At 61.1% G+C, this 57,671-nt stretch carries 54 protein-coding genes and 1 pseudogene; 37 read left to right on the top strand and 18 right to left on the bottom strand.

The window, feature by feature from the left end; genetic code table 11:
- Window positions 1–23 precede the first annotated feature (23 nt).
- Together QM588_RS24840 and QM588_RS24835 are read right to left on the bottom strand one after the other, a co-directional pair.
- Entirely contained in the window at window positions 24–1,412 is a 1,389-nt protein-coding gene (locus tag QM588_RS24840) for a flavin-containing monooxygenase (protein WP_283317287.1), read from the bottom strand.
- A gap of 40 nt (window positions 1,413–1,452) precedes the next feature.
- Window positions 1,453–2,259, bottom strand: a complete 807-nt coding sequence (locus QM588_RS24835) for an SDR family NAD(P)-dependent oxidoreductase (protein ID WP_283317286.1) — start codon at window positions 2,257–2,259, stop codon at window positions 1,453–1,455.
- Window positions 2,260–2,420: 161 nt separating this feature from the next.
- On the opposite strand from QM588_RS24835, the gene QM588_RS24830 reads away from it, so the two are divergent.
- Window positions 2,421–3,023, top strand: coding sequence for a TetR/AcrR family transcriptional regulator (locus tag QM588_RS24830; RefSeq protein ID WP_283317284.1), 603 nt, complete (start codon window positions 2,421–2,423; stop codon window positions 3,021–3,023).
- 280 nt (window positions 3,024–3,303) lie between these two features.
- Here QM588_RS24830 and QM588_RS24825 read toward each other — a convergent pair whose 3' ends face one another.
- On the bottom strand, window positions 3,304–3,972 hold the full coding sequence (locus QM588_RS24825; RefSeq protein WP_283317283.1) for an SDR family oxidoreductase: 669 nt from the start codon (window positions 3,970–3,972) through the stop codon (window positions 3,304–3,306).
- Between the two features lie 238 nt (window positions 3,973–4,210).
- Here QM588_RS24825 and QM588_RS24820 point away from each other — a divergent pair, with 238 nt between their 5' ends.
- The 4 genes from QM588_RS24820 (at window position 4,211) to istB (ending at window position 8,310) form a co-directional block, all read left to right on the top strand.
- A complete protein-coding gene (locus QM588_RS24820) occupies window positions 4,211–4,864 on the top strand; it encodes a TetR/AcrR family transcriptional regulator (protein ID WP_283317281.1) in 654 nt (217 codons plus the stop codon).
- Between the two features lie 189 nt (window positions 4,865–5,053).
- Entirely contained in the window at window positions 5,054–5,893 is an 840-nt protein-coding gene (locus QM588_RS24815; protein ID WP_283317280.1) for a phosphotransferase family protein, read from the top strand.
- Between the two features lie 99 nt (window positions 5,894–5,992).
- Entirely contained in the window at window positions 5,993–7,510 is a 1,518-nt protein-coding gene (istA, locus tag QM588_RS24810; protein WP_283317278.1) for an IS21 family transposase, read from the top strand.
- Window positions 7,507–8,310 (top strand): IS21-like element helper ATPase IstB, encoded by an 804-nt coding sequence (gene istB, locus QM588_RS24805; protein ID WP_283317277.1) that lies wholly within the window; start codon window positions 7,507–7,509, stop codon window positions 8,308–8,310. The genes istA and istB overlap by 4 nt, the downstream gene beginning before the upstream one ends.
- A 738-nt stretch (window positions 8,311–9,048) precedes the next feature.
- Here the strand turns inward: istB and QM588_RS24800 are convergent.
- A pseudogene (locus QM588_RS24800) lies at window positions 9,049–9,479 on the bottom strand (alpha-hydroxy-acid oxidizing protein); the annotation flags it as partial.
- 6 nt (window positions 9,480–9,485) lie between these two features.
- On the opposite strand from QM588_RS24800, the gene QM588_RS24795 reads away from it, so the two are divergent.
- Window positions 9,486–9,689, top strand: a complete 204-nt coding sequence (locus tag QM588_RS24795) for a universal stress protein (protein WP_442972973.1) — start codon at window positions 9,486–9,488, stop codon at window positions 9,687–9,689.
- 43 nt (window positions 9,690–9,732) lie between these two features.
- On the opposite strand, the gene QM588_RS24790 is transcribed toward QM588_RS24795, so the two are convergent.
- On the bottom strand, window positions 9,733–10,521 hold the full coding sequence (locus tag QM588_RS24790; RefSeq protein WP_283317275.1) for a siderophore-interacting protein: 789 nt from the start codon (window positions 10,519–10,521) through the stop codon (window positions 9,733–9,735).
- Window positions 10,522–11,348: 827 nt separating this feature from the next.
- Between QM588_RS24790 and QM588_RS24785 the strand changes: the two genes are divergently transcribed.
- The 4 genes from QM588_RS24785 (at window position 11,349) to QM588_RS24770 (ending at window position 15,309) form a co-directional block, all read left to right on the top strand.
- Window positions 11,349–12,743, top strand: coding sequence for an MFS transporter (locus QM588_RS24785; RefSeq protein WP_283317273.1), 1,395 nt, complete (start codon window positions 11,349–11,351; stop codon window positions 12,741–12,743).
- A 24-nt stretch (window positions 12,744–12,767) separates the two neighbouring features.
- Window positions 12,768–13,550 carry an HpcH/HpaI aldolase family protein gene (locus QM588_RS24780; protein ID WP_283317271.1) on the top strand — a complete coding sequence of 261 codons (783 nt, stop codon included), beginning with the start codon at window positions 12,768–12,770 and terminating at the stop codon, window positions 13,548–13,550.
- A 17-nt stretch (window positions 13,551–13,567) separates the two neighbouring features.
- The gene (locus QM588_RS24775) at window positions 13,568–14,533 is read left to right on the top strand and encodes a C-terminal binding protein (RefSeq protein WP_283317270.1); all 966 of its coding nucleotides are present in this window, start codon (window positions 13,568–13,570) and stop codon (window positions 14,531–14,533) included.
- Between the two features lie 107 nt (window positions 14,534–14,640).
- Window positions 14,641–15,309: a GntR family transcriptional regulator gene (locus QM588_RS24770; RefSeq protein ID WP_283317269.1), complete on the top strand. Its 669-nt coding sequence runs from the start codon at window positions 14,641–14,643 to the stop codon at window positions 15,307–15,309.
- Window positions 15,310–15,475: 166 nt separating this feature from the next.
- Here QM588_RS24770 and QM588_RS24765 read toward each other — a convergent pair whose 3' ends face one another.
- The 3 genes from QM588_RS24765 to QM588_RS24755 form a co-directional block, all read right to left on the bottom strand.
- Window positions 15,476–15,970: an NADPH-dependent FMN reductase gene (locus QM588_RS24765; protein WP_283317268.1), complete on the bottom strand. Its 495-nt coding sequence runs from the start codon at window positions 15,968–15,970 to the stop codon at window positions 15,476–15,478.
- Window positions 15,971–16,140: 170 nt separating this feature from the next.
- Complete coding sequence (locus QM588_RS24760) at window positions 16,141–16,638, bottom strand: flavin reductase family protein (protein ID WP_283317294.1); 498 nt, start codon at window positions 16,636–16,638, stop codon at window positions 16,141–16,143.
- A 374-nt stretch (window positions 16,639–17,012) separates the two neighbouring features.
- Complete coding sequence (locus QM588_RS24755; RefSeq protein WP_283317266.1) at window positions 17,013–18,113, bottom strand: LLM class flavin-dependent oxidoreductase; 1,101 nt, start codon at window positions 18,111–18,113, stop codon at window positions 17,013–17,015.
- Between the two features lie 693 nt (window positions 18,114–18,806).
- On the opposite strand from QM588_RS24755, the gene QM588_RS24750 reads away from it, so the two are divergent.
- The 3 genes from QM588_RS24750 (at window position 18,807) to QM588_RS24740 (ending at window position 23,326) form a co-directional block, all read left to right on the top strand.
- Window positions 18,807–20,219 (top strand): amidohydrolase family protein, encoded by a 1,413-nt coding sequence (locus tag QM588_RS24750; protein ID WP_283317264.1) that lies wholly within the window; start codon window positions 18,807–18,809, stop codon window positions 20,217–20,219.
- Window positions 20,220–21,024: 805 nt separating this feature from the next.
- On the top strand, window positions 21,025–21,891 hold the full coding sequence (locus QM588_RS24745) for a PaaX family transcriptional regulator (protein WP_283317262.1): 867 nt from the start codon (window positions 21,025–21,027) through the stop codon (window positions 21,889–21,891).
- 934 nt (window positions 21,892–22,825) lie between these two features.
- On the top strand, window positions 22,826–23,326 hold the full coding sequence (locus QM588_RS24740; RefSeq protein WP_283317261.1) for a 3,4-dihydroxy-2-butanone-4-phosphate synthase: 501 nt from the start codon (window positions 22,826–22,828) through the stop codon (window positions 23,324–23,326).
- A gap of 72 nt (window positions 23,327–23,398) precedes the next feature.
- Here QM588_RS24740 and QM588_RS24735 read toward each other — a convergent pair whose 3' ends face one another.
- Together QM588_RS24735 and QM588_RS24730 are read right to left on the bottom strand one after the other, a co-directional pair.
- Window positions 23,399–24,160 carry a siderophore-interacting protein gene (locus QM588_RS24735; RefSeq protein ID WP_283317259.1) on the bottom strand — a complete coding sequence of 254 codons (762 nt, stop codon included), beginning with the start codon at window positions 24,158–24,160 and terminating at the stop codon, window positions 23,399–23,401.
- A gap of 219 nt (window positions 24,161–24,379) precedes the next feature.
- Window positions 24,380–24,841 carry a hypothetical protein gene (locus QM588_RS24730; RefSeq protein ID WP_283317257.1) on the bottom strand — a complete coding sequence of 154 codons (462 nt, stop codon included), beginning with the start codon at window positions 24,839–24,841 and terminating at the stop codon, window positions 24,380–24,382.
- 223 nt (window positions 24,842–25,064) lie between these two features.
- On the opposite strand from QM588_RS24730, the gene QM588_RS24725 reads away from it, so the two are divergent.
- From QM588_RS24725 to QM588_RS24695, 7 genes are all read left to right on the top strand, one after another.
- Window positions 25,065–25,187 carry a hypothetical protein gene (locus tag QM588_RS24725; RefSeq protein WP_283317256.1) on the top strand — a complete coding sequence of 41 codons (123 nt, stop codon included), beginning with the start codon at window positions 25,065–25,067 and terminating at the stop codon, window positions 25,185–25,187.
- 332 nt (window positions 25,188–25,519) lie between these two features.
- On the top strand, window positions 25,520–26,776 hold the full coding sequence (locus QM588_RS24720) for a cytochrome P450 (RefSeq protein ID WP_283317255.1): 1,257 nt from the start codon (window positions 25,520–25,522) through the stop codon (window positions 26,774–26,776).
- Window positions 26,776–26,973, top strand: coding sequence for a ferredoxin (locus QM588_RS24715; RefSeq protein WP_283317254.1), 198 nt, complete (start codon window positions 26,776–26,778; stop codon window positions 26,971–26,973). The genes QM588_RS24720 and QM588_RS24715 overlap by 1 nt, the downstream gene beginning before the upstream one ends.
- A complete protein-coding gene (locus tag QM588_RS24710; protein ID WP_283317253.1) occupies window positions 26,970–28,163 on the top strand; it encodes an NAD(P)/FAD-dependent oxidoreductase in 1,194 nt (397 codons plus the stop codon). Before QM588_RS24715 ends, QM588_RS24710 begins: the two co-directional genes overlap by 4 nt.
- A gap of 160 nt (window positions 28,164–28,323) precedes the next feature.
- Complete coding sequence (locus tag QM588_RS24705; protein WP_283317251.1) at window positions 28,324–29,955, top strand: phytoene desaturase family protein; 1,632 nt, start codon at window positions 28,324–28,326, stop codon at window positions 29,953–29,955.
- A gap of 147 nt (window positions 29,956–30,102) precedes the next feature.
- Window positions 30,103–30,891 carry a cyclase family protein gene (locus QM588_RS24700; protein ID WP_135046058.1) on the top strand — a complete coding sequence of 263 codons (789 nt, stop codon included), beginning with the start codon at window positions 30,103–30,105 and terminating at the stop codon, window positions 30,889–30,891.
- A complete protein-coding gene (locus QM588_RS24695; RefSeq protein WP_283317249.1) occupies window positions 30,888–32,552 on the top strand; it encodes a thiamine pyrophosphate-binding protein in 1,665 nt (554 codons plus the stop codon). The genes QM588_RS24700 and QM588_RS24695 overlap by 4 nt, the downstream gene beginning before the upstream one ends.
- Before the next feature lie 104 nt (window positions 32,553–32,656).
- Here the strand turns inward: QM588_RS24695 and QM588_RS24690 are convergent, their stop codons facing one another.
- The 6 genes from QM588_RS24690 to QM588_RS24665 are packed head-to-tail and all read right to left on the bottom strand — an operon-like array spanning window position 32,657 to window position 39,431.
- Window positions 32,657–33,130, bottom strand: coding sequence for an acyl-CoA thioesterase (locus tag QM588_RS24690; RefSeq protein ID WP_283317248.1), 474 nt, complete (start codon window positions 33,128–33,130; stop codon window positions 32,657–32,659).
- Window positions 33,127–35,508, bottom strand: a complete 2,382-nt coding sequence (locus QM588_RS24685) for a bifunctional salicylyl-CoA 5-hydroxylase/oxidoreductase (RefSeq protein WP_283317247.1) — start codon at window positions 35,506–35,508, stop codon at window positions 33,127–33,129. Before QM588_RS24685 ends, QM588_RS24690 begins: the two co-directional genes overlap by 4 nt.
- Window positions 35,505–37,163 (bottom strand): AMP-binding protein, encoded by a 1,659-nt coding sequence (locus QM588_RS24680; protein WP_283317245.1) that lies wholly within the window; start codon window positions 37,161–37,163, stop codon window positions 35,505–35,507. The genes QM588_RS24685 and QM588_RS24680 overlap by 4 nt, the downstream gene beginning before the upstream one ends.
- Window positions 37,160–38,098, bottom strand: coding sequence for an acyl-CoA thioesterase (locus QM588_RS24675; RefSeq protein ID WP_283317244.1), 939 nt, complete (start codon window positions 38,096–38,098; stop codon window positions 37,160–37,162). Before QM588_RS24675 ends, QM588_RS24680 begins: the two co-directional genes overlap by 4 nt.
- On the bottom strand, window positions 38,095–38,535 hold the full coding sequence (locus tag QM588_RS24670; RefSeq protein WP_283317293.1) for a cupin domain-containing protein: 441 nt from the start codon (window positions 38,533–38,535) through the stop codon (window positions 38,095–38,097). The genes QM588_RS24675 and QM588_RS24670 overlap by 4 nt, the downstream gene beginning before the upstream one ends.
- Before the next feature lie 50 nt (window positions 38,536–38,585).
- On the bottom strand, window positions 38,586–39,431 hold the full coding sequence (locus QM588_RS24665) for a fumarylacetoacetate hydrolase family protein (RefSeq protein ID WP_283317243.1): 846 nt from the start codon (window positions 39,429–39,431) through the stop codon (window positions 38,586–38,588).
- A gap of 105 nt (window positions 39,432–39,536) precedes the next feature.
- Between QM588_RS24665 and QM588_RS24660 the strand changes: the two genes are divergently transcribed.
- From QM588_RS24660 to QM588_RS24625, 8 genes are all read left to right on the top strand, one after another.
- The gene (locus QM588_RS24660) at window positions 39,537–39,950 is read left to right on the top strand and encodes a RidA family protein (protein ID WP_283317242.1); all 414 of its coding nucleotides are present in this window, start codon (window positions 39,537–39,539) and stop codon (window positions 39,948–39,950) included.
- Between the two features lie 186 nt (window positions 39,951–40,136).
- Window positions 40,137–40,721 (top strand): YceI family protein, encoded by a 585-nt coding sequence (locus QM588_RS24655; protein WP_135046040.1) that lies wholly within the window; start codon window positions 40,137–40,139, stop codon window positions 40,719–40,721.
- Between the two features lie 5 nt (window positions 40,722–40,726).
- Window positions 40,727–41,410 carry a hypothetical protein gene (locus QM588_RS24650; RefSeq protein ID WP_135046038.1) on the top strand — a complete coding sequence of 228 codons (684 nt, stop codon included), beginning with the start codon at window positions 40,727–40,729 and terminating at the stop codon, window positions 41,408–41,410.
- Between the two features lie 522 nt (window positions 41,411–41,932).
- Window positions 41,933–43,408, top strand: coding sequence for a 2-hydroxymuconic semialdehyde dehydrogenase (locus QM588_RS24645; RefSeq protein WP_283317241.1), 1,476 nt, complete (start codon window positions 41,933–41,935; stop codon window positions 43,406–43,408).
- A gap of 42 nt (window positions 43,409–43,450) precedes the next feature.
- Entirely contained in the window at window positions 43,451–44,224 is a 774-nt protein-coding gene (locus QM588_RS24640) for a 2-keto-4-pentenoate hydratase (protein WP_283317239.1), read from the top strand.
- Window positions 44,221–44,673: a RidA family protein gene (locus QM588_RS24635; RefSeq protein ID WP_283317238.1), complete on the top strand. Its 453-nt coding sequence runs from the start codon at window positions 44,221–44,223 to the stop codon at window positions 44,671–44,673. Before QM588_RS24640 ends, QM588_RS24635 begins: the two co-directional genes overlap by 4 nt.
- Window positions 44,670–45,191 carry a 3-hydroxyanthranilate 3,4-dioxygenase gene (locus QM588_RS24630; protein WP_283317236.1) on the top strand — a complete coding sequence of 174 codons (522 nt, stop codon included), beginning with the start codon at window positions 44,670–44,672 and terminating at the stop codon, window positions 45,189–45,191. Before QM588_RS24635 ends, QM588_RS24630 begins: the two co-directional genes overlap by 4 nt.
- A gap of 2 nt (window positions 45,192–45,193) precedes the next feature.
- Window positions 45,194–46,189 (top strand): amidohydrolase family protein, encoded by a 996-nt coding sequence (locus QM588_RS24625; RefSeq protein ID WP_283317234.1) that lies wholly within the window; start codon window positions 45,194–45,196, stop codon window positions 46,187–46,189.
- A gap of 129 nt (window positions 46,190–46,318) precedes the next feature.
- Here the strand turns inward: QM588_RS24625 and QM588_RS24620 are convergent, their stop codons facing one another.
- Together QM588_RS24620 and QM588_RS24615 are read right to left on the bottom strand one after the other, a co-directional pair.
- Window positions 46,319–47,257 carry a LysR substrate-binding domain-containing protein gene (locus tag QM588_RS24620; protein ID WP_135046027.1) on the bottom strand — a complete coding sequence of 313 codons (939 nt, stop codon included), beginning with the start codon at window positions 47,255–47,257 and terminating at the stop codon, window positions 46,319–46,321.
- Between the two features lie 144 nt (window positions 47,258–47,401).
- Window positions 47,402–48,148, bottom strand: a complete 747-nt coding sequence (locus QM588_RS24615; protein ID WP_283317232.1) for an IclR family transcriptional regulator — start codon at window positions 48,146–48,148, stop codon at window positions 47,402–47,404.
- A gap of 47 nt (window positions 48,149–48,195) precedes the next feature.
- Here QM588_RS24615 and QM588_RS24610 point away from each other — a divergent pair, with 47 nt between their 5' ends.
- From QM588_RS24610 to QM588_RS25850, 9 genes are all read left to right on the top strand, one after another.
- Entirely contained in the window at window positions 48,196–48,987 is a 792-nt protein-coding gene (locus QM588_RS24610; protein WP_283317230.1) for a 2-keto-4-pentenoate hydratase, read from the top strand.
- A gap of 40 nt (window positions 48,988–49,027) precedes the next feature.
- Window positions 49,028–49,975 carry an acetaldehyde dehydrogenase (acetylating) gene (locus QM588_RS24605; RefSeq protein ID WP_283317229.1) on the top strand — a complete coding sequence of 316 codons (948 nt, stop codon included), beginning with the start codon at window positions 49,028–49,030 and terminating at the stop codon, window positions 49,973–49,975.
- The gene (dmpG, locus tag QM588_RS24600; protein WP_283317228.1) at window positions 49,972–51,021 is read left to right on the top strand and encodes a 4-hydroxy-2-oxovalerate aldolase; all 1,050 of its coding nucleotides are present in this window, start codon (window positions 49,972–49,974) and stop codon (window positions 51,019–51,021) included. Before QM588_RS24605 ends, dmpG begins: the two co-directional genes overlap by 4 nt.
- Before the next feature lie 893 nt (window positions 51,022–51,914).
- Entirely contained in the window at window positions 51,915–52,649 is a 735-nt protein-coding gene (locus QM588_RS24595; RefSeq protein WP_283317227.1) for a hypothetical protein, read from the top strand.
- Between the two features lie 331 nt (window positions 52,650–52,980).
- Complete coding sequence (locus QM588_RS24590; RefSeq protein ID WP_283317225.1) at window positions 52,981–54,432, top strand: MFS transporter; 1,452 nt, start codon at window positions 52,981–52,983, stop codon at window positions 54,430–54,432.
- A gap of 396 nt (window positions 54,433–54,828) precedes the next feature.
- Window positions 54,829–55,140: a non-heme iron oxygenase ferredoxin subunit gene (locus QM588_RS24585; RefSeq protein ID WP_245154345.1), complete on the top strand. Its 312-nt coding sequence runs from the start codon at window positions 54,829–54,831 to the stop codon at window positions 55,138–55,140.
- A 140-nt stretch (window positions 55,141–55,280) separates the two neighbouring features.
- Window positions 55,281–56,930: a 4Fe-4S binding protein gene (locus tag QM588_RS24580; RefSeq protein WP_283317223.1), complete on the top strand. Its 1,650-nt coding sequence runs from the start codon at window positions 55,281–55,283 to the stop codon at window positions 56,928–56,930.
- A 223-nt stretch (window positions 56,931–57,153) separates the two neighbouring features.
- Complete coding sequence (locus QM588_RS24575; RefSeq protein ID WP_283317221.1) at window positions 57,154–57,438, top strand: hypothetical protein; 285 nt, start codon at window positions 57,154–57,156, stop codon at window positions 57,436–57,438.
- Window positions 57,401–57,671: cytochrome P450 (locus tag QM588_RS25850; RefSeq protein WP_442972974.1), on the top strand; the 271-nt coding region annotated here is incomplete at its 3' end. The genes QM588_RS24575 and QM588_RS25850, both read left to right, overlap by 38 nt.

Raw genomic sequence — 57,671 nt, 5'->3', positions numbered from 1 at the left:
GGCACCGACACACAACTACCTCATCATGGTCGATTCCGAGTCGCCGTAGAGTTGACGGCCTCGCGCATCGAACTCGCGAAGCCCGGCTCCAAGTCACTCCACTTCATCTGCTTCCGAACTCGGGCGAGGTGTTTCTTGTACACCTTCGCGTCGACGTAACCGGCGTGGCGCGGCGAGTCGACGAGGTGGAGGCTGCCGGCGAGATTCGGGCGGTCGTTCGCGATCATCTCTTCGAATTTTCTGGCCGATTCCGGTCGGGTCACCTGGTCCCTCAAGTACTGAGCAATGACGTTCGAAATGTTGTCGAACAGTGTGTATGCGCTCGAGTTGGTTTCGATGAAGCCGATGGTGAACAAGTTACGGTGGTGTCGATTGAAGGCGGTCAAATATTGCGCGGGGCGATCACCGTCCCATTCGAAGATCTCCTTGTCGAGATACGGAATTCGCATTTCGTATCCGGTTGCGTAGAGCACCAGGTCGATCTCGAGGCGCGATCCGTCGGTGAACACGACGTGATCGCCGTCGAACCGTTCGATATCGTTCTTGACCGCGATGTCCGCGTGCTGAAGATGATGCAGCAGTTGACTGTTGAGCAACGGGTGCGTCTGAAACAGCTTGTGGTCCGGTTTCGGCAGGCCCCAGCGGGTGACGTCGCCGACCAGTAGGCGAAGAAGTGCTGACAAGACCGGACGTTCGAGCCACATGGGCATCGTGATGCCCTCGTCGAAGGAATCGGCCGGTCTCCCGAAGACGTGCTTCGGTACGATGTGGTACCCACGGCGAACGCTGATGTAGGCGCTGTCTGCGAACTGAGCAGCGTCGCAGGCGATATCCGCCCCCGAGTTCCCCAGGCCCACAATGAGAACTCGTTTGCCGGCGAAGTCGCGCCCGCTGCGGTGGCTGACTGCATGCCGGATTTCTCCTGTGAAGTTGCCGCGATGACGAGGTACGCGAGGGTGCCAATTGGTACCCGACGCACAGATCACTCCGCGATACCGGCGGGGAGTCTGCCCAGCGGGAGTGACGATCCAGGTGTCGTCGTCTGCACGCACGTCGGTGATCGGGGTCCCGAACTCGATGATCTCCTCGAGCCCGAAAGTGCGTGCGAAATCCTTCGTGTAGTCGAAGATTTGAGCGCGTGACGGGTAATCACCGAAGTGATCGGGCATGGGAAAATCGAAGAATCCGGACACGTCTCGTGAGGAGATGAAGTGCGCCGACTCGTACATCGGGGTTCCAGGGTTGTCGATATCCCAGATTCCGCCTACGTTGTTGTGCCGTTCGAAATGATCGTATTCGACACCGTAGTGGCGCAGAAGTCGTCCAGCACTGAGCCCGGCAGGGCCGGCTCCGATGATAGCGACGGCCGAGCTTCGATCCATCGCTTCCGATTGTGTCGCGTTGCTGTGCATGCCATTTCCTTCAGGGAGGGGACTTCGGGGAGGGGACTGATCACGATGTCGAGGAGGCGAGGTACCGGAGACGCCCGCGTTCACCGATGCGTTCTGCCAGTGGAAGCAGAACAGGTACGAGGCGAGGGAACAGCTGTAACAATTTGACGCTGAGTGCGTCGGTACGCGGTAGAAAAACTTCGAGTCGACCGGTACGGATCGCCTTGTCGACGCCGTCGGCGACGTGCTCGGCCGTGGAGACCGTTCCCACGAAATTCAGCAGGCTGCCGTCGTGATTCGCCTCGTGGCGCAGCATTGCCGTATCGACCGCGCTCGGGTAGACACCCCCGACTGTTACCCCGGACCCCCGAAGTTCGAGGTGCAGGGCCGCGAGAAACGCTCGTAGGCCAGCTTTGGCTGCCGAATACGCAGCCGATCCCGGTATTGGCAACACCGCCCCCTGGGACACTGTTGCGACTATGTGACCGCGACCTTGTCGAGTCATAACCTGCGCCGCCGCCTGCGCCAGGTGAACAGTTGAGGACAGCATGATGCGCAGCTGGCTGTCTATGTCATCAGGATCGGCGTTCACCACGTTGCCCGGAACAATCGTTCCCGCGTTGAGAAATGCGATCTCAAGATTGCTCGACCACTCTGCCGAGACCCGTTCGCGAAGAGATCGGACGGCGGCTGCGTTGTCGAGATCGCATGTGATCGGAACGGCTCCCGTAATGGCGTGCGCAGCGCGAGCGGCCAGGTCATCGTCACGGTCGGCGGCCAGAACCGTGTAGTCCCGGCCGGCCAGACGGCGTGCCACCACCTGGCCGATGCCCCCGGCGGCACCGGTGACGAGTGCGTACTTCTTCATGGTGATCCTCTCGCCAATAAGTTGGTCAACCGACCAAGTCAGTTGACACACTAGCCCAGTAATCCTGATGTGCGCCAGTGCAGAATTGCGGTCTCGGATATGGATCGAGTTGCGCGACCGAGAGGCCGTACGCTGATCGCATCTGCGAGGAAGGGGGCTACGTGGCTCGACTGACGGCCGAGAACCGCCGCGCGCTGCTGGTCGAGGCGGCTCTGACCGTGATGGCCAGGGATGGGGTCGCTGCAGCTACCACACGATCGATATGCGCCGAAGCAGCGATGCCGCAGAGTGCATTCCATTATGCATTTCGATCCAAAGCAGAGTTACTGCAACGGATCACAGAAATTTCGGTCGGTACGGTCACGACCGACCTCGATCAGCTCGCACTCGACGAAAGAGATCTGCGCACCACGCTCGTGGCGGCGATGGACCGCATCCACGAGTCGATCGTGGTCGACGCCCCCCGGCAGGCGGTGGTCTACGAGTTGACGCTACTGGACATGAGAGCGCCGGAGGATCCCGGATCTCTCGGTCGCTGGCAATACAGCCTCTACACTCAACGGGCGGCATCGCTGCTGGCCTCGGTTGCCGAACATGCGGATGTTCGATGGACAGTCGACCTTCACGCCCTGGCTCGACTGGTGGCCACTGCGATCGACGGGACCGCCCTTGCGTGGCTCGCCGACCGAGATTCCGATGTCTCGAGGGCGTCGCTGCATGTACTGGCGGACGCCGTGGTCGCCCTGGCTGAACCGAGGTCGTAATGGTCGGCCATGCTTGAGGGGCGGCGCTTGGCGCCAATGGTCGTGACGAGCAATCGCGCGGCGTCGACGGTAATCTCGATCGGTGGCAACGTGGTCCCGATAGCGGCGAGATCGATTGCCACGGTTGACGCCAGCGGGAGCCGAGGGCCCTTCAGGCGTCGCGTACTTCACACACCAGAGGGCTGGTCACTCACGAGCCGGCACACATGAGCCTCCCCGCGGCGCGCGAACCGGTGCCACTGAACCGATGGTCGGTCGGGTGGCGACAATCGTCGTCTGGTCAACGGGCACGGACCACGACGTCACGAATATCGGCGTCGGACGGCGCATTCACCGCGTTGGCCACCATATTCGCGACGGTCTCAGGGCTCAAATAAAGCGAGGGGTCGTATTTGTCCCCCGCATACGCGATCAAACCCTCTTGCATCACCGTCGCGATACGCCCTGGGTAGATCGACGTCACACGCAATGATGGTTCGTCGTTGCGCAGCGACTCGGCGAACCCGCGTAACGCGAACTTGCTCGCCGAATACGACGCCAATCCTGGTGAGACATTGATGCCAGACCCTGAATTGACGAAGACCACATGGCCTTCAGCGGCACGCAAGGCAGGCAGGAGCGCCAAAGTCAACGCTACAGCACCAATAACGTTGACTTCCATAGTATTTCGCCACTCAGCCGCACTCGATTCAGCTACTCGAGCGGGGAACGCGACGCCGGCGTTATGAACGAGGACGTTCAACCGGTCAATCGAGTGGACGGCCGCTGAGAGTTGTTCGGTATCAACCAAATCGACTGGCAGCGCGGTGGCACCGAACCGCGTGGTCACCTCGTCGAGCCGCGACGACGGCCGCCCCATCAGAAACAGCCTGTGCGTCGGAGCCAGTGCCTCGGCCAGTGCCGTGCCAAGGCCGCCGGCAGCGCCTGTGATCATCGCGGTAGTGAGCATGTTGCCGATCCTAGCGAGCTGCAACTCGGGTAGCGCCCGAAAACCCTCGAATCGATTGGCCAACTGCCTACGCGCCCACGGGTGCGAACCAAAGATCTACGAGGGGACGGCAATGAGCTCCGCGCAACTCCGGTCCTACGAATCGGGAGTACGCACGGCGCAAGGCCCCGCAACTCGCAGAGGCGCGCGCACGTTCGGCTGTCATCGCGGGAGCCTGGTTAGGTCGTATGGTTGTTCCGTGAGCGCGCGAGACACCATCATCGTGGCAGCTGAGCGTTTATTCGCAGAACGGGGCATCGACGACGCCTCGCTCCGCGAGATCACTCGCGCTGCCGGCGAACGGAATGTGAGGGCACTGCAATATCATTTCGCCGACCGGCGTGGCCTAGTGGTGGCAGTCCTGGAATTCCATGCTCACCAACTCGCGGTGCAGATGCACGATCGACTCGACGCCCTCGAGCATGCGCCCGACTCAGACGCACGCAGCGTTGTGGAATGCTTCGTCGCGCCACTGTGCGCCATCGCGTGGACTCCACGAGGGCTCTGCTTTGCGCAGATCGCCGCCGAGGTGATCGGGCGCGCACGGCATTCACCCAGCGGAAAAGACGACCCGCTCCAGGTTCTCGTCGACGACCCGGATGGGGCAATTCAGCGATGGGCTCAGATGATTGCGCCTTTCATGTCGCCCCTGGTCAGCGGCGGACCGTTGCATCAGCGATTTGCCCTGTTGAGATTCGCTTATGTCGAAGTCGCCCGCCAGGCGCAGGTCGCCCATCCTCCGCGAAATCGGGCGTTGTTCGAGTCGCACCTGACCGACTTGTTGACCGCACTCGCGGAGGCCCAGCCCTCAGGCGGGACTATGGCGGCGCTGGAAGACCGGAACCGCGCCTAGCGCGAAGGCGGAATCGGCCGAACGCTTTACTAATGCACTTGCATCACTTAATCTGAAGCGGTGACCGGCCATCCGACAAGACCGAGTACCGAGCGAGATCTTGAATCCGACTTGAGGTCATGGTCGCGCCAACACATAAACGAGAAGGCCGACATTGCCGACCTCTTGCCTCTAGGAGGCCACGCCGGCTTGAGCTACCGTTTCGACGCCGTTTCTCCCGGCGGTATCAGCCGGCGGCTCGTCATTCGTCTCGCTCCGGCCTCAGGGCGTCAGGGAGGACCCGCCGACGTCCTACGTCAGGTTCCGCTGCTCACTGCTTTGAGTCGGGCCCAGCTTCCGGTGGCTCCACTGGTCTGGTCGACGCCGAGCCGAGAGCAGTTCGGCACGGATGCGATCATCCAGGAACGACTGCCGGCGAACTCGATCGATATGTTCGGACCCTCCCCCGCTTCGGCGGAAGAAATCGTTGCAAATCGAGTACCCCTGAGCAAAGCCGTCGAGACCTTGGCCATGTTCCACAGCTTCGACTGGCGACGCGATCTGCAGGGATGGTCTGAACCTCAGACCCCAACCTCGTTGCTGAACCTGACGTCGCGAGTTCTGGCCCGGTCCCCCGAGCCGAGCTGGCAAGACCACGGGCTACGTCTCCTCGAATCGCTGGCAGCGACACAACCCGGGCCGGGGCCGGTCGGGCTGGTTCACGGCGACTTCCAGACCAACAACGTGTTGTTCGATCCAGATGGTCCGCAGGTCGTGGCAGTGGTGGATTGGGAGCTTGCCGATATCGGACCGCAAGAACTCGACCTGGCCTGGGCCGCAATGATGGCTGATCCACGGTGCTGGGACACCAGCGTGGCTGCGGGCCTCCGAGTACGGGCCGAACCGGAAGAAGTCTTCGGCTGGTACGGCAAGGAACCATCTCCGCGCTTGTGGTGGCACTTCGCTCTGGCATGCCTGCGCTACGTGTCCGTGGCCATGAAAAAGTACCCACTGGTGGCCAGGTCGAGGTCCCCACTGGTGGCCAACTGAAAGTCCCCACCCCGTGTTCGTCGTGTCGATCAGGAACTTCTGGCCCGAGCGGTGACGGTGAAGGTGCCAACCACACACCGCACCGCCCGGGGAGTTCCATTGAAGTCTGCGAAGGAACGCATGGACATCATTTCCGCTTACCGCGAAGTCGGGTCGTATCGAGGAGCCGCCGAACTCGTCGGCACCACCCACAAGACCGTCAAACGCACCATCGACAAATTCGAAGCCGACCAGGCCGGCAACACACCACCGCCGCGGGCCGAGCGTGAACGCAACTACGCCGCCGTCACCGACCTGGTAGCCGAACGGGTCGACAAATCTCAGGGCCGAATCTCCGCGAAACGAATCCTGCCGATCGCCCGCAAGGCCGGCTATGCAGGATCGGACCGCAACTTCCGACGCCTGGTCGCCGAGGAGAAGAAACGGTGGCGCACCGACCATCACCGCGGCCGACGGCCCGCGGTATGGGCACCGGGTGACTACCTGATCATCGACTGGGCCACTGTCGGCGGACTGCACCTGTTCTGCGCCGTCATGGCCTACTCGCGGTGGCGGTTTGCTGCATTCGCCACGGACGAGAAAGCAACCACCACAATGGCATTGATCGCCGAAGCACTTGCCGCTGTCGGTGGTGTCCCGCGCAAGGTCCTCGCCGACCGCATGGCATGCCTCAAAGGTGGGGTCGTCGCGAACGTCGTCATCCCCACCCCGGACTACGTCCGGTTCGCTGCTCATTACGGGTTCGCACCGGACTTCTGCCACGCGAACGACCCACAATCGAAAGGCGTCGTGGAGAACCTCGTCGGATACGCCCAACGCGATCTCGCTGTCCCGTTGCTCACCGAATCAGCCATCGCCGACACCACCGTCGATGTCCACGCAGCCAACGCCGCCGCCAGGGTGTGGTGCACGGAAGTCAACGCCAGGGTGCATTCGGAGATATGCGCGATCCCGAACGACAAACTCGACGAAGAGCGAGAGTTGTTGTCGCCATTGCCATCGCTCCGACTGGAGATCGGTCCACCGCCGGTGACCCGCAAAGTCGACCGCTTGTCCTGCGTGCGGTTCGCGTCCGCGCGCTACTCCGTGCCGGTGCGGTTGATCGGCGCGACCGTCACCCTCGTCCAGACCGAGGGACGGTTGGTGGTTGTCGAGCCGGCCACCGGTGAGGTCGTCGCCGAACACGACCTGGGCCAGCCGGGGACCGCGTCGGTCCTCGACGAGCATTACGGCGGTGCCCGCCCCGCACCCCATCGTGGTCCCAGGCCGAGAACCACTGTCGAGCAACAGTTCTGCGCACTCGGACCCGAAGCAGAAGCATTCCTCGTCGGTGCCGCCGCGATCGGCAACACCAGGCTCGGATCCGAGCTCGAGATCCTGCTGGCACTCGGCGCAGCACATGGCACCGAACTGTCGGTGGCGGCGTTGACCCGGGCGGTGGCGTTCCGTCGATTCCGGGCCGCGGACGTCCGATCGATTCTCGCTGCCGGTGCCGGAGCGCCACAGCCCAGGCCGGCCGGGGACGCGTTGATTCTGGACCTGCCGACCGCACCGACGCGCTCCCTCGATGCCTACGCCATCCGGACCCCTGCCGCCGATACGCAGGTGCCGTCATGACCGACACCACCACTGCACACTCTCCGAAGGCTGCTGCGCCCCAGCATGTTCCCGAACTCGCTGCTGATCTCGACGCCGGACTGCGGCGCCTGAAACTGGCTGCAATCCGCCGGACCGCACCGGAGGTGTTGATCACTGCGAAGACGCAACGCTGGACCCCGGAAGAAGTGCTGCGGACGCTCATCGAGTCCGAACTCGCCGCACGTGATGCCTCCAACATCGTCCACCGGCTCAAAGCTGCCGCGTTCCCGGTGACGAAAACGTTGGAGTCCTTCGATGTCGCAGCGTCATCGATCCAGCCGAAGGTGTTCGACTACCTCTCCAGCCTGGAATGGGTTCGGGCACAGTCGAACCTGGCGATGATCGGACCTGCCGGGACAGGCAAGTCTCTTACCTTGATCGGGCTCGGTGTCGCCGCCGTCCACGCTGGACACAAGGTCCGCTACTTCACCGCCGCCGATCTCGTCGAAACCCTGTATCGCGGATTGGCAGACAATACCGTCGGCAAGATCATCGAATCACTGCTGCGGGTCGACCTGATCATCATCGACGAAATGGGCTTCGCCCCGCTCGACGACACCGGCACGCAATTGCTGTTCCGTCTCGTCGCCGGTGCCTACGAACGCCGCTCGTTGGCGATCGGATCGCACTGGCCGTTCGAGCAATGGGGCCGGTTCCTGCCCGAGCACACCACCGCCGCCTCGATCCTCGACCGATTGCTCCACCACGCCACCATCGTCGTCACCGACGGCGAGTCCTATCGCATGAAAGACGCACAACACCGAAAGGACCGCCCCTGAAAAACCGGAAACATCAACACGGGGTGGGGACTTTCACCTGGCCACCAGCGGGGACTTCAACTTGGCCATTGACACCTGATCGGTGTCGGACAGCCACGGTATCGGGTGGACGGAGAGCGCCATGCCGCATCGACAGACCTCGCGAACTCGTGACAACGAGACTCATTCGTCGCGAGAACATATCGCCCTCAAGTCAGTAGGACCGCGCAACTGCAGGCCCCACCGGATTTGTCCGACAACTTGTGGACAAATTCTGCTCCATGCCAGGCGTCCGCGATCCGGCGACGACTTTGCATCAGCGCACTTGACGTCGATTGGCGGGTTTCGTCACCGCCCTTGTGTGGCCGGGGTTTCGCTACCCGGCTGCCTGCTTGAACTGTCATGGAGTTGCGGAGCTGAACGAGAGAAAGGCTGTCCCAGTGATACAAGACGATGTCAGTAGGTGGAGGCCGGGAGTTCGCTGCGGCGATGATGCTTGCGGAGCCGAGCCTTCACCAAATTGGCTACAAAAAACGAGCAAGCAGAACCTCATATCTGAAATAGCGCAGCACTAACCACGGTCCTAAGCCGGGGCATTCCCTGACAACGGCCTCCTCGCCTCGACAATGTCCCACAACCACTGACCCTTTTCAGAATCGATCACACCTCGACCATGCATCGGTCCGTATACCTTGCGCTGAGTGAAGGCGACGAAGCGCAGAGCCCACCGCGTGGGAGTGCGAGTTTGGCGTCGCTGAGTTACGCAGGGTAAGTCCAGGATGTCCCGGAGCTGGCCGACCTCTTGATGGAGGGCCGGCCGAAGTCGGGGGGCACGACGACATCGGCGGGTCCGAGGGTATGAATCGACGAGTGTCCGAGTCCCAGCACCGTGGAGTCCAGGCCGCCGCGCAGGATGTCGAGCACGTTTTCCACGCCGGCCTGACCGTTCGACGCCAATCCCCACAGATACGCCCGCCCGATCAGCACCGCACGCGCGCCGAGAGTGAGTGCCTTCGCCACATCACTGCCGCCTGATTGCACCGTCGAGGGTGACCTCCACCTGATCGCCCACCGCGTCGGCAATCGCCGGCAACACCCGAACAGACGCCGGTGAACCGTCGAGATTGTTGCCCCCGGTGATTGGACACAGAAATCGCGGTACCCCCGGCGCCGACGGCACGTTTCGCGTCGCCGTCATGGACGGTGACGATGCCGACGTCCTGGTCATCGGAATCAGGCACCGATCGGCGGTGGGAAAACTGCTGATGGGCAGCTCCGCCCAGCAGTTGCTGCTCTCGTGCCCAAGCCAGTTCTGGCAGTTAAACCAGCTCGCTGACATTTCGATCTGTGAGAACTGTCGTTGCCTGCTGCGCACCGGCGCAGCAGGCAACGATATCTGACGAATGAACCTCCAGCACCACAATTGCGACCAGGTTCGGGTTGTCAGCCCGGGCTGCTCTTGCCATGCCTCCAGTATCCACCGAAAGTAATGTCGGACTTGGGAGTTCCTCGATCGTTCACCAGATGCCGCCGCAGTCCTGTCGGCAACTTGTGTTCACCGGCAACCCAGGTGTAGAACTTCCCGTCCGCAAGTGGCGCATCCTTCATTTCCCGCAGCAGCTTCGTCCCGGGCACTTCGCTCGGGTCATCGCGAACGATCCAGTGAATCTTTGATGACTGTGGGGCGTACACCTGCTCGGGGATGTCGGACGCCAGCGGAACTTCGAGGAACACCTCTGCCTGCACATCCTCAGGAACACACTCGAGAATCGACAAAATTGCCGGCACAGCACTTTCTTCACCTGCCAACAGATGCCACTGAGCATCCGAAGGCGGCAAATAGGTGTAGCCCTCGTCGAAGATTCCTACCGGGTCGCCGGGCTGCGCGTGCTCGGCCCATGCCGACGCCGGGCCGGGCACGGTTCCGTGATCGGCGTCGCCGTGACGTACGAAGTCGATGTCGATCTCGCTGTCGCCGGGCCTGAACCGCCGGATGGTGTAGTTGCGCACCCATGGACGCCGCGACTTCGGCTGGAGTAGGAACTGCCCCAGCCACGCATCATTGGACACCGTCGGCATTCGCAGCTGGATCTGTCCGTCTCGGGGAAAGAACAAGCGAACAGCCTGATCGAAGCCGACGTAGTCCAGATCTGCAAGACCCTCTCCTCCCATGGTGACTCTGCGGAAGCTCGGACTGAGTCGAACGTTGCTGGTGACTGTCAACGCGGTCATTCGCCGACTTTTCGGACGTTGCACTTTTGGAATCACACTCATTGGACAAACTTTCGATAGTGGGCAGGCACTTGCAAGTGCTTGAACTTAGGTTAGCCTTTCCTCTATTTCTGATCAAGTGGTTGCTATGCGGGGCCAGCGAGTCCGACCGATCGACGTGAAAGACCCCGATCGGTTGTCGTAGGTGTGTCCACGGCAATCTGCCGCCAGATGCCACCGCACTCCCCAGCTGCCACGACGTCATCGCGCCGCGGAACGGTCATCGGGTCGATGGCGACTTTGCCCCAGACACGGATGCGTCCTCAGATAACACGGATCAACCGAGGTCCGGACGAGCAGGCGACTCCGTATCGCCCCACGCTCGCGTCCACGCACTACCCAGTGCCTTTGTGATGCAACCACATTGGTTCCCAAAAACGGATGGGCCTCTCTTTCCCAGCTCACGTGGCCGATTCGTTGAACGGTCACATTCTGCAGGCCGGTGGGCAGAGGTTGCGCGACCACGATGACCGCATCGATCGGTTCGAACTGGAGGCGGCTGCCCCGACCGTCATGAGCCGAAGCGATGTACCAATCCGGATGATCGCCGAGAAGGCATCAACTGCAGCAGCAGTGTTCGCAATTCGAGGTTCGGTCGGTCCACACCTTGCCCTGCCTCGAGACGGAGGGCAGCCCAAAGGGAGGACACAAATTCTCACGTGGTGCTTCGGCGGGTTCTCCGCTAGCAACGACGACCGAGCCCGTGCAAGTAGATCCGCGAAAACCTTGAAAGTGTCGACAGTATTCATTATGGTGTTTTCAAGCACACCTCAACTGAAGGAAGCTTCATGAGCGAACTATCGCTGCAGCACGTCACGGATGATCCTCAGCAACGAACTCGCCGCGCGGTCGCTGCCGCTACGGCAGGAACCTTCATAGAGTGGTACGAATACGGGCTGTACGCTTTCGTTGCGGGCCTGGTTATTGCCCCTCTGTTCTTCCCCCCGGATATCGGTTCACTGGCTCAGCTAGCCGCCTTCGGCACGTTTGCAGTGGGATTCATCGCCCGCCCACTGGGAGGGATAATTTTCGGCGCTGCCGCTGACAAATGGGGTCGCCGACCCGTGATGGTCATTTCTATTGTGCTGATGGGGGTCGCTACCACAGCCATAGGATTGCTGCCGCCGTTCTCCGCAATAGGATACTGGGCACCGATACTTCTCATCATATTTCGACTGATGCAAGGTGCGGGGGCCGGTGCCGAATTGGCTACTGCCATGATTTACGTCAGCGAGTCCACGCTACCGAAAAAGAAGGGATTCCATTCATCCTTCTTGATGTTCGGGTCGATGGCGGGAAACCTACTCGCGCTTGTTCTGTTCACGTCTTTGAGCACTTTTCTATCTACTGAGAATTTCCTCGATTGGGGATGGAGATTACCCTTCTTACTAGGCGCGATACTGACAATTGTGGGCATCGTTCTACGAAGCAAAATCGGAGAGACACCAGAGTTCGAGAAGATCAAGGAGTCTCGTAGAGCTGGACATATGCGAGAGGCTCGTGGTAACCCATTCCTTGCGATGGGCCACGCGTTTCGTGCGAGTCCAAGAAACTTTGCAGGAGGATTTCTCATACCATCCGGCCTCAATGTAACCGGATTTGTGGCAACTACTTTCGGGATAAGCTATCTCACCAAGCAAATCGGTCTGGAGCCAACCGAAGCCCTGCTGACGAACCTCGCTATGATCTCCACCGGAATGGTGTTCATCTTGATGTGGGGGAAACTTTCCGACCGGTTCGGTTCAAAGTCGATATTACTGACAGGTGCGATCGGTGGCATTGTTTTCGCGTTCCCCTACTTCATGCTCTTGGGCACTGGGAATCTAGCTTTGATCGTGCTGGCGAGCGTGATTCTATGGGGAGTGGGTTGGGCGACCGGATCCACGACTCAGACCCTTGTACTTCCAACTCTTTTCAAGCCGGAGTACCGAGCGTCCGGTCTTACGTCTTCACGAGAGTTGCAAGGCGGATTCATCGCCGGGCCAACACCACTTGTTGCTGCCGCACTAGTTCTCGCACTGAACGGTTCGCCTTGGCTCGTGGCAGGCATGTTGGTAGTTGCACAACTGATGACCATTATCGGAGCAACGATCGCGCGGCCGATAATTACGGCCGAAGACGCGGCAGCTACTCCTGCTTACCGAGGCCTTCTTACCATTTCCCCAAATGCTCGCACCAAGTAAAACGAAACAACGAGGAGAATTCAAGTGCCACTACACGAATTGCGTAAACACATTGCCGATCGCCCACTGATCGGCACAACGATTTTATCGACAGCCCCCTCGATTGTCGAGATCGCCGCAATGAGCCCATTCGACGTACTCTGCCTGGATGCTGAGCACTCAGCTCTAACCATCGAGCAGATAGAGACGCTTGTTCGAGCAGCCGACGTGCATAACAAACCGACTATCGTGCGCGTTCCGGAGGCCGGCCACTACATCGGTCGCGTTTTGGATCTCGGAGCGTCGGGAGTTGTCGTTCCCCGGCTCGAGACTGCGGACGAGGTCGCAGACGTCGTCCAACGAGCTCGTTTCGCACCGTCGGGAAAACGAGGGGCTGGACCGGGTCGCGGTAGCCAGTACGGGTACTCACTCGCAAGTAGTGATTACACAGCCCGAGCCAACGAGAGCAATTTGGTCATCGTGCAGATAGAAAACGCGGCGGCGGTCAACGCGATCGACGAGATTGTCAGTGTGCCCGAACTTGACGCCGTGGTGATCGGGCCTTTCGACCTCGCACTTTCTATGGGCGTCGCACCGTTCGGGCAGGAACACACCAAGGCGATCGAGAAAGTAATCGAATCCGCGACCGAACGCGGCGTAGCTACAGGTGCCTTCTGCTTCAGCGAACGCGACGTCGACTTCTACTCCAGGAGGGGCAGCCGAGTTCTCCTGATCGGAGGAGACCTACCGTGGATCTCGTCCGGCGTCGCAGCCGAATGGGACATGTGGGACCGTGTCAAGTCTGCAACCTCGACGGCGGTGGCGTGAACATGCCTAAAGTCATCATGACCAGCCTGGCCGTTCCTCTGGAAGCCGAGGCCGCCGACATCCTCGGTAGCGCGGGGATCGAGTTCGAGGCACGCAACTTGACGACGGAGGATGAACTCATTGCGGGTGCTACCGATGCCGACGCACTGATCGTAGTTGCCGAACCGATCAGTTCGGAGGTCTTACGCGCACTTCCTCGACTCAAAGTAGTCACCCGTTTCGGGATCGGACTCGACGTGGTCGACATCGCAGCCGCAACCGCAGCTGGGGTGTGGGTCAGCAATGTTCCCGACGCCAACTACCGCGAGGTTGCTGTTCACGCCATTGCACTTGCGCTCAACCTCTCGCGGCGAATAACCGTACTGGACAAAGCAATGCACGAGAGCGGATCGGCATCCCTGTCGCTGGCCTTTGGAACCCGACGGCCCGACGATCAAGTGTTCGGCTTGCTCGGCGTCGGCAGAATAGGACAGCGGGTAGCAACAATGGCCCGAGCTATCGGGTTTCAGGTCAAGGCATTCGATCCAGCACTCACTGAGGCGTCAGCACTCGAACAGGGCATCGACCTGGTGTCGTTCGATGAGCTCATAGCGACATCGGACATTCTGTCATTGCATGTACCCCTCACATCGGTAACCGCGAATATCATTGGCGAAGAACAAATAGCGCTGATGCCCCGCGGATCCATCCTTGTGAACGTCTCGCGTGGGGGCCTCGTAGACGAGACAGCCTTGGCGGTTGCGATCGAGTCGGGACAGATCGCAGGTGCCGGCCTGGACGCATTCGTCGGCGACACCGGTCCCCTGGACGCGAACAATCGACTCAGGTCCCTCGACCGAGTAATTCTGACTCCACACTCCGCGCACTTCAGCACAGAGTCGTTCACGGAGACGAAGACGAAGGCGCTCCACGATGTGCGCAGTGTATTGCAGGGTCAGCCCCCCAAGTACGCAGTGAACTCACCGCTTGCCGTCATCCGTTAGCCGACCGTCTGTGGTCCGCAGAGGTGCGGACCACAGACGGTCCTCAGGTCACGTCCACACTGCATCTGCTTCGATGGCGCGAATATTGGAAGGTTTATAGTTGTGTCATGTCCGCCGACGATCGAAACTTCGACAGCATCAACGTGCTGTCGCTGGTGGACGAGGCCCAACGACAGATTCGTAAGCGAATCGTGGCAGGAGACTTCGCACCCGGAGCACCGTTGCGAGATTCAGTGCTCGCTTCGCAGATGGGCATCAGCCGATCTCCGGTCCGTGAAGCGCTCAGGATGCTCGAGCAGGCAGGTCTTGTCAGAAAGGCCGCCAATCGCTCGTACCGGATTTCCGAGTTGGCTGCCACTGACATTCCGGAACTTGCCTCGCTTCGAGTTGCTGACGAGATTATCGCCGTCCGCTCGATCATCAAAAACCGCACGAACATAGAGTCATTGGATAAAGCGATCGACAGGTTTCGCGACGCCCAAGCGACGCCCTCGGAGATCGCCGAAGCAGATCGTGAATTTCATTCAACAGTCGTCGATCTCGCCGATATGCCACGTCTCAGTGCTCGCTACGCTGAACTGTCCGATCAAATACGTCTGGCGCTGATAGCCGCGGATTTCAACCATGATCTGGTCAGCTCGATCGCTGTCGACCGCCACGTCATTCTGCAAACCGCACTGCATGCCGCCGTACAGAGCGGTGAATCCGAAGCTGTCGTGCAGATGTGGGAAGAGCACATCCTCCGCGGAATGCGTGTCCCTGACCTGTTCCACTGAAACGCGTTCTTCATTCGGTCACCACCTCCTGAGGAACGTTAAGTCGGTTGCACAACACTGAGTAGCTGAGTCACACAACAACGCTCATGACTATCGGGTTCAACGAGAACGCAATGACCGAGTGCCCGAGCGCCGATCTACAAACGCCCGAGCGATCCCGTCCGCGTCAATTCCCTTGAAACAGAGCCTGCACCATGGGACGCCAGCGATCTGCGTATTCACCGATCACGACACCGTCGTCGAAGGACGAGTCCAGCAGATACAGTCCTGAGGTACAGGTGGCACCTAACTCGGCCAGTACAGGTCGCAGAGTCAACTCGGGCGCTAGTGCATGCGTCGGACCTCCACCCAGCATGAGCGGAACCGCCACTATATGTTCGAGGCCCGTGCCACCGGAAAATTGCTCGAGGAACAGTTTCAACAACCCACTGTAGGTTGCCTTGAAGGTGGGGCTGGCGAAAATGACCAGCCGTGACGAGGCTGTTCGATCCTTGGTTTCGGACACGTCGGGATCGCCCCAGCCAAGCAGTTTCGGGCCCAACTCGGACAATTCGATGGTTTCGTCGGCCTCACGGCCCGACAGCTGTTCAGCCAGCATTTCAGCTGCCCGACGGGTATGCGATCCCGGCTTGGGGTTGCCGACCACCACAGTCACACTCATTATCTGTCCTTACGATAGAAGTTTTCGCTGTCGGTCCGATAAGCAGAGGAAACACGTCGGCGGTCCCGGCGGCCAGACCGATCGAACCCGAAAGGCAACCCTGCGGGTATGGCTCAGTGATGAAGGTCGACTCTACTTGCGACACTCAGCAGCCTGAAGCCGTACTCGAATCACTCCCCCACAGCCGATAGCGCATGAAAACCACTGCCGTGGAAGACAAGCGGCGCGATACTGCGGTTTGTCCACAGTGCGTGGACAGCCAAGAGAACGAGTTCATGATCGCCGGCCGGAACGATCTCGTGCACCGAACAGTCCAACCATGCTGCGGCACCGACCAGGAACACAGCACCCTCATCGGTCGTGTCGAGTTCGATACCCGCGAAGCGGTCACCGTCGCGTGCAGCGATCTGCCGACACGCTGCCGATTGGCCGACACCGAGGACGGAAACTCCCAGTCTCGGGGACGTCGCCAGAGTGGGCCAAGTGGTCGAGGTGCGTTGTACGCAGACCGACACCAGTGGCGGGTCGATGGACACAGCAACGAAGGAGCTAGCCGAAATGCCGATCGGGGCTCCGTCCTGATGAGCGCAAATTGTGGTGACACCGCTCGCGAAGGCACCAAAAGCTTCCTTCAGCTTGCGCACATCACCGTCATGATCTTCGAGCACGGTGAAACTCCTAACTATCAGGTGGGATCGCGTGTCACGAGTAGTCGTGCAACGCTTTTCGTCTGTCGTCGTACGTGCGAGAGCCAGAAACGGCATGCGGGACGGCGCGGTGTTGTGTCCGGCCAGGGCGAAACAGATCTGGTTCGAGAAGAAGGCAGATGGCAATGCAGCCGAAAAGTGCACCTCCGCAACTCTTCCGTTACGGCGGGGATGGCCACGACGTTCGGTGTGGCCATCCCCGCAACGAGACACAAAATCCTTTCGCACGCTAAAGCTTCCAACCAATTGCACTGCAACGACGCAGGCTCGGCGCAGATCAGAATCTGTCGCGACCGCCTCGATGCATTAGCAGCACACCCGGTTCGACGCTGCAGTCACTCGTTGGGAGTGACTCGGGTCAGCACGCCGTACTCGGCAAGCTTCGGGAAAATACGATCCGTGACCGCGTCGAGGTCTTTCGTGTAGTCGGGAACGATCAGCATGAGGCCGTCGAGATCGCCGTCGTTCACTATGGTTGCCAAGCGCTCGGCGAGGGTGTCGTACGACCCGGACATATACCCGTCCATCAGAGCCTGCGGAGGAGCGCCCTCCGTGAAGAACTTCGAGTTGGCTCCGGTCTTCGCCGCATCCTTGTTCTGTGCATACCCGGCGATGATGTCGAGGACTGCTTCACTGTCCACGCCATCGTTGAAGTGCTTCACGCGGGCCTCGGCCAGCGCGTCTGTCTCTGCGGGCACGAGGGTAATCGATCCGTATGTCTTGAGATCGGTCCTGCCAAGTTCACGGGCAGCCTCTTTGGTTCTACGAACGGTGCTCAAGTACTTCGGTTCGTCGTTGGCCAAAGTGAACGCAATATCGCAGTTCTCAGCGGCAAAACGGAATCCACGGTCGGAGGATCCTGCGTTGACGAGTTCGGGCATCTTGGAGGGTTTCGGGCCCATGTGGCCGTTGTCCGTTTCGAAGAATTCACCCTTGAAATCGATGATCTCGTCAGTCCAGAACTGCTTCACCAAGGAAATCCATTCATCTCCGAGGTCGTATCTCTTGTCGTGGTCGAGGTCGTCGTTCCAGAGACCGACGTGGGACATATCGAGGTAGCTGGCCCCGGTCACGAGGTTGAGCCCCACTCGGCCAGGACCGATCTGGTCGAGCGTCGACACCATCTTTGCGATTGTCGCAGGCGGGTATACGACCATGTGTGTGGTCGCGAAAACCTTGATTCGGTCGGTGGCCTGGAGTAAGGCAGCCGATGTGGTTATCGATTCCAGAGCGTGCATCCAGTGGTTCGTCGGGCCTTTTCGGCCGCGCCAGATCGCCGGGCTCAGGGCGAAATCGAAACCTCGAAGCTCTGCACGCCGCGTAATATCGAGCACTCGGCCGAAGCTGCCGTCCTCGATAGCGGGCGAGTTGGCAGAATGAATCCAGCCGTGATTGCCAACCGGTAGAAAGATCCCGGTCTCGATTGTTTTCGCCACTTGGCGCTGTCCTCTCTGATTGAGTGATGGACAGGTGAGCGCTCTGGCCAAAAACAGCCTGGTCGATCGTCCTCCAGAAGGCGCCTGGGGCGCTATCCGTCGGTGCCGGAGATGCACTGTCCAATCCTTGAGTATGTCGAACTAGTATCGCTCGTCACACAACCGCGAGAGTAGTGGCAGTTTGCGATTTCGTCAACAAATCGGCTTCACCATTCGCACCGGCCGATCAGACCGCGTCACGCGGAGATCGAGCGCCCCAAGGCAGGTCAAAGCGTTACCGCAAGTCGGTACCAAACCAGTGAACAGACATCGCCGGGACACCCTTTGCGTCGGTCGTCACGACGCTGTAGGACAGTACCGCTCCCAGTGCCGCTGAAGCCACAGCGATCGAGCGGACCGACAACAACGCCTTCTTGACGGACGGCCGATATACGCGATACTTTTCAGTCGGAGCCGTGTCGCGCATGGCGAGAAGTATCGACCGGGTGAGCGCCCGCGAGCGGCTGGCTCTCGAAGATTCGGACACTGCAACCGAAGGGGACACACGCGCCCGCCACCTACGTAGCGCACTCCGGCAGAACTCATCCCGTACTGCCGGTGGGTCAGAATCCAATCACGCACCTCAGAAGAACGCCCCCGGCACTGCACCGCATTTTGAGCAATCCATACGTTGCAACATTGAGGAATAACACGATGACAAGCACTCAGACGCCCGTAGCCCAAGGGCAGCAGGAAACCGTGGACCTGGTCCTCGCCGCTGGTGCGGTGATCACGGTGGATCCCGGTCGGCAGATCATCATCGGAGGCGCAGTCGCCGTCGCAGGCTCGAAGATTGTCGCAGTTGGCAAGCGAGCGGACGTGCTTGCCCAGTACAAACCCGCTCGGTTGATCGACCGACCGAACGGCATTCTTACTCCAGGCCTGGTCGACAGTCATTCTCACCCAGCGGGTGCGTACCTGATTCGCGGGACGATCGACGAGCTGCCGGCCATCGAGCGGCTTACCCGAACGCTTATGCCGCACGAGGACGATCTTCGACCCGATGAGGCGTACGTCGCGTCGATGGCGACTTTCGCCGAGATGATCCGACACGGTACGACAACCTTCATCGATGCCGGTGGCCCGCAGACCGAGCAGACTGCGGCCGCAGCCACTGCGATAGGTATCCGCGGTGTCCTGGCCCCGCAGATGAGCGATCTCCCCGGTCCGTTCGAACGGAAAGTCCCGTCCGCGAATGAGGCTTTGGCTCACGCCGATGAGCTGTTTGCCCGATTCGACGGTGCCGCCGACGGCAGGCTCAAAGTCTTCTACGACTTGGACCATCCCCTGTCCGTGACCGACGAGTTGCTCGCCGGTGTCGTAGAGCACGCGCGAGCGAACAACACAGGCATCGTCGGACACTACATAGGGCGCAAACCGCTGGGTAAAATTCCCGAGCACGCACCGGATCTCGCACGTTATGAGCGGAGCGGCATCCTGGATCACGGCATTGTGCTCGGACATCTGGGGTGGATTCCGGAGGCAGACGTGCAGATGCTTGCCGCGTCCGCATCCTCTGTCGCACACTGCCCGTCCTCGTCGATGCTCGGTGCCCATGGCAACATTTCCAAGGGCGTGATTCCGGAGTTCGTCGCTGCTGGTGGCCTCGCGACGCTGGGCACAGACGGAGCTGCCATCAGCCGGTTCCTCGACCTCGTACGCGTCATGTACCTTGCGGCTGCCACACACAAGGACGTACGTACCGATCCTTCCATCATGCCTGCGACGACGGTATTCGAGATGGCGACCATCAACGGCGCAAAAGCGGCACGATGGGAAGACACCATAGGCTCGATAGAGGTGGGGAAAGCTGCAGACCTGGTCATGTTCGATGCGAGCGGTTTGACATTTGCACCGAATCGTTTTGCGGACCCGGTCAACGACATCGTCTACGCATCGAGCGGATCCGATGTCGAGACCGTGCTCATCGACGGCCGTGTGGTGATGAACGAAGGCAAACTGCTGTCTGTGGATCTGCCCGCATTGGTGGCCGATGTCGACGCTGCCGCGGCATCCTCGCTCGGTCGACTCGGTCGGGAGCAGAAGCCCAGCTGGCCTATTGTCTAGGGCTGCTTGGATATTAAGAAGGCCATTAGCCGGCGTCGTAACATACTTCGATTCAGTGTCCGAGGTATGTTACGACCCTGGACGGAAGCGACTTCGTCCCTCTCTTTCGAAGAAGCAGTCAAGGCTGCACCTTAATCCGACTGGGCTGCAGTAGCTTTTAACGAATGTGACTGTCTGCAACTCACAGCGGCCGAACGGTGACACCACACCGAGGGGACCAGGCCCGTCGGTCACAAAACCACGCTCCGCCCCGAGCAGTTTCGAACACGCCCAGCGCCGATTCGAGGCCCTTCGGTCGCGCAGTTGAACGAAAGCAGAGAAGCCGCGGTCGCCATCGATGAGCCTTCGACTTGCAACCGAGCATCGATAGCTTTACTCAAAGCGCTTCTCGGGGTTGAGGTTTACCGATTTTTCAGGATACGCAAGGTCAGCAATGTGTCTGATATCGATGCATCGCCCACCCGAACAGTATGAGCTCGACTGGCCGGTCATTTCCCCTCGGGGACTTCTGACTCGACCGCCTAGCTGTCCGGCCCCGGAACCACGGTAGGGAAGGGCTCCGCGACAGGCTCTTTCCTTTCGCCGGCCGCGAGCCGGCGACGCAGACATCCCCGCTGCCCGCCATGGAGCGGCCGTTGGAGCACCTGTTCTGCTCCACGCGCGGTATATCGAATTGTTAACGTCGATATACTGGGCGATACATTCAAAGAAAGGTTGCCATGACCACGCGTTATGCACACCTCCTTATGCCAACCCCAAGCTCGGAGAGCGTGGATCAGACAAACCCGTATCGTATGGTGATCTCATGAAGCAAGATGCGGACGTTCAGGTGGGCATCGGTGCTGGCCGCGACACGCGTCTCGCGCAGTTGATTCTCACCATTTTCGGCTTGTGTGCGCGCTCCGAAGGCAATTGGCTCTCCGTCGCCTCTGTGGTGTCACTCATGGGAGACCTCGGAATGGACGGCCAAGCTGTGCGTTCCTCGATCTCCCGACTGAAGCGGCGCGGGGTCTTGTGTGCCGAACGGCACGGCGGTGCCGCCGGGTACTCCCTTTCAGAATCAACGCTCGAGGTTCTGGCCGAGGGCGACGTTCGAATCTTTCATCGGAAGCGTGCGGCCGAGGAAGACGGTTGGGTTGTCGTGGCCTTCTCCGTTCCCGAGTCCGAGCGAGACAAGCGGCACGCTCTCCGCTCCCATCTCACACGCTTGGGTTTCGGGACCGCGGCCCCTGGCGTATGGATCGCCCCAGGCACGATGGCACGCGAAGCGCGACACACCTTGGATCTTCGGGGCTTGTCCGAATACGTGGATATGTTCAGCGGAAACTACATCGCCTTCGGTGACCTACACGCAAAGATTCGCACTTGGTGGGATCTCGACGAGCTGACTTCCTTGTATGCAGATTTCCTCGAGGTCTACCGCCCGGTGTTGCATCAGGCAAAGTCTCCGACCATAACGCCATGTGAGGCGTTCCAGATCTACGTACCCATGCTCACTCAATGGCGCCGACTGCCGTACCGCGATCCAGGCATTCCACTCTCGCTACTCCCCCCTGCTTGGAACGGCGAGGCGGCAGGTGCCCTGTTCGACCAACTCAACGAGTTGCTCAACGCACTCGCGCACAAACATGCCTTCAACGTGGTCCACGGTCGAGGATCGCTTGCTGAGTGACCCCCTGCCTTCGGCGGGTTTCGCGTCGCCACCGTAAATCATCTTCTCTTGTGATTCCCGAACTACAGCGCGATTCGGACCACTCGTATTCGCTGGGTAGGCGGCGGATGTCATCGAAGATCACCACACCACCCGCCATAGTGCCACTGTCGCCTCCGTCGCTAGTACGAAATATTATGGTCTTGCGGGCTTACCCACACCCCACCGAGCAAGCGTCCAAGTTGGATGTCACACTGCTCGGAATCTAAATGTCGCGAACTCGCGATCCGAAATGCGTTGTCAGCTTCGTACATCCGCCGATGCACGCCGACTTGCGCTCAGCGTCGTAGTCGGTGCATGACGCCGCGAACCCGCCGTTGCGAGAACCTCGTCACGCGTGACCGCAGCCCTGACGCTCTTCCGAACTCACTGCCGATGCAACGGTCGGTTGACGCGGATCACACCCGGTCGACATCGCGACCCGGCGTCAAACTTTATCCTCCTATCGGTAGACGCCCGTTCAAAAGACGCTATAAACTCTCCTGATAACCCGCCCGCCAGTCCGGCCTTCGTCGAACAAGGCTTGCCAGGGTGGGCGGAACCAGTGATCGGAACAAGAATCATGGCACTCGAGGGCACACAAGTCGTCAATAACGGACCTATCGCTCGTCATCGCGGATGTGACCGCCGACCTGGCCAGTCCAGCCTCACAACCACGTTTGCCTAACCCCCAGCACACCATCCAACGACTCCCTGCGCTCGTGGAGCGGGTCTTCTCAGCGCGCAAGGTGGTGCGGTCAGCCGCAACCCGTAGCGCCGATTTCCGCAAGGCCACGAACCGTCGATGCCACTAGGCATCCCGACATCGGACAGGAACTTCGACATGAGCGCTACTACTTTGAAACGCGGCAAAATGCACCGAACGGACGGAAGTTACGTTTCAGGTCTATCCGTCTTGCTGGATTCCGAGGGCGCGGTGCTGTTCGGCGCTGCCGAGACAGTTACCGCCAAGGACGTGGCGATGGCAGTGCGATACTCGTCCGGACTCATACACGCGGCCATGCACTCCGAGGACCTCGACCGGTTGCGCATTCCTGATCAACCCATCTTCGATAGTGAGCGCAGTGGTCTCTGCTTCACAGTCGCAGTCGACGCAGTCGGTGTGGGCACCGGAATATCGGCTATCGATCGTGCGCACACACTCCGAACCCTCGCCGATTCTGGCACCACCGCGGACGATCTCCGCCGTCCAGGGCATGTCCTACCCGTGCGCTGTCGTCGAGACCTTGAGGAACACGCGCACACTGTCTACGAACGCGCGCTCAGCGCGGTGGTAGCAGGCGGAAATGCTCCGGTTGCGCTGGTCTGTCGAATCGTCCAAGACCAGGGACCCGAAGTGTCCGACATCGAAGCGTGCCTGTTCGCTGAGCGTCACAAATTGACAGTCTTGCCCTAGAAAACGATCCTTGGACCTGACGCTTCCGCCCTTCGGACACCTCGTCACGCGGACCGTTCTGTTCGCGGAGAATCAGCCCGGGCTGTTTTTGCCGTGCCGCCAATATCCACCGAAGGTGATGTCGGACTTGGGGATTCCTCGATCGTTGACCAGATGCCGTCGCAGTCCCGTCGGCAGCTTGTGCTCACCGGCAACCCAGGTGTAAAACCTCCCGGGAGGAAGGACCGAATCCTTGATTTCGCGCAGCAACTGCGTCCCGGGCACTTCGCTCAGGTTGTCACGAACGATCCAGTTGATACGCGCGGACCGCGGGGCAGGCACCGTCTCGGGAATGTCGGACGCCAGAGGAACTTCGAGGAACACCTCGGTTTGTAGATCATCAGGAGCACACTCGAGGATAGACAAAACGGCCGGTACAGCGCTTTCCTCGCCAGCCAGCAAATGCCACCGAGCATCCGATGGCGGTAAATAGGTGATGCCCTCGTCGAAGATTCCTACCGGATCGCCCGGCTGCGCGTGCTCGACCCACCTCGCTGCAGGGCTGACGTCTCCGTGGCGTACGAAGTCGATGTCGATTTCCGAGGCGTCGGGCCTGAAACGTCGGATGGTGTAGTTGCGTACCCAGGGTCGCCGCGACTTGGGCTGGAGGAGAAACTGCGCCATCCATGCATCATTCGACACTGTGGGCATGTGCAGCTGCATCTGACCATCCCGCGGAAAGAAGAAGCGAACGACCTGATCGAATCCAAGGTAGTCCAGGTCGGCCAGTCCGTCGCCTCCCACAGTGACCCTCCTGAAGCTCGGGCTGATCTCAACGTTGTCGATGACCGTCAACGCGGTCATCTTCCGACCCTTCGGACGTTGCACTTTCGGAATCACGCTCATCTGACAAAACCTCCGCGATCGAATGGGCGTTAAGGAGAAGCTAACATTAGGGTAGGCTAAGCTACATTCGATTTGCAAGAGTTCACGGTTGTGCGCGAACGTGATTCAGTGACACCGACAATGAGCCCCGACCTGGCGACGGAGGGCTCTACGTCCCCTCTGCCCAAGTCAGTCGGCTATGGCGTCGAGGATGCGGTCGAAGTCGGTCTCGTCGATGAATCGATCGGCCATAGCTCGACCGACCTGCAGGTTGAATCCCGAGAGGTTCAACGAAGAAACGTCGTCCTCAGTGGATGCTGTCCGTGAAGCCGCCTCGCGGACCCAGTCCGACAGCTGCTCGATCATCGTTTCGTGATCGAGCAATCTGGCTGCGTAGCGCGCAGCGATCTCGTACGGGGTTCCACCGGCCATGCCCGGCCGTAGGTCCGGAGCATCGATACGTGCCATCTTCAACCATTTCGAGATCGCCGGCTGGGTGACCCCGTTGGCCTTCGCCAGGCGTGTTTGGGTCCACATCTTCTGCTCGTGGAGCAGGCGCAGACTGCGCAAGAATTCGACGCGGTCGACAGCGCCATTTGCTCTGGACGTCATCATGGTCGTCTCGAGCTCGCGTTCGGGCACATCGGTCACAGCTACCACCTCAATCCTGACCTCAGCCTGCTGAATATATCGCCTCATCGACGATCATTTCAGAGAAGAAATACCCTGAGGTAAGTTCCGAGACGAGGAAATACATATGACACGTCACACCGCCACAAGGCACCGCTCCCGGCTTATCGGTATTGGCTCTTTGCTTCGTCACCATCGTGTTCGACGGCTATGACCTGGTGGTCGACGGATAAACGGTGCCACCGTGATCGCGTACGAGGGATGGAACCTCGACAGCGGTTCAGCCGGTCCGATCGGCAGCCTTGCCTCGGTGGGCATGTTGCTCGGCACCCTGCCCGTTGGCCTGATGACCAGCACCGAATGTTGATAGCGTTTGCGCGCGTAAGACATTCGCGCCATATCAGCCGAGCCCTGCGCAGCGACCACCGATCAATGTGCCGCCAATGCCTCGAGTGGTCACAGAACGGCGGAAAACAATGAATGCGACTGTGATTACCGGATCGATCGACACCGAGAAGAATAGCCCATCACCGATGGTCTGCCGATCGAGCGCCTATTGACCGGGGAAGGGAGCCACAGCTATACCCCGAAAGGCATACCGAACACTCGAATAAGCATTTCTTGAGCAAGGCGGAGAGTGTGACAATCAAGACACTGCCGGTGGTCCTCTTGCCATCGTATTCACTCTCGGAGGTCCAGATGACTGTTGACGCCTCGCCGCCCCAAGTGTGTCCCGTCGCCCACGACTTCGATCCACTCAATGCTGGCTACCTATCCGATCCGTACCAACCTCTCAAATCCCTTCGCGACGAGAGTCCTGTGCACTTCGTGCCATCCTTCGGCTACTGGCTCGTCACGCGCTACGCCGATATCGCTGGGGTATTCGCAGACCGCGAGACTTTCTCGGAACGCATTGCCCAGGAACCACTTGCACCGTTGAGCGAGGAGGCACGCCAGATTCTGACGGAGGGTGTACGCAACACTCCGGTACTCACGAACTTCGGCGCTCCAGGGCACACCAGAATTCGTCTCCGTCTCGCGCGCCCGTTCCTTCCTCGTCGGGTAGAGCAACTACGCCCACTTATCGAGCAAAGGACTGGAGAGCTTATCGACAAGTTCGCCTCGAACGGCAGTGCGGATCTGGTTGAAGCGCTGACTTTCCCGCTTCCCGCCTTGACAGTATTCGGCCTCATCGGTTTCCCAGCTGAGGACGCCGACCAACTCAAATCGTGGTGCGACAACAAGCTCGAAGTCAATTGGGGGCGTCCGTCTCCGGATTACCAGCAGCGGGCAGCAACGAACATGTCGTTGTTCTGGGACTATTGCGAACGATTCGTCACTACACGACTGTCCGACCTGGCCGACGACCTCACCTCCGAACTGATCCGCCAACGCGAGACCGATGAAGATGCCCTCGATGACCGCGAAATCACCAGTGTGATCTTCGCGCTGAGCTTCGCCGGACACGAAACCACCACCAATTTGATCGGCAACACTCTGCGCCAGCTGCTCTCGCGGCCGGACCTTCTCCTCGCGATCCAAGCCGATCCCAGTTCGATCGACCGAGCGGTCGAGGAGACTCTTCGGTTCGATTCATCGGTAGTGGCGTGGCGACGTGTCACCACCAAGCCCACAACCATCGGAGGTGTGGAGGTTCCCGAGGGAGCAAAGCTGATGCTCAGTCTTGCCTCCGCGAATCGCGACCCCGAGCAGTTTGCAGATCCGGAGACTTTCGATATCGGTCGGAAGAATTCTCGAACACACCTGTCCTTCGGTAAGGGTGCGCACTTCTGCATGGGACAGCACCTTGCACGTGTCGAAGCTCGCGTCGTCATCGAGATGCTCGTTTCCCGCTTGCCCGGACTTCGATTGTCCGATGAACAACGGTGGAGCTTTCCTCCCAACATCTCATTTCGTGGCCCGAAAGAACTGCAAGTGGAATGGGATACCAACTGATGCACATCACCATCGCGCGAGAAAAGTGCACGAGTTGCGGCAACTGTGTGTTGGTCGCGCCAGAATTCTTCGATCTCGACGACAACGATGCCCGGGTCGTCCTCATCAAAGATCAACCTGACGAGTCCGAAATCGACACCATCCGCGAGGCCATCACCGATTGCCCCACTGACGTCATCGACCTGGTCGACGCATGACCCGGCACCATCGAACTGTAATTGTCGGTGCTTCCCGGGCCGGCCTCGCCGCCGCTCAGAGTCTTCGCCAGTCCAATCAGGATGAACACGTAACGTTGATCGGCGAAGAACGGTGGCTGCCCTACGACCGGACCACTCTGTCCAAAGATGTTCTTGCAGGCCTCCTCTCAGCCGAAGGCGCGATGCTTTGCGCTGAAGAGCAACTCGACGGCATTGATTTGAGGCTCGGATCGCGTGCAACCGCCTTGAACGTGGCAGAAAGCACGGTGGATCTCGACAACGGTAGCGCGGTCCAATTCGATTCACTCGTCATCGCGACCGGAGCAACCCCGCGGCGCCTGCCCGGAAGTGCAGGCCTGAAGGGTGTCCATGTGTTGCGCACGTTGGACGACAGCATCGGATTGGCTGAAGACCTTGCAGAATCAGACCATATTGCTATCGTCGGCGGAGGCTTCATCGGTGCTGAAATCGCCTCTACTGCAACGGCTCTAGGCCGTCGAGTGACATTAGTGGAAGCCGGACCGGCACCGATGTCCGCCGTGTTGGGGACCCAGATCGGGCAGTGGTCGGCTCAGTTGCACCGTAGTCACGGCGTCGACGTACGCACCGACGTGAGAGTAGACGGAATTACCAGCCGTCTGGGTCGGGCCAACGGACTCTCCCTTTCCGATGGGTCGTCAGTAGCAGCAGACCTGGTTGTCATGGGGGTAGGTGTCACGCCGAACGTCGGGTGGCTGGCAGGCAGCGGACTCCATCTCGACAACGGCGTCATGTGCAACGACAGGCTTCGAGCAGGGCCGAGCATATACGCCGCAGGTGACGTAGCTTGCTGGCCCAATCCCCTCTTCGACCGCACCATGCGCATCGAACACTGGACAAATGCCAGTGAGCAAGGGGCTGCGGTTGGGCGTGCGATCGCAACTGGCGAGTATCGCACTTTCGCTCCCGTCCCGTATGTATGGTCCGATCAGTACAACCTTCGGTTCCAGCTCTACGGAGATGTTGCCGGAGCCGACTCGGTACGGATTGTCTCTGGTTCGCTGCAAGAAACACCGCTGGTTGCACTTTATGGTCGACAGGACCGACTGGTGGCGGCCTTGGGCGTAAATGCGGCGAAAGATCTACTCAAATATCGTCGATTGATCACACAGCAGACCTCCTGGGACGATGTCGCCGCCGAAATGGTCTGAGTCCGAGGCCTTCCTGCTGCAACACTTCTCGCCGCTGTCGGCGGAGACCTCCGCTCGGCATGAACGTGTCGATGCCGATGAGGGCGAAGCAATAGCTTTTTCCGGTGAACCCGAGTGACTACCGTGGAACCATGACCATACTCGAGAAGCGGATACACGGGTGAGCACCCGCACGTTCGACGCGGTTGTGGTCGGTGCGGGAATCAACGGGATGGTCGCTGCCGCAGAACTTGCCGGCTCGGGATGGTCGGTCGCTCTCGTCGACGAGCGCGAGAAGCTCGGAGGATTCATCGCCTCGGATCCGCTGACGTGTCCCGGTTTCGTCCACGACACCTTCAGTTCCTGGCACCCCTTGTTCGTCACCGGTGGCGCATACGCGACTCTCGGGGACGACCTGCACCGTCATGGCCTCGCGTATTCCAACTCCGACGGAGCTGTCACGGGCGCGGTCTCGGATCGGGGCGTAGCAGTGGCGCATCGCGACCCAACGCAAACCGCCCAGAGCTTCGAGCACGAACACGATCGAGTGGCGTACGCAGCGATGCTGGCCGATCTGGAATCCTGGTCCCCCCATGTGTTCGGTGCCTTGGGCTCGGAACTGCGGCCGTTCGATCTCGCTCGCCTGGGCACATCGATGGCGCGCGCACTCGGCAAGGACGCCAGCTTCGACATGCTACGCGTCTCGGCACAGAGCGGACGCGCGCTCATCCGTGAGCGCTTTCGTGGTTTCGAGGCCGACCAACTCTGGACTCCGTGGTTACTGCATGCAGGCCTGTCGCCCGACCACGCGACCGGCGGGCTGATGCTGCCGATCATGGCTCTTACTATGCACGCGGCCGGACTTCCTGTGGTGACCGGTGGTGCGGACAATTTCGTGACCGCATTCGCCCGCGTGCTCAACGAGCGCGGGGTGACGGTGATACTCGGTGAATCCGCGCAGCACATCGAGATTCGGTCCGGTCGCGCCGTTGCCGTGCAACTGGCCGACGAGAGACTGTCGGCGACGCGAGCCGTACTGGCATCGACAGCAACGCCCAGACTCTACGACAACCTGCTCGATCCTTCGGCCGTTCCTGTTGCAGGCCGACGCGCCGCCGACCGGCATCGCCCGGGCCGTGCTGCAATGCAACTGCATTTTGCGTTGGACCGTCCCGTTCGGTGGTCCGATTCGCGCCTGGACGATGTGCCGCTGGTGCACATCGGAAGCGGTGCGTCGAGCACCGGAATCGCCTGTGCACAAGCCGAATCAGGCTATCTACCGTCAGATCCCACGATCGTCGTCGGCCAGCAGTGCGTCCTCGATCCGAGCCGAGCTCCGACCGGCAAGGCTACTTTGTGGGTACAACTACAGGAGCTGCCGTTTGCGCCGAAAGGTGATGCTGCGGGGTCGATCTCGACGGACGGTACGTGGAATACCGACACGACGGCAGCGTACGTCGATCGCGTGTTGGACTCGATCGAGCGTTTCGCACCTGGTCTACGTTCGACCGTGTTGCACGCGTATTCCATCCCGCCGACCGCGCTGACGGCTGCGAACGCCAACGCCGTCGCAGGCGATCCTTACGGCGGTGCGGCCGAAATCGATCAATCGCTGCTTTGGCGCCCCGGCACCGGCACAGGCCACCGCACCGGCATCGACGGACTGTTTCACATCGGTGCTTTCACGCACCCCGGGCCCGGACTCGGCGGTGGTTCGGGCCACCTGGTTGCTCAGCAACTACTCGCGCCATCTCGTCGCACACGCAGTGTCGATCGCGTTCGCAGAGCTATCGAGAAATTAACATCGAAATGATGACGGGAGTCACTCGGGCGCTATATCGTAGCGGTGTTCGGTCACCAGGCGCGGTTCTGCCACGTCTACGGCAGCGCGGCCTGCGGGTATGAGATCTCGACTTAGCCCGAACAGTAACTTCGACAGAACCGACGAAAGGCTCGACCGATGACCACTCCAGCGACAACCTCGACACTCACCAACCTGTTGACCGAGCTGGCCAACGGCGCGCTACGGATCGTCGACCTCACTGCTCCCCTGTCGTCCACGACACCGGTGCTGGCGCTGCCCGCACCGTTCGCGAACACGATCTCACTGTCCCTCGAGCCCGTCAGCGACTTCGACGATGCAGGCCCAGGATGGGGATGGAACAACATCCACACCGGAGAGCACACCGGCACTCACGTCGATGCGCCCGCCCACTGGGCGACCGGGCGCGACGGTCACACCGTCGACACCATTCCCCCGTCACGACTCGTCGGCCCCGCCGTCGTGCTGGACTTCACCGCCGAGGTCGCCTCGGACCCGGATTTCCTGCTCGAGCCCGCCCACCTCGACGAGTTCGTAGCAAAGAACGGCCCCCTTCCGGACAATGCGTGGTTGGTCTTCCGCACGGGATGGAGTGCTCGAAACCAGAACGCAGAAGAATTCCTCAACGCCGATGACGACGGCCCACACACTCCCGGCGTGTCGGTCGCAGGTGCGCAGTGGCTCGCCGCTTCGACCATCTCCGGATTCGCCGTCGAGACAGTGGGCATCGACGCCGGCCAAGCGGCCGCGATGGAACCGATGTTCCCCGTCCACCACCACCTGCTCGGCGCGGACAAGTACGGAGTCACCCAACTGCAGAACCTCGATCAACTCCCCGCCGCAGGCGCGGTACTCGTGGTATCCCCCCTCCCCATTGTCGGCGGAACCGGCTCTCCTGCACGTGTTCTCGCGTTCGTGCCGGCATGACGCGCACGGTTGCACACCTGGTAGCGGACGTGCTCGCCGATCTCGGCGTCGGCCACATCTTCGGTGTCGTCGGTAGCGGTAACTTCGACGTCACCAACGCCCTCATCGCACGCGGCATCCCCTACACAGCAGCACGCCACGAAGGAGGCGCTGCGTCGATGGCCGATGGATTCGCGCGCCTTGCAGCGCTACCCGCGATTGTCAGCGTGCACCAGGGTTGTGGGCTGACGAACGCGATGACCGGCATCGGCGAGGCCGCCAAGAGCCGCACCCCCGTCATCGTGCTGGCCGCAGACGTCGCGGCATCGTCGAGATTGTCGAACTTCCGCATCGACCAAGACGCACTCGCCCGCAGCGTCGGCGCCGTTTCCGAGCGTGTGCACTCGGCGGCGACCGCCATTGCCGACGTGACCCGAGCGTGGCAGACCGCCGTGCACGACCGTCGCACCGTGGTGCTCAATTTGCCGCTCGACGTACAGTCCGCTCCCGCACCGGAACACGCCGGCACCGTCGCGCCCCCCTCGGCTCCCGAGCCGGTGCGTCCGGCACACTCGGCAGTCGAACAGTTCGCAGCCCTCATCGCAGGGGCGTCGCGACCGGTGTTCGTCACCGGCCGTGGCGGTCGCACTGCGGGCCCGGAGATCTCGGCCCTGGCCGAGCATGCCGGGGCGCTCGTGGCGACCTCTGCCGTCGCAAACGGTCTGTTCAGAGGCGAAGAATTCGATCTGGGAATCTCCGGCGGATTCTCGGCTCCGCTGACCGCGCAATTGATCTCCGACGCAGACCTCGTCGTGGGGTGGGGATGCGCGCTGAACATGTGGACGATGCGACACGGATCCCTCATCGGGCCGGATGCACGAGTGGTCCAGATCGACGACACCGCCTCCGCACTCGGTGCGCATCGACCCATCGACCTTGGAATCCATGGCGACTGCGCAACCACTGCGATCGATGTTCTCACCGAATTGACTCGTAACACCAAGGCGCGCCACGGATACCGGACTCCGGAAGTATCCACCGAACTCTCCGCACGGCGCTGGTGGAACGATACCGAGACTCCCGACTTGTCCACGTCCGAGACCATCGATCCGCGCCCGTTCACCAAAGCCCTGGACGACATACTGCCCGCAGAACGAGTGGTAGCCATCGACTCGGGCAACTTCATGGGATATCCGTCGACGTATCTACGCGTCCCCGACCACATGGGTTTCTGCTTCACGCAGGCGTTCCAATCCATCGGGCTCGGGCTGTCCAGTGGCATCGGAGCAGCGTTGGCTCAACCCGATCGCCTCGCCGTGATCGGGACCGGAGACGGCGGCTTCATGATGGGCATCTCGGAACTCGAAACCGCTGTCCGACTGGGACGTCCGCTGCTGATCGCGGTGTACAACGACGCGGCCTACGGTGCGGAGGTTCACCACTTCGAGCACCTCCCTCATGATGGTGACGCTGTGAATTTGTCGACTGTCACGTTCCCCGACATCGACATCGCCGCTATAGCAGAAGGTTTCGGTGCCCGCGGCGTGACGGTACGTACGCTCGCCGACATGGACGAAGTACGACGATGGGCCTCAGCACCGAACGGCGTCATGGTGATCGACGCCAAAATCGCCGCTGACGGCGGAGCATGGTGGCTCGCAGAGGCATTCAAAGGCCACTGAACAACAGATCCTCGTCCTCACTTTCCGGGCCGTGCAAGAAGCTCACACGGCCCGGAAAGTGAGGGCTCCCCCAGGGTCCTCCATCGCTGTCGGTTCTCCCAGCGCTATCGCGCCGAGTTCGGCCTGAGCCCGTCTCGGACTCTCGCGTCCCGAACGGGCTCGGCAGGTGCCGTCACCAGAGCCTGCAACACCTCTCGCCACTGCGGCGGCCACGGCGCGGCAGCGGCTCCCGCGACTGCGCGGTCGATGTGCACCGTCACGTACGAGCCTCTCGCCGCGAGTGATCGGTCTCGCCCCTCGAACGCCTCACCCCAGATCGAGAACTCGAAACGCATCGACGACGACCCCAAGTGCGCGATATCGAGATCCGTCGTGACCTGCTGGCCGAAATACAGCGGTGCGTGGAAGTCGACCTCGTACCGCACTCGTGGGACTACCGGAAAATAGCCGACGAGGCCACACTCGCGAACGAGTGCGGCCTCGGCAGATTCGACGAACCGGATGACTGTGCTGTTGTGGTAGATGCCTGCTGCATCGGTGTCCACCCACTCGACCCGGCCTGTCAGCGAAAAAGTCATGCGGGCACTGTACTTCTCGGGCGCCAGCGGACATGGGCGGAGTTGTCGGAACCGTCCCGAAGCAGCGACAGGCGAGGCGGAACCTTGTCGGTGCGGGAGGTCGGCGGACGGCGCCGACCTGCACGCCACTGGACAGGCCATTGCGCTCCGGGTCCTCGGTACTCCTGCTCTGCAGCAGCATGCAGTGTCCACTGTGGGTCGTAGAGGTGCGGTCGACCGAGTGCGCAGATGTCGGCTCGGCCGGCCAGGAGAATGGAATTGACATCGTCGTACGACGAGATCGCTCCCACGGCGATGACGGCCACTCCCGCGGCCGCGGCCACCTCGTGACGGATGCGGTCGGCGAACGGAGTCTGATACGACCGTCCGAACGCCGGCTTCTCCTCCTTGGTCACCTGACCGGAGGACACGTCGATGGCGGCGGCACCGTGTTCGACGAACGCCCGTACGATCTCGACGGCATCTTCGACCGTGTTTCCGTCCGGAGCCCAGTCGGTCGCCGAGATACGTACGGAGACCGGGAAGCTCGACGGAACCGCGCGTCGGACTGCATCGAAGACCTCGAGCGGGAACCGCAAGCGGTTCTCCAGGCTTCCGCCGTAGGAGTCGGTCCTGACGTTCGCAATCGGAGACAGGAACGACGAGAGCAGATATCCGTGCGCCGCATGGACTTCGATGAGGTCGAAACCGGCGGCTACGGCGCGCTCGGCCGCGGCGACGAAATCGGCCACCACGATATCCATGTCCTCGCGAGTTGCCTCACGTGGAACATGACATCCGTCGCCGTACGGGAGCGGCGACGGTCCGATCGGCTCCCAATTGCCTGATTCGAGCGGTTCATCGATTCCGTCCCACATCAGCTTCGTCGAGCCCTTGCGACCCGAATGACCGATCTGCACTCCGATTTTCGCAGCACTGTGTGCGTGCACGAACGACGTCACCTGAGCCCAGGCACCGCGCTGTTCGTCGGTCCACAGCCCCGGGCAACCCGGCGTGATCCGCGCTTCCGGCGATACACAGACCATCTCGGTCATGAGCAGACCTGCTCCACCGAGTGCTTTGGATCCGAGGTGGACGAGATGAAATTCCCCGGGTAGACCGTCCACCGCCGAGTACATGTCCATCGGCGAGAGCATGATGCGGTTGACCAAATCCAGTTCACCGATGCGCACCGGTTGGAACATCGCAGGTGCTGATTCGACCGCGTTTCCACCCGCAACGGTGTCGGCAAACCGTTGCTGCACCAGCGCCGCGAACTCGTCGTCACGCTCACCGAGATTCTCGAACGTGATTCGGCGTGAGCGGGTCAGCAAATTGAAGACGAACTGTGTGTCTTCCTGATCGGCATAGAGGCCGATGTTCTCGAACCATTCCAACGAAGCCTGCGCCGCCCGCTGGGTACTCTCCACCACCGGCTTTCGTTCGGCCTGGTAAGCAGCGAGAGCGTCGGGGATGTTGGAGTGTTCATGCACGCAAGCGGCCAGAGCCAATGCGTCCTCCATCGCGAGCTTCGTTCCCGATCCGATGGAGAAGTGGGCTGTGTGCGCCGCGTCGCCCAGCAGCACCACGTTGTCGTCGAACCATCGCTCGTTACGAACAGTCTGGAACGACAACCACTTCGAGTTGTTCGTCAGAATATCGTGACCGCCGAGATCGTCCGCGAAGATCTCACGAATCCGATCGACTGCATAGGTATCGGATACTCCGGGTGGGAGTTGCTGATCCTCGGTCGCGTCGAAACCGGCCCGCCGCCAGACATCCTCGTGCATCTCAACGATGAACGTCGAACCCTGATCCGAATACGGATAGCCGTGGATCTGCATCGTCCCGAACTCGGTGTGCCTGACGAGGAATTGAAACGCCTCGAACACTTTGTCGGTGCCCAACCAGATGTACTTGTTGTTGCGACGGTCCAGCGTCGGACCGAACGCATCCGCGTAGCGGGTACGGACAGCGGAATTTATCCCGTCGCAGGCGAGCACCAAGTCGTAGGATTCTCGCAGAACGTCGGTATCGGGTGCATGAGTCTTGTACTGCACCTCGATGCCCAACTCGGCCACGCGCTGCTGCAGGATGGCCAGTAGTTCCTTGCGGCTCATTGCAGCGAATCCCTGCCCGCCCACCGTGTACGAGCGGCCGTCGATCTCGACATCGATGTCCGTCCAGCGAGCGAAGCGGCGCTCCATCTCGGTGTGGACGACGGCGTCGGCCCCTTCGATACTGCCGAGTGTCTCGTCCGAGAACACCACCCCGAAGCCGAACGTGTCCTGCGGCGCATTACGTTCCCATACGTCGATGACATGACCTGCATCGAGTTGTTTGGCGAGGGCGGCGAAGTACAGACCGCCGGGGCCCCCACCCACGATGGCAATCCTCATGGTGTGTTCTCCTGTATCGTTTCGCGAAGTTTGAAGTGCTGAAGCTTGCCGCTGGAATTCCTCGGCAGAGCATCGATGAAGCGAATTCTTCTGGGGTACTTGTACGGTGCCAGTTCCGCTTTCACGTGATCCTGAATGGATTTCACGGCTGCCGCGTCGTGGGCAACTCCCGCGCGAAGTACCACGAATGCGCTGACGATCTGTCCGCGTTCGGCGTCCGGCTCGGCTACAACGGCCGAATCCACCACGTCCGGGTGCATGTCGATGCATGCCTCGACCTCTGGGGCACCGATGTTGTAACCGGAGGACACGATCATGGAATCGGTTCGAGCGCAGTAGAAGAAGAAGCCATCCTCGTCACGGTAGAAGGTGTCACCGGTGACATTCCAGCCGTTCTCCACCCGCTCGTGCTGACGCTCGTCGGCCAGGTATCGGCAACCGACCGGGCCGATCACCGCCAGTCGACCCGGTATGCCTGCCGGCACCGGCTCGCCGTCGTCACCGAGAATCTCGGCCCGATAACCCGGCAGCGGCTTACCTGTCGAACCCTCACGTATCTCGCTCGTGGCGGCGGTGGACAGAAAGATATGCAGCAGCTCTGTGGCGCCGATTCCGTCGACGATCTCCAGACCGACGGCGTCTCGGATGCCGTTCCACACCCCCGCCGAGATGTGCTCACCTGCGCTGACTGCGACCCGAAGATCGGCCAGCTGCTTTATCTTCCCAGCCTTGATGATTTGCTTGTACGCCGTGGGGGCGGTGGCAAGAACCGAAACTCCCTCGCTACGAACCACGTCGGCGAGTTCCGCGGGTGCCACCGCTTCGGTGAGCAGAGCGCAGGCACCAGCTCTCAACGGGAACACCACCAGCATCCCAAGGCCGAACGTGAACGCCATCGGTGCAGTACACGCGACCACGTCGTCCGGCCGTAAGCCGAGGCCGTGTTTGCCGAACGTGTTGTCTATCGAGAGCACATCGCGGTGAAAGTGCATCGTGATCTTGGGGGTTCCGGTACTACCGGACGTCGGGCACAGAAGCGCGACGTCGTCTGCTGCGGTATCCACGGCCACGAAGTCGGTGGGCTTGACTGCCGAACGAAACATCAAATCGTCGGACGCGTCTCCTCCGAAGGGAACCACCACGAGTTCGGGATGCCCCTCGTCGCGCACCGTGTGCAAATCGTGCGCAAATCGCGAGTCCACCAGTGCGATGACCGGGCGTGTCTTGGCCACGATCGGGGCCAGTTCGCGGGAGCGAAGCGCGCTCATCACCACAACTGCGATGCCGCCTGCTTCGATGATCGCGAGCCATGCCGCGACTGCTATCGGTGTATTCGGCGAACGCAGCAAGACGCGGTTGCCGGGAACGAGTCCGAGGTCCTCGGTGAGCACCCGGGCGATCCGGTGCGTGTGGTCTCGGAGTTCACCGAGCGTCCAGGCTGTTCCAGCTGGGGTGCGAAGAGCGTGGTGATGCTCGCCGAATTGCTCGACAGCGCGCTCGATCAACTCGGCCCCCGCGTTGAGCCGCTCCGGATACTGCAGTTCCGGGGTCGTGAATTCGAGGATCGGCCACAATTCGGCGGGCGGGAGGTTGTCTCGCGCGAACGTGTCCACGTGTGCGCTACGGGTGAGGGCCTGTACTGTGTCCGCGGTCATTGCCCGGCTCCTGTCGTCTCGGCATCGATCATGCCCTCCTGGACGACGGTGGCCAGGTGGATTCCTTCAGGGGTGAAGAATTTGCCGAGGCCGACACCGCGACCTCGATCGGCGGCGACTGCCTCCTGTGCGTAGAGCAACCATCCGTCCATCGTCCCCGGCTCGGGCATGCGGTGAAACCACATCGCATGATCGAGACTGGCTGTGACAAGACCCTTCTCGGCCCACGGATGACCCAGTGCACGAAGTACCGGCTCGAGGATGGTGTAGTCGCAGACGTAGGCGAGCGCGGCGAGGTCCCTCTGCGCATCGGACAGACCGTCCACCGGACGTAACCGGTCGAAGGGGCGCACCCAGATGGCCTGGTGCGGGCTTCGCCCGCCTTCGATATCGAGGTAGATCGGACCCGGCACATGCCGCATGTCGAAGCTACGTCCCGCCGACCAGTAGTCCTTCGAGACCGTGGTCATCGTGTTCTCGTCCGAGATGGCATGGTCTGCCAGGTATTGCGCCGACGTCGGAAGCGATTCGGGCGCAGGAACATTCGCGGGCACTGCGCTGCTCAAAGACCCACTACGACCGCCGGCCGCGAAGGACACCGTGCCGATGTAGGCAACTTTGTCGTTCTGATATGCGCGCACCTGCCGGGTGGAGAACCGGCGACCGTCACGAATCACCTCGACGTCGTAATGCACCTCTGCATCGATGTCGACGGGCCGCAAAAAATACGAGTGCATCGAGTGCATCGACTTACCGTCGGACACCGTACGCATGGCCGCGGCTGCTGCCTGGGCAACCATGTCGCCGCCGTACGCTTTGGGCCACGGACACTCCTGGGTGTGCGCGGTGAACCCGAGGTCGGCTCGACGAGGCTCGACTTCGGCCAACGACACGCAACGGGTGAACATGGCGGAGGTCGCCACCGACTGCGTCACGGCCGGTTCGACCAGTCACGAAGCGAATCATCATCCACCTCAGGCAGATTGACGACGATGTTGTCCGGTGTACGCGTGGTCAGCCAATGCAACGGCTCGGTACGGCTCAGATTGCATTCGATGTGCGGCATGAACGGCGGCACGAAAACCCAGTCACCCTCGTTCATGTCGATGTACTCCGAGTAGTTCTCACCGAAGTAGATGCGGGCACGACCCGAGAGGACGTAACCGCCCGTCTCCGCTTCGCCGTGATGGTGTGCGAGAGAACGGTACCCAGGTTCGTTACTCACCTTTCCGTACCATATCTTCGTCGCCGGTGTGTGCTGTGGACTGACGCCCGAGATTCGTACCGCGCCCTCCGTCTGTCCGGTGCGGCCGTCCTCCTCGCCGGACCGGGTCACGACAGGAACGACCTGCCCATCTGCGCTCGCGTACATCGAGTTGTCGCCTTGCAGGCTGTATCCGGCGTTGGAATCGAACTGGGTTGTCATGCTGTTCTCCTTGCTCGCGAGGCCGGCTCGGTGACCCGGACTGTGTTGGTGAGGGTGCCGATGGCCTCGATCTCCGTTTCGAGAACGTCGCCATCGGCGAGGAACCAGGCAGGCTCACGAGCCATGCCGATTCCGCCAGGAGTGCCGGTGAGTACGAGATCACCGGCACGCAGAGTAGTGAAAGTCGATATATACGAGAGTAATTCGGCAGAATCGAACACCAATGTGCTCGTGCTGTCGCGCTGAACCTCGACGCCGTTGACCCGGCACGTGATCGTGATCCCCGCGGTCGGGTCGATCTCGTCTGCCGTGACGATGACCGGGCCGATCGGAGTTGTTGCGTCCCAGGCTTTTCCTTGAAACCACTGCAGGGTGCGGCGCTGCCAATCGCGCATCGAGACATCGTTCGCGACGGTGTAGCCCAAGATCGCTTCGGCTGCCTCGGCACGCGAAGCGCGCGTCAGCGTCCGGCCCACGACCACAGCCAGTTCGGCTTCCCAGTCGGCGTTGACGTCCCCTGATATCACCACGTCGTCCGTCGGCCCGATGAGAGAGTCGGCGAACTTCGCGAACAACGTCGGGTGGGTCGGCAGTTCACGACCGGTCTCGACGATGTGCTCGCCGTAGTTCAATCCGCAGCAGATCACCTTGGCGGGCGCCGGCAGCGGAAGGACCGGAGTGCCGGTCACCTGCGGCCCCTCCACAACACCGGAGGTGGGCATAGTCCAGCCCGTGCGGAGCAGCTCGGACAACGACGGCGCAGGTAGCGCCACCCAGCCGCCCGCATATGCCGCAGCCGCAACGGTGTCCCCGTTGTCGAGTTCGAGTGTCGCGAGCCTCATTCAAGTCCTTCCGACTGATCGTGTGCTGAGTTTTGCACGATCGTCGCAAGTGCGCAATACTTGATATCGACCAGCAGATCCGACGACCCTCGGGAAGGACCACTCATGGCCCACCACACTGTCAATCCGCCCCAACTGCCGACACCCAAGGGCTTCTCGCACGGCACACTGGCAGGCAACACGCTCTACTTGGGTGGACAGACAGCCCTCGACAAAGACATGAACATCGTTCCCGGCGGAATAGTCGAGCAGTTCCGCCAGTCGTTCTCGAATGTCCTGACCACCTTGGCTGCAGCAGGCGGACAGCCCGATGACCTGACCAACATCACGATCTTCCTGACCGACATTCCCGATTATCAGGCGCACGGGCGCGAGATCGGACGCGTGTGGCGTGAACTCGCCGGGCCGGTCTATCCGGCTATGGCCGGAATCGGAACCACCGGCCTGTGGCAGGCGGACGCCTTGATCGAAATTACAGCGGTAGCAGTGATTCCCGAGGATCGGTTGATCCGTCCTTAGGACGCGTATCCATGCGAGCGGCGGCCCTCCCTCCATCCCGAGGAAGGTGAGATTGCTGTACGAGCACTCTCGAGGGCGGATGCTCAGCAGTCTCCGGGCTGCCGACAATTACTCGGGTCCAGCGATCGACACGCTCGGATGCGACGGACATACATTCGTAGTACACGACTTGGAGGCTAGAGAGACATGACGCAAGTATCCGGCGATTACATGACGGGCACGTGGGTGATAGATCCACAGCGAAGTGCGGTCAAGTTTTCGATCAGCCACTTGATCGCGAAGAAAGTGCACGGTGTGTTCACCGAGTTCGACGGCCAGATCGTCACTCGTCCCGATGTCACCCAGACTGCCGTCCAGGCAAGCGTCCAAGTGCGGTCGATGGATACTTTCAATGCCAAACGTGATGAGGGAACGCTCGCCAAGGACCCGTTCGATGCGAATAACCACCCAGCCATTACCTACACTTCGACCTCGATCGAACCCAGTGGCAACGAAGTTCGAGTCCACGGCTCTCTCACCGTTCGCGGAGTAACTCGCCCGGTAGTGCTGGCGGTGACACAGCTCAGGTTCGAGCGCGACGCCAACGTACGCTACAACGTTCGATTTCTTGCCACAGGGCAGGTCAATCGTCAGGACTTCGGAGTCCGCTTCCCCGTTCCGCTGGATCGACAGGGAGTCTTGGCGGGCAATCGGATCGACATCGAGCTCGACGTCACTGCTGGTCTGCTTGACGACCATGACCATGATCTTGTGCCGGGAAATCGTGGGTAATTGACATGCACGAGGTCAGCTTCGATAAGTCTCCCTTTGCCGTTGTAATCAGTGCTGACGCAGCCCCGCGCGACGGAGCGGCACAATGGGCTGGCCTCGTGAGTTCTACCGATGCGCTTGCGCGGCCGCTGCCCGGGTATGGCGGAACGATCTGGCTCGCGCAGGGCCGGGCGCTCGGTCCGGCCTCCACCACCGACACCGAACTTCTCATGGGGTTTCTTTTCTGGCGCAGTAGCAGCGAGGCCGAGGCGTTTTCCACGGAACTGAGTCGCGCTCGAACCAAGAGCGAGTTCGTCGACGACCTCCTGATAGACGAAGGGATCTACCAGTTCAGCGCCACGGTGACGGCAGACGCGTCAACTCACGTCGACCCCGTGCGCTATCAGGCCGAGTTGGCGACCGAGATCATCAAAATGACACCCGTCAGCGGCAAACAAGGGTGGGTCGGCGAGTACAACGAGAGCGAGACGCGCGACCACATCAAGAATCTCGACGGCTTCGTTTCGGCGAGCTTCTTTCGCGACCTCCGGAGCGATCGAATAGTCGAGTATGTGCAGTGGCGCTCAGCCGCCGACTCGGCAGCGGCACTAGGCGACGCGCGCTTTGCCGAGCATCTGAGCGTGAACAGTCATTACTCCGCAGGAAAAGCTTTCCTCTTCGGTGAACGATTGGCCGGCGACACTGTGTAGGCGACGTCCCTCGCACGGCGCGAACCAATGTCGCCACCGCATGCGAAAACATGCAATAAGTGAACAAGCACGATGTCGGTAACGGTGCCCGTCATTCGATAGCGACGCACCGCGGACGCCCGTCGGGCGTCCGCGGTGCGTTACTTCTATGGCCATCGAAACTGGTGGTGCGCGCAAGGCGCGGCCATACCCAGTTCAGAACAACTGCACCGCTCTTCGACGTCACGGCTAGCAGCCTGAGCATGGCGGGTACCCAAGTGCAGACTCGCGTATTGCAAGTTGACATACCAAGACTGGGATAGCTGCACGAGAAAGTCGCATTGGTCAGAATGTGGGTCAAGTATCAGTATTGAGACAACCCGGACCCATCTCGAAGCGGTCAGCCCACAAGGCGCTGAGCCGGCACCAAAAGCGGGAGCGGCGAGAATAACTGCCCTGCAGGCGTCGCCTACGTTCAGGGTATAGGCGGCATATCTGGACACAAACGATTTTTGACACGTGACAGAGCGGAAACTAGATAACATGGCCTCACAATTCGACGGTTGGATTCGCAATTACGTCGACGGCTCCTATGTCGAACCCGACGAATCTTCGAGCTTCGATCAAGTCGACCCCGCAACGGGCCGCGTGCTCGGGCGGGTCCACGAGGCCGACAAAGCTTTGGTCGACCGGGCCGTGACTTCCGCCAAACGCGCCCTGGACAACGGTTGGTCCGATACGCCTGTCCGAGAGCGAACGGCATTGCTGCGCCGCGCCGCCGACCGGATCGAGGAGCGTTTCGAGGAGTTCGTGGCCGCGGAAATGGCGGATACAGGTAAGCCGATCACGCAGGCACGCGAACTCGACGTTGCGCGCGCCCTGACGAACTTCCGCACCTTCGCCGACGTCGTCGCCGCCGCTGGTCAAGAATCTTTCGTCACCGATCTCGCCGGGGGCAAACAGGCGCTGAACTATGCGATCCGCAAGCCGCTCGGTGTCGTCGCCGTCATCGTTCCCTGGAACTTGCCGCTGCTTCTGCTGACCTGGAAGGTTGCGCCCGCCCTCGCATGTGGAAATTCCGTGGTTGTCAAGCCCTCCGAGGAGACGCCGGCAACGGCGTCCCTGCTCGCAGAGGTGCTCGAAGAAGTCGGGCTGCCCCGCGGCGTCTACAACGTCGTACATGGGTTCGGGGCGAACTCCGCCGGGGAGTTTCTGACCACACACCACGGGATCGACGGAGTCACCTTCACAGGCTCCTCGGCAACGGGGTCGAATGTCATGAAAACCGTTGCACCGCGGGTTCGGCCGGTCTCGTTCGAGCTCGGCGGGAAGAACGCCGCGATTGTGTTCGACGACGTCGATATCGAGGAAGCGCTGACCGGCCTCACCAAATCGGTGTTCGCCAACACCGGCCAGGTCTGCCTGTGTACCGAACGGGTATACGTGCATCGAAGCATCTTCGATGACATCGCCGCCGGACTCGTGGAGCGGGCAGGGGCACTGCGGCTCGGCGACCCGACGCTTGCCGCAACGACCACCGGTCCCCTGATCTCGCAGGCGCACCGCAAAAAGGTCTTGAACCACTTCGAAATCGCAGAGCAAGAAGGCGCGAAAGTGCTGACCGGCGGGGGCATTCCGGATCTTGGACAAGACCTGTCCGGCGGGTCCTGGATCGAACCTACTCTGTGGACGGGCCTGACCAACAAGGACCGAACCGTGCGCGAAGAGATCTTCGGACCCGTCGCAGCGCTCATTCCGTTCGAGACGGAAGCCGAAGCGATCGCTTTGGCGAACGACACCGAGTACGGCCTGGCAGCCTCCGTCTGGACCAACGACCTACGTCGTGGACACCGCGTCGCGCAGAAGATGAACGTCGGAATCTCCTGGGTGAACACGTGGTTCACACGCGAATTGCGATCACCCTTCGGCGGTATGGGGTTGTCGGGCATCGGACGTGAAGGTGGCGAGTCCTCGCTGCACTTCTACACCGAACCCACGAATGTGTGCGTGCAACTGTGAATATCGAAGCCGAAGAAATTGTGCAGAAATGAGTGAGTCGTCATGACAGCCCTGGAAGACACCGACACCGCGCTTGCACGTCGCCTCGACGACGCTCAGCAAAGACGCACCGACACCCCGAGCCTCGCCGACGATCACACCATCGATATCGACCAGGCCTACAGGATTCAAAACGAGCTCCTCGTACTACGCACCGAGCGTGGCGAATCGATTGTGGGCATCAAGCTCGGCTTCACCAGCGAGGCGAAGATGGCGCAGATGGGCGTCTCGGAGGTCATCGTCGGTCAGTTGACCGACGCGATGTGTGTCGCTGACGGAGGCGAGATCGACCTGTCTGAATTCATCCATCCCAAGATCGAACCCGAAGTGGCTTACCGTCTGTCGAACGACGTCGATATCGATGATCCGAACGTCGATATCGAAGCCTGCGTCAACGCGGTGGCTCCGGCGATGGAGATCATCGACTCGCGTTACCGCGACTTCCGCTTCACCTACACCGATGTCGTCGCTGACAACACCAGTGCGGCCGGGTATGTGGTCGGACCTTGGCTGCCGCTGCAGAACGTCGCAGACCGTTCCGTGCAGATGGAAGTCAGCGGCCAGACGGTACTCGGTTCCACCGCAGCAATTCTGGGAGATCCGGCGCGCGCTCTCCATGCATTGCTCGACATCGCTCGTCGGCGCCGAATTCCTTTGCGCGCGGGTCATACAATTTTGGCCGGCGCTGCCACAGCAGCTGTGCGATTCGACAAGGGCGTTGCGCAGTGCAGCGTCGACGGCCTCGGAACCGTCACAGTGATCGGTGTGAGGCAATGAGCGGCGCGCAGGTCATCGAGAAGCTGGCACAGCCGCGGGGAAAGTTTCCGCACGTCAAGGTGGTCGGTGACTTCGTCTACGTCTCTGGCACCAGTTCTCGTCGGCCCGACAACACCTTTGCCGGTGTCGAGGTCGACGAGTTGGGGACGACGGCGCTCGACATTCGACAGCAGACCCGTGCAGTTATCGAAAATCTCGCGTCGATCCTCGCTGAAGTGGGCGGGGTTCTGGGTGATCTGGTTCAGGTCACCTCGTATCTCGTGTCGATGAACGACTTCGGTGGATACAACGAGGTGTACGCCGAGTGGTTCGACGAAGACGGTCCGACCAGAACAACTGTGGCTGTTCACCAGCTACCACACCCACACTTGCTCATCGAAATTTCCGGCGTGGCATACGTGCCCGTCGCGAAGCGCCCAGAATCGCAAGAAGCGGAGACCACATCATGACCACAATTCCTCCAGTCATCGACTTCACCAAGTGGATCAACGACAACCGCCACCTCTTGCAGCCGCCTGTCAACAATCAGACGATGGCGCTGGGTGACGACTTCATCGTGCAGGTCGTCGGTGGCCCCAACCAGCGGACCGACTACCACCTCGACCCCTACGAAGAGTGGTTCTACCAGCTCGAAGGCGACATTCACGTCAACGTCATGACTGACGACGGACCCCAGCGTGTCGACATCAGTGAGGGTGAAACCTGGTTGCTGCCAGGAAATGTCCCTCACTCGCCTCAGCGTCCCACCGTGGGTTCGATCGGGCTTGTCATCGAACGTGTCCGCCGAGAAGGCACCCTCGAGAAGTTCCAGTGGTACTGCCTCGAATGTGACCACAAGATTTACGAGGTCGAACTTCAGGTGCGAGACATCGTGTCCGACCTCCCACCGGTGTTCGTCGAATTCTACGAGAGCAAAGACGCTCGTACGTGTGATAAGTGCGGCACGCTTCATCCCGGCAAGGGCTGAGCATGAGTAACCTGATAGACATTCACACCCACTACGTTCCCAACGGGTGGCCGGATTTGACCGAAGATGCTGGTCCGCAAGCGCCGTGGCTGAAGGTCGAGTCGGAAACCGAAGCTATGATCATGATGGGAACCAAAGAGTTCCGCCGCATCCAGTCCGACGCCTGGGATGCCGAAGTGCGGCTTCGGGACATGGATGCCGACGGCGTCCACACGCAAGTCGTATCGCCGACGCCCGCGTTCTTCAACTACGGCCGAAGCGGCGAGCAAGCCAGTCGTATTGCACGGATCTTCAATGATCTCGCACTGGAGATCGTGCAGCCGGCAACTGATCGGTTGATTCCTTTCTGCCAGGTGCCTTTACAAGACACCGACGCAGCGTGCCATGAACTCGAGCGCTGCATCGCGAACGGGCACCGCGGTGTCGAGATCGGAAATCATGTCGGCGACCTGGATCTCGACAGCGACGGTGTAGTCACCTTCCTCCAGCACTGCGCGTCGCTGGACGTGCCGGTATTCGTGCACCCGTGGGACATGGCCAGCTCTCCGCGCCTGGACCGGTGGATGGCGCAGTGGCTGACCGCGATGCCGGCCGAAACTCATCTGTCGATACTTGCGCTGATTCTGGGAGGTGTGTTCGACAAGATCGACGACCGTCTCAAGATCGGATTTGCCCACGGTGGTGGGTCTTTCGCGTTCTGGTTGGGCCGGATGGAGAACGCCTGGCACGGCCGGAACGACATTATCGGTACATCCGAATTTCCGCCCTCTCATTACTTGGGCAGGTTCTACGTGGACTCGGTCGTCTTCGACGAGCGTGCGCTGAGGCTGTTGGTCGACACAGTAGGAGTGGACCGCGTGATGGTGGGCAGTGACTACCCGTATCCACTGGGCGAACGTCCGGTCGGTGAGGTGGTACGCAAGAGCGAGTTCCTGGGCACGTCGGGGCGTCACATGATCGAGCGGGGAAACGCTGAACAGTTTCTCGGGTTGGTCTGAAAGTTCTGGGCTGAACTAACATCGTTGCATCGAGCCCCACCCATCTCGATCGGTGACCGTCGAGATGGGTGTTGCGCTCGATTCGCGACGACACACTCGAAACATCCACGGTGGATGTTTCGAGCGGAATCAGCCGTCGAGTCGGGGGCTCGCAATGTCGTCGGCTGTCTCGTGCAATCGAGCCACCAACGCATCAGCCGAAGGGTTCAGCGGACGATTGACTGCCAGAGTCAACCCCACTCTGTGAGATATCTGATCCAGTGTGACCGGAAGAGTAGTCAGGCGCGAATCAGCGCGAGGAATCAGACTCGGCAATACCGCGACCATATTCGTTTCCAGCAGCAGCTGCCTCACCGTCAGGAATGACGTCGCATCGACACGATTGGTCGGCAGTTCCATATCGTTCCGTGCGAAGAACTCTTCCAACTCGCTACGGAGTGCAGTCTCGACACCGGGAAAGATCCACGGGTAGCCCGCAGTATCCGAAAATTTCAGTTCCTTCACATCTGTCAACGGATGGTCGACACGTGTGACAAGTTGTACTGATTCACTGTAAAGAGCAATACGGATGACCCGGGCGTCGGAATGGGATGTCAATCGGCCGACGATCAGATCCACTTTCCCAGCTTCGAGTTCTGCCAACAACACTTCCGGTGTGCCTTCACGTACGATGACGGTCAGTTGCGGACGATCCACCTTGAGGGTTGCAATAGCTTTGGGCAGCAATATATTCGATCCAGCTAGATGCGACCCGACTACCACGGTTCCACGATCGGCATCGGCAAGTTCTGCGATGTGTTTCTGCGCTTGGACGAGCTGGGCGAGCACGGCCCTCGCATGCTGAGTGAAGGCCTTGCCATATATGGTTGGGCGCACCCCCCGAGGGCCGCGCTCATACAACGTCACACCAAGAATCGATTCCAGCTCATGTAAGCTCCGAGTTGCCACGGGCTGAGTGATATGCAGAAATCCGGCCGCCCCTACAACTGTGCCCAATCTTGTCACCGCGTCCACAAGTAGCATGTGCTTGATCTTCAGCCGACCATCGAGCAGGCGGGGTTCGTCCACGTAGCAAGCGTACCCCTGGAGCGGCCACGGAGAACGTTCGTGATGCTGGTACCGAACATTTCTTTTCGATCCGAGTCGAGTCGAATTCACCGTTATCCGTGGCGAGCCCTACCGAGTTCACTCCTTGCGGGCCGAACTCGCAAGTCACTCGGCAGACACACGTGCAAGCAATCGCCCCAGTGCCAAAGTGGCAGTCCGGACAGCGGGTGCAAGCAATTCAGGGCTGAAGCTCGCCTTGGGAACGGATACCGAGATTGCGGCAATAGCCTTCTTCGAGACAATTACCGGTGCAGCAAGGCAGCAACCACCGATGGCTGCTTCCTCTCGCTCGATGGCGACGCCGGTCCGTCGTATCGAATCGAGCTGCTTGGACAGAATTCGAGGGTCTGTGATCGATTGCGGGGTGAAGCGGCGGAACGGCCGGGCGAGGATCTCGTTCTGTACAGCCGAGTCCTCCGATGCCAACAGCGCCTTCCCGACCGCAGTACACGTCAGCGGTAGTCGCCCGCCGATCTGCGAGGGCAAGGGTAGCGAGGAGTGGCCGTGAATCTTTTCCACGTACACCGCGTCGTGACCGTCTCGGACCGCGAGGTGCACCGTCTGTTCGGTCACTGCGAACAGGTCCTGCATGAACGGCAGTGCAGCGGTGCGCAATCGATGCTTGAGTCCGACTCGCTCACCGAGCTCGAACAGCGACATTCCAAGCTCGAATGTTTTGCCGATACGCATGATCCAACCCAGTTCTGCCAGATCGACCAACAACCGGTGCGTCGTCGAGCGAGGCAATCCGGTGCGAGTAGACACCTCGGCCAGCGTAAGAGCACAGCCCCCGGGAAAAGCCTCCAAGATCAAAGCGGACCGCTGCAACACCGATAACGCATCCCGTTTCATGGGACAGATCCTATCCGCGACGGCCGATCGTGAATAGCGTGAAAATCATGACCACAGTGGAACAACACACGATCAGCGAAGCGGCCGACCGTCTGGCCGCCGCCGCCAACACGGCCACCCCGTGTGCTCCGGTCCGTGACCTCATCGGACGCGAGGATATCGACGCCGCCTACCGCATCCAATCACGCAACATCGATGCACTCCTGGCATCGGGTCGCACCGTCGTCGGCCGAAAGATCGGGCTGACCTCGCCCGCCGTGCAGAAACAGCTCGGGGTCGATCAGCCCGACTTCGGAGTGCTGCTCGATGATTTCGACGTCTCCGGCGACGGCCCCGTCGACTCTGCCCGGCTGCTGCAACCGCGCATCGAAGCCGAGATCGCATTCATTCTGTCCTCCGACATCGACGAGAAGATCACCGCAGCACAAGCGCCATCGTTCGTCGACCGGGTGTTCGCATCGTTCGAGATCGTCGACAGCCGGATCACGGGCTGGGATATCAGCCTGGCCGACACCGTCGCCGACAATGCATCATCAGGGCTCTATGTGTTGGGGGAGAGCATTTCTCGCGCCGACGCACCCGACCTCGCCGAGGTCACCATGACCATGACCGCGGACGGTGAACAGGTTTCTGCCGGCAAGGGCTCGGACTGCCTGGGTAGCCCGTGGGAGGCGCTGGTGTGGTTGGCCAACACCAGCCTGTCTTACGGTTCGCCGCTGCGAGGCGGCGAAGTGATCCTCTCCGGTGCCCTCGGCCCGATGGTCCCCGTCACCCCTGGCTCGACGTACACCGCGTCCATATCCGGAATCGGCGACGTCACAGCGACATTCACCGCGTGATCGACGACGGACGAACCCCCACACAGAATCGAAGGACATCATGAGCAAAACCAAAGTAGCGGTGATCGGATCCGGCAACATCGGGACCGACCTCGTCATCAAACTCAAACGTGTAGCCAAGAACGTCGACATCGCGGTACTCGTCGGAATCGACCCTGCCTCCGACGGTCTCGCCCGGGCACGCCGACTGGGTATCAGCACCGTGGACTCGGGAGTGCAGGGCCTGATCGATCACCCCGACTTCGCCGACATCGACATCATCTTCGACTCGACCTCCGCCAAAGCGCATGTCGCCAACGAAGAAGCTCTCCGGCCGTACAACAAGCGGCTGATCGACCTCACTCCTGCAGCGATCGGACCGTACGTCGTCCCCGCAGTCAACCTCGACGAGCACCTCGCTGCGCCCGATGTGAACATGGTGACCTGCGGCGGACAGGCGACCATCCCGATCGTCGCTGCGATCTCGCAGGTGACGCCGGTTCACTACGCCGAGATCGTCGCCTCGATCGCCTCGAAGTCGGCTGGTCCCGGCACCCGCGCGAACATCGACGAGTTCACCGAAACCACCTCCGAGGCAATCGAAAAGGTCGGCGGTGCCGCCCGCGGCAAAGCCATCATCGTCCTCAACCCGGCCGAGCCGCCGCTGATCATGCGCGACACCGTCCTCGCACTGGTCTCGAACCCCGATCAGGACACAATCCGGCGATCCGTTCTGGACATGGTCGACAAGGTCTCCGCCTACGTCCCCGGCTACCGACTCAAGCAAGAAGTGCAATTCACTCAACTCGAAGACGAAGAATCCGTCGCCACCTTGACCGGCGGCGTCGACAAAGGGCCCGGCCTGTGGAAGGTGTCGGTGTTCCTCGAAGTCGAAGGTGCCGCGCACTACCTCCCCGCGTATGCCGGCAACCTCGACATCATGACCTCTGCTGCCCTGCAGGTCGCGGAGAAGATCGCAGAGAACAAGACCTTGGAGGCGGCACGATGACCGAAACGACAACTACTCGCCCGAACGCGACTGACGGTGCCGCCCTGTACATCCAGGACGTCACCCTGCGCGACGGCATGCACGCCATGCGGCACCGCATCAGCCCCGACAACGTTGCCCGCGTCGCCAGCGCCCTCGACAGCGCCGGTGTCGACGCCATCGAGGTCACGCATGGTGATGGTCTCGCCGGCCACAGCCTGACGTACGGGCCGGGCAGTAACACCGACTGGGAGTGGATCGAAGCGGCAGCCTCGGTGGTGCACCGCGCGAAGCTCACGACGTTGCTGCTCCCCGGGGTGGGGACGGTGAAAGAACTCGAGCACGCCTTCAAGCTCGGTGTCACCTCGGTCCGAGTGGCGACACACTGCACCGAAGCCGACGTCTCCGCCCAGCACATCGGCAAAGCCCGCGAACTCGGCATGGATGTGTCGGGATTTTTGATGATGTCGCACCTCGCCGAGCCCGAACAGCTTGCTGCGCAGGCCAAGCTGATGGAATCGTATGGCGCGCACTGCGTGTACGTCACAGACTCGGGCGGCCGACTGACCATGAACGGCGTCCGCGACCGAGTCCGCGCCTACCGAGACGTCCTCGATGCCGACACCCAGATCGGCATACATGCACATCAAAATCTGTCGCTATCGGTAGCGAATTCTGTTGTGGCGGTGGAAGAGGGCGTCATGCGAGTGGACGCGTCGCTCGCCGGTCACGGTGCAGGAGCCGGTAACTGCCCCATCGAGCCGTTCGTAGCGGTCGCAGACCTACACGGGTGGAAGCACAATTGTGACCTGTTCGCACTGCAGGACGCGGCAGACGACATCGTCCGGCCACTGCAGGACCGGCCTGTTCAGGTCGACCGCGAGACACTGACCCTCGGGTACGCAGGGGTGTACTCCAGCTTCCTACGTCATGCCGAGGCTGCCGCCAAACAGTATGGATTGGATACGCGCGCAATCCTACTCGCCGTCGGTGAACGCGGACTTGTGGGTGGCCAGGAAGATCTCATCACCGACATCGCGCTCGACCTGGCAGCGTCGAAGAGCTGAATCGTCTGTTGCAGGAACCCATCACGAGAGTTCACGAGCCGCATCAGCAAGCACCGTCGCAGACGCCGGGCGTTCCGTCGACTGCTCGATAAGGACAACATGACGACAGCCGAGCGGGGGGCCTGGCCCCACAAGCGCAGCGGCGTCTGATCGGCCAACGGCGAGACACCGAACCGCTGTCGCCGCTACGCATTTCGTGCTCTACAGCCGATTCGACGGAAAGGGGCCGTCATGACCGCGCAACCACGTGTGACGAGTGACAAGGGAATGACTGACCACGAGTGATGCGGCGGCATAGCGCTTCGGCGTGCTGGTGCGACAACGCCGTATCGAACTCGGACTCGGACTCACCAACGGCGGGGCAGCCGACAAGGCGGTCCGGCAGGCCCCCTTCAGCTATGTCGAACCCGCTGTCGCCGCGTCTATTTCACCGGACACACTCGCGAAGCTGGATCGAGGCCTCGGCTGGGTAGACGGAAATGCAGCACAGGCCCTTTCCGGAAGAGCCCCACACCGGAAGGCAGCATCGCCGAGACTGCGAATGGCTCCTCCCTGACAGGGACCGTGGCCGTGCCGATGTCTTTCGTTGAGAGATGGTTGAGTGCCAATCGCAAGTTCAACGATGTACTCGATATCGATGTCTCTGTGCTCGGTGCGGCACGAGTGGATTTCACGGCTCTCGAAGTGGTGTAGAGCCCGATCTGCGTCCGTTGCCCGACAAATCTCATCGAGAGCTACCTGATTCGACGAGATGACCATCTACCGACCGATCTGGCAGCCGTCGAGCACCTTCCCGCAGCAGAATGTCCATGATCTTCACCGCCCGGCGGTCGTCACCGGGTCCTCGGTTTTCTCGATGACTTTCCCGCGGCCGCATTCTGGTGGCCAACTCATTGACGTCTTTCGAGGCCGGTGACCATCGCGATGACGTTGTTCTCGGGGGCTCGTTCGCCGGCGCGCCGACCGGCGTCCTGCCCCTTCGCCAAGGCGCTCGCGGCTGGATTGCTCACGAAGCCGGCCCCGGACTGGACGACGCGGGGGTCGGTGGACTGCCTATCTCGGACGACTTCGATGTGCCTGCCGCGGCTATCGCCACCATGTCGTCGCGCATCGCCTTCGGAGACGGCCTACTCACCGGCGTCGTGTCGCGGGTAAACCGGGCCGGGGCGGCACTCGGAATCGAATCCGGCATGAGCGGCACGCGGGCCGCCGAGGCGATGCTGCAAGCGCCCCGCGGTGTGTTCCGCACTGTCGATGGAATAGTCGATGAAAGCACCATCACCCTCGTCGAAGGGCCGACGGGCGGCATATACTCCTGCTGGTCTTCGTCGCGAGTCCAAGGCCGCCACCCAGAAGACGTCTTCTTGCTAGCGTCACACGGCGCTCTGACGATGGCGCTCTATGTCCTCGAGATCGCACCGAAGGGTGTCATCGTGAACGATGCCGGACGTGCGTTGGACGACTCGGGAATCGAGGGACTGGCGGAGCTCGGCAAACACGGCGTCGCCGCTGCGGCCGTCTCGGCGGAAACCGCCCGAATCGGCGACCCGGCAAGCACTTACGATGGCGTGATCTCCGCTGTGAATGAGGTGGCACGGGGCCTCGGAGTCCTGGTGGGCCAGCCTTGACGCACGGCGGCTGCACTGATGCTCGGCTAGAGCGGCGCGCTCGAAAGCAGTTGGGCGGTTGCGTTCGATCGAGTTGCTCGAATGCGCCGCCCGGTTGCCGACCGCCGATTCCGGCCATCCACACCTAGCGAAGTGGATTCGCTCGTCGCCGTCCGGTATTCCGTGGCCGAAAAGTTCCAGTGAGAAGAAAAGTGACTCGCGCAAGCGAGCCAGGTGCCCCATCGTTCAGACACGCGTTGCTGCTCCGTCGCCATTTCGCGCGTCGTGAACGGAAAGGTCATCTGTGGGCAGAACATCACAGCGACGGTCTCACTGTCGGCTGACTTTCGCGGTGTTGGTCAGTGCCGCGATCGGATTTTCACTACTCCAATCGCTGACCTCGCCCGTGCTGGGTCCGATCAGCGAGCACCTTGGAACCGACCGCAACACGGTCACCTGGGTGTTGACCGCCTACCTGATTTCTGCGGCCGTGTGCACGCCGATAATCGGTCGGTTGGGCGATCGCGTCGGTAAAGAACGAATGCTCGTGGCATCGATGTCTGCACTGGCGTTCGGATGCCTCGCGGCAGTGTTCGCCCCGAGCATCGGGTGGCTGATCGTCGCACGGATCGTGCAGGGCGTCGGTGGCGGTGCGGTACCTCTGTGCTTCGGGATCATCCGTGACGAGTTCCCCGAGCAGAAGATCGCGGGGGCAGTGGGGTTCACGGCGTCCGTGGTAGCCATCGGAGGGGGCATAGGCGTCGTCGTAGCGGGTCCGATACTCGACGCGTTCGGCTACACGGGCCTGTTCTGGGTGCCTTTCGCGGTCACATCCTCTGCCGCCGTCGCAGCTTACTTGCTTGTCCCCGAGTCGCCAGTGCGCACACAAGCAGCCATCAGCGTACTGCCTGCTGTACTGCTCTCGAGCTGGCTCGTAGCCTTTCTGGTTCCGCTGAGCCAGGGGCTTCATTGGGGCTGGACATCGGCTCAGGTGATTGGGCCGATCGCGCTGTCCGTGCTGTTGTGCTGGGCGTGGATACATGTCGAGCTACACAGCAAAGCTCCCCTCATCGACATGGCGATGATGGGCAAGCGTGCGGTGTGGACCTGCAACGTCGTGGCGCTTGTGCTGGGGTGGACTCTGTTCTCGGCGTTCGTTTTTCTGCCACAGTTCGCACAGGTCGACAGCTCCCACGGTTACGGCTTCAGCGCATCGGTGACACAGTCCGGACTGTTGATTCTGCCCTCGGCCGCAGCGATGGTGCTGACAGGTCTGTGCTCACCCTGGCTGGCCCGCCAGATCGGTGCGCGGACGGTTGTGTTCATCGGATGCCTGACGATGTCGGGTGCCACGGCAACGCTGGCGTTCGCGCACGGCACGATGGCGCACTTCTTGGTCGCCAACGGCATACTGGGCTTTGGGCAGGGCATGGTGATCTCCTGCATGGCAGGGCTCGTCGTCGCCGCCGTGCCGCCGGAGCAGACAGGCGTCGCCAGCGGCATGAACGCCAACATCCGCAATATCGGCGGTTCGGCCGGTGCCGCCGTGTCGTCGATGATCATCACAGCGAACACAGGCTTCGACGGAGTTCCAGCCGAGTCGGGGTTCACGTGGGCGTTCGGGACGATGTCCGCGACCATGGCCCTGGTGTCCGTTGTGGCACTGGCGATCCCGTCGATGGGCCGGCCACGTCCGGTCGAACGACTTTCTGCCCCGCAAGAGGCACCAGCAGACGAGACATCTCCGACTGCCCTATCGACAGACCGTGCGCGGGAGGAAATCAGCAACCACTGCCCTCGCTGACCGGGCCGACATATCCGCCGTGCGGCTGTACTCACACGCGTCGACACGATCCTCCGAGCGTGCCGACCAGATGTCACGTACCAGCACCGTCGAGACACCCGCCAGATCGTCGACCGGGACCCACCCGACGATCTCACACCTTCTGGACCGGAACGGAATTGGTCGTGCCGAGTAGTGGAACGTCGATCCGCGACCGAATCGGTTCGATCTACGAGTTTCGAGGTTCGTCACTGCACCACCCCGGTCTCGGACGTCGGGTGTTCCGGCGGTCGAAACGTGCGCTTGAACGACGACGAGAGAACACGCACGATTTTCGAGACCCGAAAACCTGGTGGAATGCGGCACATGTGCTGCGCGACGGAAGTGGTGGGACTCGGAATGGAGAGCGCTCGAACGATGGAACGCCGATACGCATGTGCAGCCGACGAATTGGCCCCCGGTACATCGATGACGATCAAGGGCGACCCTCAGGTGGCGCTGTTCAGGAATGTGGGGGGCGAATACTTCGCGACCGCGGACAGCTGCACCCACGAGCAATGGTCACTGGGTGAGGACAGCGACCTCGAAGGAAGCGAAGTCCTGTGCCCACTGCACATGGCCCGGTTCGATCTGCGTACAGGTAAGCCGCTGTGCTTTCCTGCGACCGTTGCGCTGCTGACATACGTCGTCGAGGTCGATGCCGACGGCGCGGTTCACGTGCTCGTCTGAGGTCCGGGCCAAGACTGCAAGGCGTCAACCCGTCCGATTTCATTGCGCCCGAACAGAATTCTCGTCCGGACACCGGGCAGCTACGCAGTCTCGCTCGGCCGGGACCGACCGCGATCGAGATCGACAAGAAGAGGGACAACATGGCCTACGTCATCACCCAGAACTGCTGCAGAGATGCCAGCTGCATTCCGGCGTGCCCGGTCGACTGCATCCGTCCGGTCGGGGGCACGGCCGAATATCTGAACAGTCACATGTTGTACATCGATCCGGCCTCATGCATCGACTGCGGCGCGTGCGTGGAGGAATGTCCCGTGGACGCAATCCATCTCGACACGGATCTGCCGCCTGCGCAGGAACGGTTCAAGGAGATCAATGCGGCCTACTTCGAGCAACATCCACTCACACCCATCACGCTGCCTCCCGAGGGAAAAAGACTGTCGGTCAAGCCCGGCTCGCTTCGGGTCGCAGTAGTCGGCTCCGGGCCGGCGGGGTGCTACGCGGCCAAGGAGTTGGTCGCGATCGACGGCGTGGAGGTGGACCTCTTCGAACGGCTCCCCACCCCCTACGGGCTGATCCGTGCTGGTGTCGCCCCAGACCATCAGAGCACGAAATCCGTTGTCGAGATGTTCGAAGAGGTGCTGACTCACAATCGGGTCGCGTGTCATTTCAATATCGAGATCGGCCGAGACCTGAGCCACCGCGATCTCCTGGCGCACCACCATGCCGTCGTCTACGCCGCGGGCACCTACACAGGCCGCGAACTCGGCATCGCCGGTGATCACCTGGCCGGCAACTACGCGGCAGCCGACTTCGTCGCGTGGTACAACGGCCATCCCGACCATGCCGGTGACACTTTCGATCTATCGGGCCACCGGGCAGTGATCGTCGGCAACGGCAACGTTGCACTCGACGTGGCGAGAGTGCTGCTGATGAGTCGTAATGAGCTGGCCGAAACCGACATCGCACAGCATGCTCTGGACGCATTGTCCGACAGCAAGATCAATGAGGTCGTGATACTGGGCCGCCGAGGTCTGCGAGACGCAGCATTCTCGGTGGCTGAGTTCCTTGCTTTGGGTTACCTCGACGGCATCGACGTTGTTGTCGAAGGAGCAGACTTCGACGGGTCCGCTGACGACGATCACGAGACCGGACTCAAGTTGCAACTCGCACAAGAGTACGTACAGCGTCCGCGTGCTTCGGACAAGCGAATTATTTTCCGTTTCATGACATCTCCGGTCGAAATTGTCGGTACAGACCGAGTCGAAGCACTGCGGGTGGCGTCGAACCATCTCCACGCGAACGGTGCCCTAAGCCCCGAGGTCGCGTCGGACTCGAATCTCATCGACACTTCGCTGATCTTGCGCTCGATCGGTTACAAGGGTTCGCCCATCGGCGGGCTACCTTACGATGCGATCAAGGGTGTGATGCCCAATGTCGACGGCCGGGTGATCACCCCCACCGGCGACTCGCTGCACGGCACTTACGTCACAGGCTGGATCAAGCGAGGACCGCAGGGCGTGATCGGAACCAATCGTGCCTGCGCCGAGCAGACGGTCGCTCGCCTGTGGGAGGACTTCAACAGCGGTGTGCTGTCGCGCGACATCGACGGACGCGACGCGCTGGAATTGCTGTTGGCGTACAACGACGCAGACCCGATCGGATGGGCGGGTTGGCACATGATCGACACCCTCGAGCGCGAGCGGGGAGCGCAGGAGTCCCGGCCAAGAGCGAAATTCGTTGCTGTCGCAGACATGATTGCAGCCACGATGCCTTGGTCGGAAGACAACTGACATCGAAAGATTGCATCGAAAACCATGAACACAACGAGCGGTCACCTCACTGTCATGAAGCGCGGCGGACGCCGGAAACGCATCTGGGAGCCAACGCAGTCAGCGCGCCTACGGCCGAGGTAATGGGAGGCGACGAAGCAATGCAGACGGCAGTCGCGCGCACATCATTCCCTTGCTTCTCGGCTGCCGTACCACCGCCCTAGCGGACGAAGAGCCACTCCCTGTGGACGTTCCGGCTGCTCTGCGCGACGCTGCCTCACGCGTCGAACTGCTCATCGGCAACACCGAGGACGACGCCGCACCCTTCGTCGCCGTGTATCCGCGGATCGCGACGCTACGCAGATTCGGTTTCGTCGGACGCGCATTGGTTTCTCGCATAGTTGCCCGCGCAACACAATCGACGTTCAGGATCGACGATATCGTGAAACTCTGGCGTCAGCTCGAGGACGGCCGCCCTCACGACCTCGGCTCTGCTGCATTCGCTGCGGTGGCTCTCGGCGCACCCTGAGGAGCGCGAGCTTCTGTCGCGCGAGCCCAATCGGATCCCTGCGGCGATCGAGGAGTTTCTTCGCTTCTACAGCCCGTTCTTCGGCATCGCCCGCACCGTTGCCGCGGACACCGAGCTCGGCGGGCAGTCGATGGCCGAGGGCGATCGCGTCATGCTCACGTATGCCGCCGCCAACCGTGACGCCCGCACGTTCGAAGACCCCGACCGCGTCGATCTCACCCGCTCCAACGCGT

The sequence above is a fragment of the Rhodococcus sp. IEGM 1354 genome (genome assembly GCF_030056855.1).
Taxonomy (GTDB): Bacteria; Actinomycetota; Actinomycetes; order Mycobacteriales; family Mycobacteriaceae; genus Rhodococcoides.
Note: the sequence above shows the minus strand (reverse complement) of the source record. Positions and strands in the feature narration are given on the sequence as shown.

Excerpts from the sequence above, each read along its gene's own strand:
- QM588_RS24840 (WP_283317287.1), bottom strand. The coding sequence starts at position 1,412 with ATGCACAGCAACGCGACACAATCGGAAGCGATGGATCGAAGCTCGGCC.
- QM588_RS24835 (WP_283317286.1), bottom strand. The coding sequence starts at position 2,259 with ATGAAGAAGTACGCACTCGTCACCGGTGCCGCCGGGGGCATCGGCCAG.
- QM588_RS24825 (WP_283317283.1), bottom strand. The coding sequence starts at position 3,972 with ATGCTCACTACCGCGATGATCACAGGCGCTGCCGGCGGCCTTGGCACG.
- istB (WP_283317277.1), top strand. The coding sequence starts at position 7,507 with ATGACCGACACCACCACTGCACACTCTCCGAAGGCTGCTGCGCCCCAG.
- QM588_RS24795 (WP_442972973.1), top strand. The coding sequence starts at position 9,486 with ATGGACGGTGACGATGCCGACGTCCTGGTCATCGGAATCAGGCACCGA.
- QM588_RS24790 (WP_283317275.1), bottom strand. The coding sequence starts at position 10,521 with ATGACCGCGTTGACAGTCACCAGCAACGTTCGACTCAGTCCGAGCTTC.
- QM588_RS24785 (WP_283317273.1), top strand. The coding sequence starts at position 11,349 with ATGAGCGAACTATCGCTGCAGCACGTCACGGATGATCCTCAGCAACGA.
- QM588_RS24775 (WP_283317270.1), top strand. The coding sequence starts at position 13,568 with ATGACCAGCCTGGCCGTTCCTCTGGAAGCCGAGGCCGCCGACATCCTC.
- QM588_RS24770 (WP_283317269.1), top strand. The coding sequence starts at position 14,641 with ATGTCCGCCGACGATCGAAACTTCGACAGCATCAACGTGCTGTCGCTG.
- QM588_RS24765 (WP_283317268.1), bottom strand. The coding sequence starts at position 15,970 with ATGAGTGTGACTGTGGTGGTCGGCAACCCCAAGCCGGGATCGCATACC.
- QM588_RS24750 (WP_283317264.1), top strand. The coding sequence starts at position 18,807 with ATGACAAGCACTCAGACGCCCGTAGCCCAAGGGCAGCAGGAAACCGTG.
- QM588_RS24745 (WP_283317262.1), top strand. The coding sequence starts at position 21,025 with ATGAAGCAAGATGCGGACGTTCAGGTGGGCATCGGTGCTGGCCGCGAC.
- QM588_RS24720 (WP_283317255.1), top strand. The coding sequence starts at position 25,520 with ATGACTGTTGACGCCTCGCCGCCCCAAGTGTGTCCCGTCGCCCACGAC.
- QM588_RS24715 (WP_283317254.1), top strand. The coding sequence starts at position 26,776 with ATGCACATCACCATCGCGCGAGAAAAGTGCACGAGTTGCGGCAACTGT.
- QM588_RS24710 (WP_283317253.1), top strand. The coding sequence starts at position 26,970 with ATGACCCGGCACCATCGAACTGTAATTGTCGGTGCTTCCCGGGCCGGC.
- QM588_RS24700 (WP_135046058.1), top strand. The coding sequence starts at position 30,103 with ATGACCACTCCAGCGACAACCTCGACACTCACCAACCTGTTGACCGAG.
- QM588_RS24695 (WP_283317249.1), top strand. The coding sequence starts at position 30,888 with ATGACGCGCACGGTTGCACACCTGGTAGCGGACGTGCTCGCCGATCTC.
- QM588_RS24690 (WP_283317248.1), bottom strand. The coding sequence starts at position 33,130 with ATGACTTTTTCGCTGACAGGCCGGGTCGAGTGGGTGGACACCGATGCA.
- QM588_RS24685 (WP_283317247.1), bottom strand. The coding sequence starts at position 35,508 with ATGAGGATTGCCATCGTGGGTGGGGGCCCCGGCGGTCTGTACTTCGCC.
- QM588_RS24680 (WP_283317245.1), bottom strand. The coding sequence starts at position 37,163 with ATGACCGCGGACACAGTACAGGCCCTCACCCGTAGCGCACACGTGGAC.
- QM588_RS24670 (WP_283317293.1), bottom strand. The coding sequence starts at position 38,535 with ATGTACGCGAGCGCAGATGGGCAGGTCGTTCCTGTCGTGACCCGGTCC.
- QM588_RS24665 (WP_283317243.1), bottom strand. The coding sequence starts at position 39,431 with ATGAGGCTCGCGACACTCGAACTCGACAACGGGGACACCGTTGCGGCT.
- QM588_RS24660 (WP_283317242.1), top strand. The coding sequence starts at position 39,537 with ATGGCCCACCACACTGTCAATCCGCCCCAACTGCCGACACCCAAGGGC.
- QM588_RS24655 (WP_135046040.1), top strand. The coding sequence starts at position 40,137 with ATGACGCAAGTATCCGGCGATTACATGACGGGCACGTGGGTGATAGAT.
- QM588_RS24650 (WP_135046038.1), top strand. The coding sequence starts at position 40,727 with ATGCACGAGGTCAGCTTCGATAAGTCTCCCTTTGCCGTTGTAATCAGT.
- QM588_RS24645 (WP_283317241.1), top strand. The coding sequence starts at position 41,933 with ATGGCCTCACAATTCGACGGTTGGATTCGCAATTACGTCGACGGCTCC.
- QM588_RS24640 (WP_283317239.1), top strand. The coding sequence starts at position 43,451 with ATGACAGCCCTGGAAGACACCGACACCGCGCTTGCACGTCGCCTCGAC.
- QM588_RS24635 (WP_283317238.1), top strand. The coding sequence starts at position 44,221 with ATGAGCGGCGCGCAGGTCATCGAGAAGCTGGCACAGCCGCGGGGAAAG.
- QM588_RS24630 (WP_283317236.1), top strand. The coding sequence starts at position 44,670 with ATGACCACAATTCCTCCAGTCATCGACTTCACCAAGTGGATCAACGAC.
- QM588_RS24625 (WP_283317234.1), top strand. The coding sequence starts at position 45,194 with ATGAGTAACCTGATAGACATTCACACCCACTACGTTCCCAACGGGTGG.
- QM588_RS24615 (WP_283317232.1), bottom strand. The coding sequence starts at position 48,148 with ATGAAACGGGATGCGTTATCGGTGTTGCAGCGGTCCGCTTTGATCTTG.
- QM588_RS24610 (WP_283317230.1), top strand. The coding sequence starts at position 48,196 with ATGACCACAGTGGAACAACACACGATCAGCGAAGCGGCCGACCGTCTG.
- QM588_RS24605 (WP_283317229.1), top strand. The coding sequence starts at position 49,028 with ATGAGCAAAACCAAAGTAGCGGTGATCGGATCCGGCAACATCGGGACC.
- dmpG (WP_283317228.1), top strand. The coding sequence starts at position 49,972 with ATGACCGAAACGACAACTACTCGCCCGAACGCGACTGACGGTGCCGCC.
- QM588_RS24585 (WP_245154345.1), top strand. The coding sequence starts at position 54,829 with ATGGAACGCCGATACGCATGTGCAGCCGACGAATTGGCCCCCGGTACA.
- QM588_RS24580 (WP_283317223.1), top strand. The coding sequence starts at position 55,281 with ATGGCCTACGTCATCACCCAGAACTGCTGCAGAGATGCCAGCTGCATT.